Here is a 45104-nt window from a genome sequence, read left to right as displayed (position 1 = left end):
CTTGTCTCCCTTTCTCTAAAGAATGTCAGCTAAATTCTTATCCATAACTGACGTAAATGTAGTGTGTGTTAGCACAGCGTAACGCACATTTAATTAAGAGTATAAACAGAAAAAAGGCGCGTTACATTTCATCAACGCACCCTACAAAAATTTTCTGTTACTTGTGAATTAATGGAGGAAATGGCGGGAACCGGTGAACATCATAATGATGCCCAGTTCATTAGCCGCTTTAATCGAATCCTCATCGCGGATGGAACCACCGGGCTGCACGATCGCCTTAATTCCGACCTCCGCAGCACTACGGACAGAATCATCAAAGGGGAAGAAGGCATCACTGGCTAGATAAGCGCCTTTCGCTTTTTCCCCTGCCTGTTCAAAGGCAATTTTCGCCGCTCCCACACGATTCATTTGACCCGCGCCAACACCCACCGTTGTGCGATCCTTCGATACCAAAATCGCATTAGATTTCACATGCTTACACAGCTTCCAGGCAAAGAATAATTCTTCTAAATCTTCAGGGCTAGGCAATTTTGTTGTGACACATTTCCAGTCTTCGGGCCGCTCGATCTGAATGTCGGCATCCTGCGCTAAAAATCCGCCTGCAATGGCTTTAACCATTTGGGTAGGGCCCGTTAATAAATCAGCCAACGTTAACACCCGTAATTTCTTTTTCTTGGCGATAACTTCCCGCGCTTCAGGCGTACAGTCCGGAGCCACAATACATTCAAGGAAAACCTTACTCATCGCCTCCGCCGTTGCACCATCAAGGGGTTTATTGAGCGCCACAATGCCCCCAAATGCTGAGACTGAATCCGCCGCAAAAGCTTTTTCATAAGCTTCTACGAGCGTATCTGCAACCGCCACACCACAGGGATTTGTGTGCTTGAGGATTGCCACAGCCGGGTCACCATCGGGAAATTCGGCAATAATGCGACGCGCCGCTTCGAGGTCAACGAGATTGTTGTAGCTTAGTTCTTTTCCTTGAAGTTTTTCTGCCGCTGCCCAGCCACTATCCTGAGTGCCAGTTTTGTACCAAGTAGCGCTCTGGTGGGGATTTTCGCCATAACGGAGGGTTTGTACTGCCTGTCCACCCATGCCAAATCGTTTCGGTAAATCAGCTTCTGCATTCACCTGACTTGCAAAGTAACTAGAAATCGCTTGGTCATAGGCACAAGTTAAGGCAAAGGTTTCCCCTGCCATCCGCTGCCGAAACTCGATGGTTGCATTGCCATCATTTGCGCGCAATTCCTCAAGATATTCGTCGTAATAACTAGGATTAGAAATGACTGCCAAACTGCCAAAATTCTTTGCCGCCGCCCGGAGCATGGCAGGGCCACCAATATCAATTTGCTCTACCGCTTCTGGAACGGTGACACCATCTTTGGCAATGGTTTGCTCGAAAGGATAAAGGTTTACGGCAACGAGACTGAGGGGACGAATATCGTTAGCTTCTAAATCTTTGAGGTGTTCAGGGAAATCCTGTCGCGCGAGGATACCGCCATGGATTTTTGGGTGGAGGGTTTTCACACGGCCGCCAAGAATTTCTGGAGAACCTGTATAGTCACTCACTTTCGCCACAGGCACGCCGCCATCTTTGAGAGCCTTTGCTGTGCCGCCACTGCTGATCAGATCGAAGCCAAATTCTTCGACCAGTGCGCGGGCAAATTCAACGATGCCAGTTTTGTCGGAGACGCTCAATAAAGCCAGACGTGCCATTTCCAAATCTTTTCCTGATCACTTAATAAGGGATTAATCATAAGGGATTATGCCCTATGACTCAAACGGTGATATCAGCGCAATTTGACTTGGGTCACGTCGGCGATCGCCCTTTGCTTAGTATTAGGGAAAATGAGTCCTTGGCAGGAAAGCCCATACTCTCCAAAACATCTTCTAAAATAGTCGGTGAAGCAAATTCTAGGGCGGGCAATGGTTCAGCAACTGACTCCCAACCAAACAGGCATTTTTTATCCCGACAGTGACGGACAGCCGATGGCAGACAATACGTTGCAATTCGAGTGGATTGTCACCATTAAAGAAAATCTTGAAATTATCTTTGCCGATCAAGCCGATGTCTTTGTCGCGGGAGATCTCCTCTGGTATCCGATAGAAGGGGATAACAAAACGAGGCGTGCACCCGATGCTATGGTGGTTTTTGGTCGCCCAAAAGGCGATCGCGGTTCCTATAAACAATGGGAGGAAAATAATATTGCGCCACAGGTGGTGTTTGAGATTTTATCGCCGGGTAACACCATCCGGGAAATGGCAGGGAAGTTGGAGTTTTACCAAACCTACGGAGTAGAAGAGTATTACCTATACGATCCCTACACGAAGGATTTGGGGGGATGGCAGAGAATTGGTGATCATTTAACAGTAATCCCTGAGATGGATCAGTGGGTTAGCCCGCGACTCAAGATTAAATTTAAAAGTGCATTGGGGGAAAAGCTAAAAATTTTCCGACCTGATGGCAGTCCTTTTTTAACTTCTGTTGAACTTGATAATGCTAAAAAACAAGCTGAACTAGCTCAGCAGCAAGCTGAATCGGAACGGGATGTCGAGCGGGAACGTGCGGACAGATTGGCAGCAAAGTTGCGAGAGCTGGGTATTGATCCCAATGAGGTTTAGGTTATAGCTCAAACTTGATCGCCCAAATTAATTGCCCAAATTAAAGGTTCGACTCAAGAATTTCGGCGATCGCCGCAGGATTTTCAAAGTGGAGATTATGGCCACCAGCTACCGTTAAGCGTTGGGCATTGGGCATTGCTGCTTGGATAGCGTTTAAATCCTCAGGTCGATTAAATTCGCTTTGATCTCCGTAAATTAAAGTGGTTTTTGCTTGGATATTTTCGAGAAGGGCAAGGTAACGGCGGCGACTAATGCCATTAAATTCGATACCCGCACGGGTTCTCAAAAAAGCATCCCAACGCCACGTGAAACCATCGCTGATTTTTTCGGTGCTACGTTCTACCAATTGCAAAGATAATTCTTCAGACAAAGCGGGAGTCACCTGTCGTAAACGTCGGGCGGCGATCGCCACATCGGGGAAAGTGGGGTGTTCCGGCGGAGTCGCTAAATAGTCAAGGTGAGTGACAAGGTGATCCGCGGTTTCGGCATCGTCAATGTCATTGGGCACAATGGTTTCCACGAGACAGAGATTTTTCACTTGGTCACGACGAATCCCCGCATACATCGCCCCAATAATTGACCCCATGGAATGTCCCACAAGGTGAAAGGGTTGGTCAGTGAGTTCTTTCGCTAGGGCATCCACATCGGCTAGAAAGTCGAGCATACTGTAGGACTGGGCATGGTCAGATTTACCGTGACCCCGCAGATCTGGAGCCACAACCCAATAGCCTTGAGCGGCTAATTTTGGCGCAATGAGTTGCCACGATGCCCCCTGTTCGAGGATGCCGTGCAATAACAGAATGAGAGGTTGATGGCGATCGCCCCATTCACAGAGGCAGTACTCTAAACCCCGCACCGTTACCATTCTTTCGGTCATTGTGGGCAGTTCATTCACTGCTAACTCTTCATTCGGTAACTCGTAATTAAACGTTTGCGCCAGTCGAATTGTTGCTGGATTAAGAGTTTGCGGCAATGTCACTTCACGCCACTTATCAGCTAAGGCTGGATCAATACTTTTGTGTTTGAGGAAATTTGGGTCACCTACGCCCATGGATTGTTGGTGTAAACCGTCCGTGAGGCGATCGCCACTGTAGGGATTTAGCAGAGATTCATCGAAATCAACCCCAAGAAATTCGCAAATTCGAGTGAGAACAACGCGGGGATTTTTAACCAGATCTTCGTAGACGACTTGTAAATATTTATCGTCAGAAAGTTGTTTTCCAAATTGCAAAATATTTTGATTACTGTTTGTCCAAATAGACTCAGCTAAACCATGGGGATTCGCGCTAGTATCGCCCAAAAGTTTATCCATCCGTAAACGACTAAAGGATTCAATCATGGCGTAGGGATGACGCACTAAATGAATATATTTAGCATGCTCAAACAAGATTTCACTATGCTCTAAAGTCTGGCGATCGCTGCCATAACTGGGGGATTTATCAATCAGTAATTTTCCTGAGGCTTTACTTTGTAATGCCGCATAAATATCTTTAATAGAACGATTTTCAATCATCCATTGATCAATGATTTTTTGACTTTCTGCTGCTGTGACATTATCCAGATCCATCACCGCCCGCTGGAGACCTTCGCCGAGGTGAGATAAGCCCAATTCTGCTTGGCGATCGCCCATGGTTTCAAAGGGCAATAAGTGCAGTTCTGGTGGAGAATACAGGGCTGGATGTCCAGCTAACATTACCCGCAATAACGTAGAGCCAGAGCGAGGACTCGACAAAATAAAGGCAATGGGTTTTTCGTTTTTCTTCTCAGGAATATGCCAAGTTTTTGTTGTTTGGCTCGGTAACTCTGTGGGAATTGCTGTTATTTTTTGTTGATAGTTGGGATTGTGGGCTTTTTGAAATTCATCACCCAAATATTTCGCTAAAACCTCTAACTTTGGTCGCTCATAGATTTCGCGGGGATACAACATTAACCGCAAATCTTGCTTTAAATGGGCGATCGCCTCCATCACCATGAGCGAATCCATCCCTAAATCTAGGAGATTATCACTAGGCCGAATTTGACTCGGTTCGAGTTTTAAAATGCGGGCAATAGACTCACGTAAATATTCTGTTAATTGCTGCTGCTGCGCCGGGTGTGGCAAGGTTTGTAATTGCTCAAAAACATTATTTTGGGTGGTCGTTGTCTCGGTTTTATTTAATACTTTATCGAAATAAAAACTGTGGGCGATCGCCGGAAACTGTTGAGCAAGTTGTGACCAATCAGGCTTAAAAATGCCAACATTTATGTGCTGTGCCAAGACATTTTCGAGCGCTTGTAAACCCTGTTCTGGTGCGACAAAAGTCATACCTTGATGCCGCAAAGCCGTTGCCATGCCGTCCGTTGCCCAGGGTCCCCAATTAATATTGAGAGCCGGTAAACCCTGTGCCTGACGATAGCGGGCGATCCCATCTAGAAAGCCATTAGCTGCTGCATAATTTCCTTGGCCGGGAGACCCGATGACCGCAGCTACCGATGAAAAGGTCACAAAGAAATCTAGGGGATTCGCCAAACTGCCATGGTGCAAATTCCGCGTGCCTTGAATCTTTGCCGTAAAAACTTTCGTGAATTTCTCCCATGTTTGCGTTGCGAGCAAACCATCCTCAAGGACACCCGCTGCGTGAAAAATACCACTGATATTGGGATAGCGCTGGAAGAGATGTTGGACATCATGCTCCTTGGCAATGTCGCAGGTGTAGGCGATCGCACTTTTTGGTAAATCCGCCAATATTTCATCAGCAGGGGATAAACTGCGACGGGTCAACAAAATGATTTTTGTCGCGCCCTGTGCGTCGAGCCATTGTGCTAAATGACGACCAATACTACCTAAGCCCCCTGTTATCAGATAGACCGCTTGCGGCTTAATTGTGGGCATGTCAGTTTTCGTCACCGTTTGGGGGGTTAGTTGTGCCCCATACAGTGCACCGTCACGGCAAGCGATTTGTTGAATTTTCGCCTGGGTACAGATGGCCGCGAGATTAGGGATATTTTCGTTGAAATCTAGATCGATAATGCCGCCCCACAATTCTGGATGTTCAAGGGCGATCGCCTTACCCATACCCCATAGAGAATTTTGACTAAAACCTTCAACTTTGTCCCTCTCTAAAACGGCTTGACTATTGCGGGTGAGGAACCAACAGGGAATTTGTCGCTGGATTTTGTGCAAGCTTTGGATTAGTTTTAAAGTCGTATAACAGCTTAACCATTGACTATCTTCAATATTTTCTGCATCGGCGGCGATCGCCCAACCGTGAATAATACCCGCAATTTTTGTGTCAGCTAAGGCGGCAAAAAGTTGATCAAACTGATCGGGATGCACTTCCCAATGTTCCGATGTCTGCGTCAAAGCATCACCGAGATAAACAATTTGTGACTGGGGAAATTGCCCAGCGATGTCTAAGGTCTGGGGGTGGCGATCGCCGAGAACTAACCATGTACCATCACCCTGCTCCATCAGTTCCGGCAGAGCGACTGGCTGCCATTGCACACCATAAAACCAATCGGCAAAATCCGCCTCAACCGTTACCGCATCGAGCCAAGATTTTTTGCTAAACCAATATCGTTGTCGCTGAAAAGGATAGGTCGGTAGATCTGTCAGTTTCTGGGAACCATAGTCCCCTTCCACCGCGCACCAATTAATGTCTAAACCCTGTACATAAAGCTTCCCAAGGCTAGTAAACATTTCCTGCCAATCGTCATTTTTTGGCCGTAAACTCGGTAACCAAAGGGCTTTCACATCCGGCAAACAATGGCGACCCATACTCAGCAGCACAGGTTTCGCGCCGATCTCCAGAAAAACATTCACCCCAGCCGCCGCCAGAGCCTGAATACTCTGGACAAATTTGACCGGCTCCGACACATGACTGACCCAATAGTCCGCTGTGGCGATCGCCGCTCCGATTTTCTGCCCAGTGACATTAGAAATGAGAGGTAAACGGGGTTCATGGAATTGAATTTGCTCAGCCACCTGACGAAAAGCGCCCAACATCGGTGTCATTAATGGTGAATGGAACGCATGGGAAACCTTTAGGGGTTTGGTTTTAATACCTTGGCTTTGCAATTGTGTGAGACTTTTTTCAAGACTAGGGGTTTGCCCAGAGAGCACTAAATGGGAGCCATTTTCTGCCCCTACCGTCAAATTTTCGGATAAATAGGGCAGAATCACAGTCTTATCTGCGAAAACCGCTGCCATGCCACCATTACTAGGTAAATTTTGCATGAGCTTACCCCGCGCCGTAATCAGCTTCATGCCATCTTCTAGGGAAAAGACCCCTGCCAAACAAGCTGCCACATATTCCCCGACGCTGTGACCCATACAAAAATCTGGCGCAACTCCCCACGATAACCACAACTGGGCGATCCCGAATTCCACCGCAAACAATAGTGGCTGCGTGTACATGGTTTGGTTTACAATCTGCGGATCATGGCCGCCGTAGAGCAACTCGATGAGTGTCGGCGCGTCGGGCGAAAAAGACTGCCATAGGCGATCGCACTCATTGAGCACTGACTTAAAGAGTGGCTGAGTCTCGTAAAGCTGTTGACCCATGCCCACATATTGCGACCCTTGCCCGGTAAATAAAAAGGCAATTTTCTTGGGTCTGACTGGCGTTGACGGCCGAGGTGATGCCGTTAATTGTGCGAGTAAATCGGCATGATCTTTGAAAATAATTGACTGACGTTGGTTGAAATGGGAGCGCCCTGTATTTGCCGTCAAACAAAGGTTTTGTAGATCTGCAGCTGGCTGGGCTTGCAGATAGTTTATGTAATTTGCTTGTAATGCCCCTAAAGCTTGTTGATCTTTTGCCGAAAGGGTTAAGAGGTGCCAAGGACGTTTGTTCGATTTCGGTTCAGTAAGGGTAACAGCAGGGCGATCGCCGATAATAATGTGGGCATTCGTCCCACCAAAACCAAAGGAACTGATCCCCGCCAAGCGCGGTTGAGTCGATGGTTGCCAAGGTTGTGCCGCTGCCGGAATGGCGAGCATTTTTTCTAAATCAATGCGGGAATTTAGCTGTTGAAAATGGAGATGCTGGGGAATTTTGCCGTGGTTTAACGACAGAACAACTTTAATGAGTCCTGCAATGCCTGCGGCTGCTTCGAGGTGACCAATATTGGTTTTCACCGAACCCACGATACAAGGCTCTTCGCGAGAGTTCTCACTCTGTTTCAAGACAGATTTAAGGGAATTAATTTCGATCGGATCACCAAGGGGTGTCCCTGTGCCATGGGCTTCTACGTAGTCCAAGTCCGCCGCCGTAATCCCTGCCCGGGCGATCGCCTGTTTAATGACATCCTGTTGTGCGAGACCATTGGGAGCTGTTAAACCATTACTGCGGCCATCTTGATTAATGGCAGACCCATAAATTACCGCCAAAACCGGATCACCGTCCCGTTCTGCATCCGCTAGGGGTTTGAGGATGACAACACCACAACCTTCTCCCCGCACATAGCCATCGGCACTTTCATCAAAAGTTTTACAACGACCAGCACCACTCATCATGCCCGCTTGACTAAAAGTCTGGGTAACATCCGGCGTAAGAATGAGGTTTACTCCGGCGGCGATCGCCCTTTCACATTCCCCATTAATGAGACTTTGGCAAGCCAGATGAACCGCTACCAAAGACGATGAACAGGCCGTATCCACACTAAGAGAAGGCCCCCGCAGATCCAGAAAATAGGACAACCGATTTGCCGCCACACTATGGGCATTGCCCGTTCCCATATAGGCATTGATGGGATTTTTTTCCCGTACCTGAAGCTGGGCATAGTCACTATTACTAATTCCCACAAACACGCCCGTGGGAGAATTTGCGAGATTTTGAGCCGGAATGCCCGCCCGTTCCAATGCTTCCCAACTGACTTCTAGCAGAAGCCGTTGCTGCGGATCCATCTGTTCCGCTTCCCGTGGTGAAATGCCAAAAAAGCTCGGCTCAAACTGGTCGATATGGTTTAAAAAACCACCCCATTCCTCCGAACCCCAGCGATCGCCTAAAGGGCGGATCCCCTCTTGCCCCTGCTCAAGTAGCGACCAAAAGGCCTCTGGATTGTCTGCCTGAGGAAACCGACAACTGAGTCCAATGACCGCAATTTTTGAATGATTTAGTTCTTTTGCCGGTGCAATAGTCACCCGTTGCGTCGCCGTTTCACCCGTAATCAAAAAAGCTGCCAACGATCGAATCGACGGATAATCATAGGCCAATGTCGGCTCCAATTTGCGCTTAAGACGATCTTCTAAATCCGCCGTCACCTGCACCGCCTGCACCGAATCCAAACCATAGCTGGCAAAAGGTTCCAAGACATCAATTTTGTGCGTCTCAATGCCCAACCGCTGCGCAATATTCCCCACCAACCAAGCTTCTAACTCCTGCTGCTGGCGATCGCCTTTCCCTGCCACTGCCACCTCAATATCTGATGTCTGATATCTGATACCTGATACCTGTTCACTGCTCACTGATACCTGTTCACTGCTCACTGATACCTGTTCACTGCCCACCGACCATTGCCCCACTACCGCGAGGGAATGATCTACGAACCCGAGCTTGCAGGCATGGCGACGGATCTTGCCGCTAGAAGTCTTGGGAATACTGCCCGTTTTAATAAAACAAATGGCATAGGGTTGCAGTTGATGCTCCGTGGCGATCGCCCCCCGAATGGCCTGAGCCACTTCCTCCACATTTAAATGGCGCACAAACTTGCGCTCAACCTCCTGCACAATGACAAGCTGTTCAGCACCATCCACTTCAATAGACACCGCCGCCCCTGCCCCCTGCCGTAACGCCGGATGGGCTCGCTCAACCGTCAGTTCAATATCCTGAGGATAATGATTGCGTCCGCGAATAATCAATAGATCCTTTAAACGACCCGTAATATAAAGCTCACCATCCCGCTGAAAACCGAGATCCCCTGTCCGCAGAAAACCCGTTTCCCCATCTACTTGCGCCTGAAATGTTTTTTCAGTTAGTTCATCCTTTTGCCAATAGCCCTTTGCGACACTGCCGCCATGGACCCACACTTCCCCAATGATATTGTCTTCGCACCGTTCTAGGGTTTCAGGATTGACAATCCGTACCGATAAATCCCCAATAATTTGACCACTGCCCACTAGAGTAACCGTCGGTTCTGCGGCGATCGCCTCGCGCACTTGATTTTCTTCAATGGCCTGCTTACTAACCGTAATTTCCTTCGGCAAAGTTTGTGGCTCAGTACCAGAAACCATCAGCGTCGTTTCCGCCATGCCATAACAAGGGTAAAACGCTTTTTTGTTAAAACCCACCTCAGCAAAATGTTGACTAAAACTATCAAGAGTATCACTACGAATCGGTTCAGCCCCGGAAAAGGCCAACTGCCAAGACTCTAGTTTTAAGGTCGACTTTTGTTCATCAGTAATTTGAGCAACACAGAGATCATAGGCAAAATTCGGCGCACCACTCGTCGTTGCCTTATATTTTGTGATGGCCTTAAGCCAACGAAACGGTCTTTGTAAAAAACTGACAGGCGGCATTAATACCTGAAAAATCCCCACATAGATCGGCTGCAAAATTCCACCAATCAAACCCATATCGTGGTAGGGCGGCAACCATGACACAGCACGTACATCTTGGGAATTTTTAAAACCTGTTTGAATAATGTGGGAGTTGTGAAGTAAATTGCGGTGGGCAACCATTACACCCTTTGGATTCCCCGTAGAACCACTGGTGTATTGCAGAAAGGCCAAGTCATCGAGACTAACGTGGGGGTCTTGCCAGACTGCCGCCAACTCTAGGCTCAAATTATCAGTAGCTAAACATTGAAAAGCCGCATTTTCCAGCTCATCAAACTTCGTGGCAATTTTGTCCCGGAGCTCTGCAGTGGTTAAGGCAAATTGTGCTTGGGCATCTTGAATAATGCTGTAAAGCCGCCCGAAAGACCGGTTAGCCCGGGGGGGGTAGGCAGGAACCGCAATCACTCCCGCATAAAGACATCCTAAAAAAGCGCAGATAAACTCCAATCCTGGGGGATAAAGGAGTAAGGCTCGTTCTCCCCGGGCTTGGTATGTCTGGAGATAGGCGGCGATCGCCTGGGCACGGGTATGGAGATCACCATAGGTCAAAGAATCAGTTTCCGCCTCGCCATCAGCTAGGAAAGTGAAAATTGTTTTATCGGGTTGAGACTCAGCCCTGTACTGAAGCAGATCGACGAAACTTGTAAATTGACCAAACATGTACGCCTTAGCAACTCCTGCGAATTGAAATTCTGAACCCCGTATCCTAGCAGTTCGCGCGGATAACATCCGGTTTTACAGCCTAGTTAACCATATTAAACCTTGAGTCACCTGTTCATGGGCAATTCGCGGGAATCATTCCTCCGATTGAGCCTGTGGCGAATGTCCCATCACGTTTAGTGATTGCGTTGAATTTTTGCGTCTATGGGGTTACCAAGCAACAGCAGCAATTCGACAAAATTCACAACGAAATAACGATTCTCCAATCATTGTTGGTCTTACTGCTCGTGCTTTGGGGGGCGATCGCCAGAAATGTTTAGCCGCAGGGATGAATGATTATTGAGCGAAACCAGCTTCGCCAAAGACCGAAAGGCAATATTTTAAGTAAAAGGACATCGTTCATTGCCATGTAGAGAGTCGTTTTTCTTGGCTACCCGTGAAAAAAGTTACTCAAATCCCATTAGGCTTCTTGGGCTGCGAGCCAGCGCATGACCTGTGCATTAACCATGTCTGGTGCTTCATCTTGGGGACAGTGACCCGCTCCTTCGAGGCGCATAAACTCAATTTCAGGGTACTGCTCCACCATTTTTTGACCGAGGGCGATCGGCTCCCACGGATCTTCTGTGCCCCACATCACGACTGCCGGGCAGGGCAGTAACGGCAACAAATCATCTGGGAGCGCCCCTTGGGAATAACTGATAAAAGCAAGGAAAACATCGACTGCTCCTTTGTCTTTCGCTGGAGTTAGGAGGATATCGATCAGTTCGTCAGTGATGGCAGATTGATCATTGTAGGCCTGGGACAAAACGTTCCGAATGGCTTGCGGGCGGGCAATTTGTCGGAAAAAAAGTTTACCCAAGGGTGTGCCTGTAAGAATTTTTTGGAAGACAGGTACGCCCCAACGCTGATAAAAAGGAGATTTTGCTAAATTTCGTTCGTGGAAAAGGCGCAGGGAAAAATTCAGAGAGACAACACCTTTAACCCATTGCGGATAGGTGACGGCTGTTTGCATGGCGGCAACACAACCAATGGAATTGGCAATAAGAAAAGCTGGTTCGCCAATAACTTCTTCGCAGAATGCTTGGATTTGCGCTGCCCAAGTGTCGAAGGTGTAGTCTGCTTCTGTGTAGGGCGCTGGTTTGGCGGATTTGCCGAAACCCAATAAGTCAATGGCAAAGCAGCGGTAATGTTCGCCTAAAACGGGTAGGTTCTTGCGCCAATGTCCGACGGATGCACCGAAGCCGTGAATCATGACGACGGGCGTACCTTGGTTGCCACAAGAGCGATAGTTGATGTTAAAGCCTCGCCATTGCCATGTTTTGTCGGTTGTTACTTCTGTCGCAGTGATGGTCATAGCGGCGCTGGATAGTTAAAAATATCTAAGGAATTTTGTTCGTTGTTTGGTTATAGGGCGATCGCCCCCAAAAAAACAAGGCAACTTCGGTAAATTTTAGTCGGGTGACTGGTGATGCTCACAACAATTATGGGGCACTGGGTCATAGCCACCCTCGGCAAAGGGATGGCAGCGTAAAATGCGCTTCATCGCTAACCAGCCACCACGCCAAACACCGTACAACTCAACCGCATCCAAGGCATATTGGGAGCAGGTGGGCTGAAACCGGCAACTTGGCGGCAATAGCGGTGAAATTAGCACACGATAGCCGTGAATGAGACCCAGTGCAATTTTTTTCATGGGAGATTTTTCTGTGAATCAATTAGGAGGCGATCGCCTGTTTTTCCAGAACTACCTTTGAATTAGTTGCCTCAGCGACGATGCGACGGAATTCGTCACCCTCAATAGTTTCCTGCTCAATGAGCTGATCGACAATTTTGTCGAGGAGGTTGCGATTTTCTCGGATAATTTGCTTCGCATTTTCGTAGGCTTCAAAAACAATTTTGCGAATTTCCTCGTCGATCGCCCCAGCAATTTTTTCGGAATAATCAGGTCGTTGGGTTGTCCAGTCATTGCGTAGAAAAACCTCACCAGTATTACCCTCTAGGGCAAATTGACCCAGCTCAGACATCCCCAGTTTGGTTACCATACGCCGCGCTAACTTAGTCACCTGCTGGATATCTTGGCTAGCACCGTTCGTTACCTCATCCGCCCCGAAAATCACATCTTCCGCAGCACGGCCACCCAACGCTGACTCGATGACGGCCAAAATCTGCTTACGGCTCTCTAAACCCAATTCCTCATCGGGCAAATACCAAGCAGTTCCGAGAGTACGTCCCCGGGGAATCAGCGTCACCTTTGCCAGTGGATCATGGTTCGGATTAAGAGTTGCGATGAGAGCATGACCGACTTCGTGATAGGCAACTAAGCGTTTTTTCTTACTGTCGGCAACGGGATTCCCTTCCATCCCCACAATCACGCGGTCGATCGCCTCATTAATTTCTGGCATGGAAATGGTTTCTTTGCGACGACGGACTGCCAGAATTGCCGCTTCATTTAATAAATTTGCCAAATCTGCGCCAGAGAAACCCGGTGTACGGCGGGAAACAACCTTGAGATCGATATTGTCATCAACCTTTTTGTCGCGGGCATGAACCTCAAGAATTGCCAAACGACCATTGTGATCGGGGTAATCCACCGTTACTTGACGATCAAAGCGACCGGGGCGTAGAAGCGCTTTATCCAAGACATCAGGACGGTTTGTCGCGGCAATCACGATTACGCCAGAGTTGGTTTCAAAACCATCCATTTCTGTCAGGAGCTGGTTTAAGGTCTGTTCGCGCTCATCGTTGCCACCGCCAATGCCCGCACCCCGCTGGCGACCAACGGCATCAATTTCATCGATAAACACCAAACAAGGGGCGTTTTCTTGGGCTTTTCGGAATAAGTCTCGTACCCGTGATGCACCAACGCCGACAAACATTTCGACAAATTCGGAGCCAGAAATACTGAAAAATGGCACGCCTGCCTCTCCGGCGATCGCCTTAGCGAGGAGCGTTTTACCCGTACCGGGAGGGCCAATCAGGAGCATGCCGCGGGGAATCGTTGCACCGATCGCCGTAAATTTATTGGGTTCTTTGAGGAAAGTCACCACTTCGGTCAGCTCTTCCTTGGCCTCCTCAACCCCTGCCACATCGTCAAACATGACACCCGTATCCGCTTCCATCTGAAATCTTGCCCGAGATTTGCCGAAACTCATGGCATTATTTTGGGCATTCGCAGAACGACGGATAATCATCGCCAGACCACCCACCAGCACAAAGATTAAAAGTAAATTAGTAAAAAGGGCGATCGCCACCGAATTATCTTGGGAGGGTACTACCTCAAAATCAACGTTGTTGTCCTTGAGCGCGTCTAATAGTTCTTGATTATTATTGAGCAGTTGAATTGTTTCTGCCTCTTCTTCTGTTTGACCCTTCAGCGTCACCGTCGCTGTATTTGTCTCCGGATCAAGCACAAATTTTTCCACCCGCTCTCGCTCTACCTTGCCGAGCAACTCACCATAGGTTAAACCCTGTTCTTCTTCCGTATTTTGGGCGATCGCCGGTGCACCGAGCAGAAGAGCCTGACCTAAAAGTAGTCCGAGCATACTAGCCCGCCACTTAAACCGTCGAGAACGATTAGATTGGCCTTGCTTAAAGGTAAAGGACATGTATCTCTTCATAGGGCACAAACAGAGCAACGATATATTTCCCACCATTGTAGAGTTTTCATTTAGAAATAGGAATCCAAACCGACAGATACTATCCATTTATCTTTCCAGATAGACTCTTTTGTATCAGTAATTAACTTATTTCGAATTATTTTGAAAGCTTTTCAAACTTTTTTTCGAGCGTAATATCAAAAAGATAAATCGTTGGCTTTAGATTAAAGGTGCTGAGTATTTCGCTATTTTATTGATTTTCTGTAGCCCGTGCTCATGGTGAAACATCACCTGAGGTCATCTATCTTGTTCGGCTAGCTCTGTTTGAACATTAATATAGTTCCAATATAGTGCCGTTTCCAATGGCGATATGTTCTCAGATTCATGAGGAGCAGGTTGCTCCATTTCGGGGATATTAACCTCATTCCCTTCATTTAGTCGCAGGGAATATTAAGAACAAAGTTTTTGATGTTTTTGACATTGACACACCGAGCAAGCAATTTCTGCATAATGAAAAACATGCAGAAAAATTCTATATTCGCAAGCGCTTAGGTCTGTTCGGATAAATGCAATTTTGTAGAGAACTGTTACAATTTTGTAGCATCAAACCATAGATAAAAGCTTAATTTGGCTTTAGTTTAGTAAACTTTTTAATATCAAATATTTCCTATGGAGTTTAAGAGAAATTACAAGGCATATTCAATGGCAAAGAAGTGATTTTCTATAAATTAAAATTAAATGATTAGGACTGATTATTAAAATAAGAGAAATATGGCAGACTTTCTTGATTATCTTCAGCCTTTAGGCATTGATATTCTCACCCTTATCGTGCAAATAGTTGTATTTTTGGCAATTATTTTCATTATTCGCTGCGTTGTTTTAAACACCTTAGAACGATTATCCCAGTGGTTCCATCCCCGGTCTGAATTTAATCCTTTAGGGATTACAAAGGTGGTATTCCAAAAGGGTTTAAGTATTATTGTCTTTGTCGGTATTGGCTTTGTTTTTATTGTCAATGTTTATTTGTTATACACTGGTGAGTCTGTATTTTTATATATGAAGGAATTGGTTTCTGGTGTGCCTAGAGATCAGTGGCAATCCTTCGGTATTGGCATTATAAAAAGCATACTTTTGTTGTTGTTAACGGCTTTGATTGTTGCTTCGTTACGTCCTTGGTCAAGGCGGCTGGGCGATCGCCTCAAAAGTTGGCAAGAAAATGAGGCTAATGCCGATAGTATTAAAAAGTTTTTGTGGGCGACAGAGCTTAGTTTAGAGACGGGGTTATGGTTACTGGCGCTAGTACTTTGCCTTGAATTTTTGTTTTTGCCAGAGGCAGTCATTTCCTATTTTTACTTTGCCTTAGAGTGTTATTTGTTGGTTTGTTTTGGGGCAATTTGTGTCTATGGTATTTTTGCCCTAATCGATACCCTAGATGTTTCAGCTGATGATTTTATCTTAGATCACCCAAAATCACTATTTCGCTTTTATCCGCGTTTCCGTTATCTCATCGGTCTCACGAAACGTTGTTTTGAATATGCTGTCTATGTGGCGATCGCCGGACTGATTTGTGTACAACTGCCGTGGGTGAAACCCCTTGCTATTTACGCTGTCACAATTAATCAAATTATTGCCATCATTTTAGCAACAGGCATCAGCATAGAACTGGCAAACATCACCATTGAAGGCTTTTTATTACGTGCCCGTAATCTTGACCCCTTCCAGCGTCGCCGTCGTCTTACCTTCGTTCCCCTCATTCAAAATACAGTCCGTTATCTGATTTATTTCGGTTCGGGTGTTGCCGTCCTTCATATCTTTAATATTGACCCAACCCCTGTCCTTGCTGGTGCTGGTATTGTCGGTTTAGCCGTTGGTTTAGGCGCACAAAATCTTATTAATGACCTTGTTAATGGCTTCACAATTTTGCTGCAAAACTACTATTTAGTGGGGGATTTTGTGGAAACCGATACGGCAGCCGGGGTGGTGGAGGCGATGGATCTACGGGTCACACGTTTCCGATCGCCGGAGGGACGATTACACATTGTGCGCAATGGCGATATCAAAACCATTGTGAATTATTCCAAGGAGTATGTTTACGCCGTGGTTCATGTGGGCGTTGATTATGACTCGAATTTAGACCATGTTTATGGTGTGCTGGAGGATGTCGGCAAGCAAGTGAAGGAGCTACATCCGGATGTTTTAGAGCCGACTTGCATTGATGGCCTAGACAATTTCTCTGAGTCAGAACTCACGATTCGCACCTCAACAAAGGTCAAACCGGGAAAACATTTACCTGTGCAGCGCTTGGTTCGGAAGCTGATTAAAGAAGCCTTTGACCGGGAAAATGTGGAGATTCCCTTTGCGCGGCGAGTCCTGATCCTCAAAAATCAAACCACAGAGGATCAGGCCAATATCAAAAAGCTGACGGATGAATTGGAGGATTAGTTGCAAAATCAGACAATTGTAAAACTGTCATGCATAAATGGCTCAAAATCGCTTTAATCCAGTCTAATAAGAGCAGTGAATAACTCAGGAAGGATAAACAAAAGATGTTTAAAACTGCTCTACCTCTCAAATGTTTGGCGATCGCCGCAACCACAATTGCGACAACCTTTGCGCCACTCCAAAGTGTGCAGTCCCAAAGTATTTTTGGAGAAGACCCCATCGATCAAAACCAAATGGTTGCCGTCGCTGTCCCCCTGAGATCCGGCAACTTCAACCTACTCGTGATCGAGCAATTCAAAGACAAACGCGCCTGCTGGGCAGAATCCGGTAACGCTCCGACGACCATTGACCCTCTCCTGCTCAATTTCGCGTTTACCAGCGATTGTCGCCGTAGTACCGACAGTAATGGTTATTCCATGCGTATCGATGGCGAAGACTTCGGCACCAAATATTTACTCCAAATTAAGCGATTTGAAGATAAAGCCCGGCTCATTGCGACTCCTAGCGATCGTTCCAAACCAGAAATCCTCATTGGCCAAACTAATGGTATCGCCGATGACTACCTAAAAATTGACCTGCTCCCCGGCTGGGAATTTACCCGCCGCACCTACGAAAATAAGCCCCTTGGACATTTCTACTTCTCCTCTGATGGCTCTCAAGTTGTCACCTTAGAATCTGGCGTGACTGAAGAACCTGTCGTCGTTACTCCCCCCGTGGATAACACACCTGATGTTGCAGCTTCTCGCTTTACTGATATCGGCGGTGATATTTATCGCAGTGAAATCGAACAAGCGGTTAATGTTGGCTTTATTGCTGGTTTTAATGACAATACCTTCCGTCCCACTGAATCCCTCACCCGTGAGCAGCTTGTTTCGATGGCGATTGAAAGCTTAAAGGTTATTCCGGAAAGCAACATTCAAGTCCCCAATCAAGCTGGTTCTTTCCCTGATGTGGCTGCAAACCGTTGGAGCGCCGGCAAAATCGCTTGGGCACAACAGAACAATATTGTTAGCGGCTACAGAGATGGCACTTTCCGTCCGACTCAACAAGTCACCCGTGCAGAACTGATGGCGATTCTCCGTCGGACAGCGGAATATGCCCAAAGTATTCAGGGTAAAGGTACGACCCTTCCCACGCGTAATAGTGCCTTCTCTTTTGTTGATTTGAATGGCCACTGGGCTGGTGACTTGACAAAGCAAATGTCTGCGTACTGTAATGCGGCAACGCCTTTCCAAGAGAGCGGCAATCGCTTCTTACCAGATACGCCATCTCAACGTAATTATGCTGCTGCTGCTACTTTACGAACTATTCGTTGTGCGGTTCAGTAAATAAACTTGGTAGGGGTTTAACATGTTAAACCCTTGCTAAATCAAGGTCTTAAGAGTGAAAGAATACTTGGTTTTTATCTGAAGTAACTGTAAAAAAAATCGGGATGCTGTCTATTGCAACATCTCGATTTCTTAATTCTGACAAGTAAGTGTTTGTTTATCGGCTAAACGAGGGTCTAAGGTTTAGGCGATCGCACAATTACGCTTGTAGCACCAGCGCCAGAGGGTAATACCTAAGACAAATTTAGTGATTTCCATCGCCCAATAACAACCGTGGAGCCAAACCATGGCTGCTGGCATTGTTGGAGTTACGGTCAATGCTTCCATTTCTAGTCCCCAGCCGCTAAGTTGCGGTGTCAAAATGTAGGTATAGAGCAGGGCAATATTAAGTAAAACACTGGCCATCACCAATGCACTTAAACTGAGGCGATCGCCGAAACGATTTTGATTTTTAAAAATGACAAATCCTGCCAAGATAATAGCGGCACAGACGAGCTCAAGACGGTTAAATACACCGAATAAGACATAGCCCGCACTAATAAAACCTGTGTCTGCCATCATGCCTGTGGAAAAGAGAACGGGCACAATGACAGCATCGAGTAAGAAAGATGCACTAAGCCAAAAACCTAGGGCAGCCATCACCACAATATTCCAATCAATGGATAATACTGGGCGTTTAATTGAGGTATTCATTTCCAATTTCTACGACCATTTAAAACCTTTACATTTCTAGCTTAGGATTTTCGGCCGGGACAAAACTCGAAACCCGCCAGAATCATATTGTCTGGCAACATTCCTTGATGAAACGCAATATTCTTGGGATGGTTTTGAGAGACTATTTTTTGCCGAGATTTTCTGACTCGCCAGCATGATAGGAACTGCGTACTAACGGCCCCGAACGAACGTGATTAAAGCCCATCTCGCGGGCGATCGCCCCTAATTCCTCAAATTCAGCCGGAGTCCAATATTTTTGCACGGGTAAATGGGCAAGGGAAGGCCGGAGATATTGACCGAGGGTGAGGCGATCGCAATTAATTTCCCGCAAATCTTGCATTGCCTCGATAATTTCATCTTTTGTTTCGCCGTGACCGAGCATTAAACCTGATTTGGTGGGAATCGCTGCATTAAATTCTTTAACGAGCTCTAAAACCCGCAGCGATCGCCGATATTTTGCCCCACGTCGGACTTTATCCTGTAGACGTTTGACCGTTTCAATATTGTGATTAAAACAAGCCGGTTGGGCTGTAACGACCGTTTGAACCCGCTCCCGTTGACTGACCGCGCCCCCCTTGCCACTCCAAAAATCAGGCGTTAAAACCTCAATTTGGGTCTGGGGATTTTCCTCACGAATAGCCGTCATTACTCGCACAAACCAGTCTGCTCCGCCATCTGCTAAATCATCCCGTGCCACCGATGTGAGCACAACATAATTCAATCCCAGCAACCGCACCGATTCAGCAACCTTTGTCGGTTCCTCAGGGTCGAGGGGCATCGGCTCATGACCTTTATCCACTTGGCAGAAAGCACAGGCGCGGGTGCAGGTGGGTCCCATCAACAGAAACGTTGCCGTTTTATTGGCGTAGCATTCACCCCTGTTTGGGCATTTTCCCTCTTCGCAAATGGTATGGATACCTCGCTGTTTGATGATGCGCTGTACCGTTGAAATTTCGCTAGCCTTACCAAGGGGGGCTTTAACCCATTTTGGCAAAGGTTGAGTCGGTAAGGGAGAAGGGCGATCGCCGAAAGTAGTCATTAAACTTTTTTAAGGAAAAAATACACTGGAACGGTTTGAGATTTTTTCTGGATTTTTAAAATTAGCTTACACTGTGTATGTTGAGCGTCAGGCTTATGTTAAACATAAAACATGGTCTCGTCTTTACACTTTCCGCCGAAGGAATTAATAGAGTAAAGATATCTAATCTGCCATTCTTTTTGTGAAGGAGTGTATTGTGGCCCACAAAATCCTTGTGATCGACGATAGCAAAGTCATCCGCATGCGGGTGAAAGACATGTTGCCCGATGGTAATTTTGAAGTGATTGAGGCGAAAAATGGCCTTGAAGGCTTTAATCTCATTAATACCGAGCAGCCAAATTTAATTATGCTGGACTTTCTACTGCCGAAAATGAGCGGCTGGGAAGTCTACCAAGAGATTCAAAAGCGTCCAGAACTGAAGGTCATTCCCTTAGTTCTGATGTCTGGGCGTAAGGAAGAAGTCACAGAGAAGTTGACGGAACCCTTTGAACTATTTTCGTTCATCGAAAAACCCTTTGATCAGAAACAACTCATCGATGCCATTAAAGATGCCATGGCGAAGGCGCGTAAGCATCCTAAGGTTGTGGCACCGCCGGCTCAAGATGTTTCTGGTGATCTGAGTGGTGGTGGTGCTGCCAACGATGTTGCAGCGCTGCAGAAGCGTATTGATCGTCTCGAAAGTGAGGTTGAAACCCTTAAAAAACAGATGAGCCAGTTAGTCAGCTTTATTAAGCAAAAGCTAAAGTAATTAGGCTATGCATGGCGCGTTTTCGTTATTTTGATTCAGGGTGGGCGATCGCCCTACATCTACAATTTTTTTTGATGGTTGTATATTTTTCTAGGATTCTATCGAAGGTTCATGGCAGAACAACTTAATGTGCTTCTCAAGATTGTTGCCCTTTCGGCCATCGGTTCTGCAATCATCAAATATGGTGTTCCTTTTAGTTTTAAAATCCAAACAATTTCACCGTCTCAGTCAGGGGCATTAGTCGCTATTTTACTGCCGGCCATCGTTTTAGCCGGTTTGCTATGGTGGCGATCGCAACAGGATTCTTCCTCCGTAAACTAATCTTGCATCACCTCAAGTTTCCGAGATTAGCCGTTGCATAATCAGAACAAAGATCGCTTATCGCTGGGAGTCCAAACAACGTGAATTTTCGCAAATGGAGTGGCTTTATTGTCTTCCTCGGGTCCCTCTACATTTTGTGGCAACTCCGGGAATTTCTATTACTGCTGCTCACTGCGGTTATTTTGGCCAACGCCCTGAATGTACTGGTCGTCAAACTCCAAAATCTCAGCACCGCCCTCGCTAAAAAATTTAAGCAGCCCCGTCTTTGCCTTGGGCGACCCTATGCCGTTGTAGTGTCATTACTGCTAGTGGGCTTTACTATTTGGCTGGCATTTACCATCGTTGTGCCCCCATTTATTGAGCAAGTCCAGTTACTCTTCGAAAAATTAAATTCTGGTTTATACCAACTGGATGATTGGGTTGAAGTCCGACTCGTGCAAATTGAGCAAAATTTAAATGTGGAAATTAGCCAGCAAATTCCGGATTTAAGTGGCTTAATTGATCAAATTCCAACTTTATTTAATGAGCTATTGAGTCGGGGTTGGACATTTTTTTCCGATACCCTAAAAGTGCTGCTCAATCTATTGCTGCTGCTGGTGCTGACGCTGATGTTCCTTGCGGATCCACAACCCTACCGCCGTGGTTTTATTCGATTATTTCCCTCGTTTTATCGCCGCCGCATTGATGAAATCTTGACCCTGTGCGCTGTTGATTTGCGGGGTTGGGTCGCGGGCATTATGTTCAATATGCTTTGTATTGGCATTTGTAGTTTCCTTGGCCTCTCGCTATTGGGGTTATCCTTGGCCTTGCCCCAAGCGATTTTGGCTGGGCTGCTCACGTTTATTCCGAATATTGGCCCCGCTTTGAGTGTGATTCCGCCGATTATGATTGCCCTCCTTGAAGAGCCGTGGAAGGTTTGGGCTGTGATTATTTTGTATTTTGGTATTCAGCAGATCGAGGGTAATTTACTCACGCCTTTGGTCATGTCGAGGCAGGTTTCTCTATTGCCGGCGATTACTTTGCTTGCTCAGGTTTTGTTTGCTGTCTCGCTCCAGTTGGGATTTTTGGGTTTATTTTTGGCGCTACCTTTGACTGTGATTGCTCAGGTGCTGGTGAGGGAAATTTTGGTGAAAGATATTCTTGATCCTTGGCAGGAAATTCATGATTTGCCGCCGCAAAATACTTCTGTGGTAATGGAAACGGCGTATGTTGTCACGGAATCGGAGACTCCGGTGGAGACGGCAGAGTCTAATCGGCCGCAGCCGGGGGAAACTTTACCACCGAGCGATACCTGAATCTGAAAGTTTATGTCACTCTAGATAAGGTGAAAATGTTCTGTTGGGGAAGTCCTGTGGGTTATCGAGTTAGCCAGTGGCGATCGCCTTTTTTCTGGTCTACGGCAATTGGTGTGGGGCTGGTCGGCATTGTGAGTTGTGGTCAGCCGCCGCAGCAGCAGGGACAAGCACCTATGGGTGTGCCTGTCCAAATGGAATCGATTCAAGAGGATATTATCCAAACCACAACGGAATATGTGGGGGTGCTTGAGGCGGATGATCTAGTCACGCTAAAGCCGGAAGTGGATGGTGTTGTCCAAAGTATTTTGATCCAAGAAGGGGATTTTATTGAGGCGGGCACGCCCATTGTGCAGCTCAAGGCGGAACGGGATCAGGCCTCGTTACGACAGGCGATCGCCAGTGTCGAAGCCTCTAGGGCAGCCAAGCTTAGTGCCGAGGCCGAATTAAGTGCGATCAGGGCAGAAAAAATCGAGGCAGAAGCGGATCTGAAATTACGACAGCAGGATCTCGTGCGCATTAAAGAATTAGTAGATACCGGAGCCTTGGCGGAGCGGGAGCTGGATCAAAGTCAACGGGATGTCGCCGTTGCCCAAGCCCGTATCGATACAATTCAGCAACGGATTGCCGCCGCGGCGGCGAATATTAATCAAGCCCAAGCAACCTTGGTTCAAAATAATAACTCGGTGGCGATCGCCTCAGAAGAGCTACAGGATACCAGTATTATTGCCCCCGTATCCGGCAGAGTTGGAGACTTAAGCATCAAACAAGGAGATTATGTCGAACGGGCGGAAACATTAGGCACAATTACCCAAAACCAAAGTCTCAATCTCAACTTTTTCGTCCCCATCGAGCAAGCACCGCGGCTAAATCTCAATCTTCCCGTAGAGCTCATTGACTATCGCACCCTCGAAACCGTTGGTACTGGGCGGGTGAGTTTTATTTCACCAGAGGTTGATTTTACGTCCCAAACCATCCTGGCAAAGGCGAGTTTTGATAATCCCGAAGGCCGCTTATTTACAGGACAGCTGGTGAAGGCCAAGGTGATTTGGCGGCAAAATATCGGCGTTTCTGTGCCCGTCACCGCAATTTCGCGCATTGGCGGGGAGACGTTTGTTTTTGTTGCCCAATCAAATCCTGAGGCTCAAGATGAATCTGCCCCGGCCATGGTCGCGGTACAAAAACCTGTCAAACTCGGCAAAATCGAAGGCGATCGCTATGAAGTGATTGAAGGGATCAGTCTAGGAGATAAAGTAATTACGACGGGCATTTTAAACCTGAATGACGGTGTACCCATTACGCCGGTAGATGACAGTGACATGGCCTCTTAAATCTGTAATCTGTGCTTCGGCCATGGAGATTAAAGAGTCAGCAGTGTACCTAAGCTCTGGCTAATTCATGCCAATTACGTATTTTTTCCACTCATTATTGGCATCGCCGCGGGTATGTTTAAGAAGCTCAAAATAAAGACTACTAAAGGGTTTGCGCGGTTGAATATTCAGATCCATTGCCGCTTCCTTGGGCGTTCGATTGCCTTTGCGTACATTACAACGCATACATGCAGTCACGAGATTTTCCCAGCTATCGACACCTCCCCGTGATCTGGGAAGAATGTGGTCTAAAGTGAGCTGTTCGCCACGTTTTAAACAATACTGACAAGTATGGCGATCGCGCTCGAGGATATTTTTGCGTGTTAGGGGAATTTCGCGGTAGGGAATTTTGATGTAGTGGCGTAGGCGGATGACGGTCGGCAGGGGAAAATCTCGGTAGATTACGCGACCATTATGTTCTAAGCTTTCGGCCTTGTCTTTTAGTAATAGCACAACAGCCCTACGCCAACTCGTAATATTGAGCGGCTCATAGGAGGCATTGAGAACCAATACTTTGCCCATCTTTTCCTCTCTATTATCTAGGAAATCCAGCGGTTTCAAGCTTTTCTGCCTATGCTAGCATAGCCCCACTGAAAGGGTTGGATGTTGTATCCTGTCCGAAGGCTCTGTTGAAATCGCCTAATTTTTGTTGCCCCTTACACCTAAAAAATTGTTTCCTTTTTTGCTATGAAAGTTGCTATTACTGGAGCCACAGGTTTAGTCGGTCAACGTCTCGTTGATCGCCTTCATAAATCCCATCAGGTCGTTGTTTTTACCCGCAGTGAGTCAAAGGCTCAAAAGATCTTTCCGGCATCAAGCTATCCCAACCTAGACATTGTGGTGTACCAACCCACTGCGACGGGCGCATGGCAAGATAGTATTTCGGGCTGTGACGCTGTTGTAAATTTAGCTGGTGCACCGATCGCCGAACAACGCTGGACAGAAAGTTATAAGCAAGAAATCTTGACCAGCCGTCAAGGGGGAACAGAAAAAATCGTTGAGGCGATCGCCAAAGCAACAGACAAACCCAAAACATTAATTAACGCTTCCGCCGTGGGTTATTACGGCACCAGCGAAACCGCGACCTTGGACGAAACTAGCCCGATGGGCAACGACTTTCTCGCCGACATCTGTCAAAAATGGGAAGCCGCCGCTGAAAAAGCCCGCGAATGCAATACTCGCACCGTAATCTTGCGCTTTGGCATTGTCCTCGCCAAAGAAGGAGGAGCCCTCGCAAAAATGTTATTAGCATTTAATACCTTTGTGGGCGGCCCCCTCGGCACAGGCAAACAGTGGGTTTCGTGGATTCACCGCGACGATTTAGTGAATTTAATCGAACAGGCATTGCTAGCAGAGTCATGGCAAGGTACCTACAACGCCACAGCCCCCAACCCAGTCACTATGCAACAACTAGCCGATGCATTAGGTCGCGTAGTCAACCGCCCCTCATGGCTGCCAGTACCGGGTTTTGTCCTTGAACTACTACTGAGTGATGGTGCAAAAGTTGTTTTAGAAGGCCAAAAAGTCCTACCGACCCGTACCCAAGCCGCTGGGTTTAACTTTCGGTTTCCTGAAGTGCAAGCGGCGCTACAGGATTTGCTATAAACAAAAAAAGATCATTGACGTAATTTCAAAAGTCCAATTAGTTCTTTTAAACTAGCTTTAGTTCTAATTGATTTAAATTTTCAACAAAAGTCCTATGTCAGAAATTATCACGTCCGCCGTAAGCGATCGCATCTGTAACCACATGAATAAAGATCATGCCGATGCTGTTTTGACCTACGCCAAGCACTTTGGTCAACGTACCGACGCTGAAGCCGCGCAAATGCTGGGTCTTGACGAAGTGGGTATGGATCTAGAGATCACCGTAAACAAACAACCAGAAACATTGCGTATTCCTTTTCCCACAACCCTCACCAACCCTAAGGATGCCCATACAGTACTCGTGGACATGATGAAGGAAGCGAACGGCGAAACAGTGCCAGCAGAATAATTGTGGCAGTTTATTGATCACGCTTTTTGATCAAAACTAAGGCGGCAGAAGAACAGGCGATCGCCTGAACTTTTGTCGTTTTTTTATACCACGTTGAAATCACGCACCTGTCCTTAGGCAAACAATACAGAATGTAATGCCAAACTTTAAAAAATAAAACGAAGCCCCTTATTTTTTCCCAAAAACAATCATCTTCCTGCAAAATTGACCCGTGAAACCAAAACCAGCAGCCAAAGAAATTTTATAAAGATTTAAGATTTGTTTGCAAAGCCGTTTATGACCAGCTTCCTTCGTTACTCTTAAGGCAATCAGACCCAAGACTATACGAATCTAGGTCACTATCGTTCTCCGTTTGAGAATTTTACCCAATGAAAAGCACACTTAAGCTACTACCATCACTGTTTGTGACAATTGTCATGAGCTCCCTAGCGCCCGTGATGATTTGCGGCTTGATCTTGGCTCTGTGCTCAGTATTATGGTCTTGTCCCGGTGTTACTGCTGCGATTCCCCAGGATGGACTCAAAGAATTTTTACAAGTTTTTGGCAACGGTAGTGCGGTAGAAGGTATTTTGACGATCGCCATTACCTTTGGCTTTGTCGGCGGCATGTTTGAAGCCTTTAACTTCTACTACTACCAAAATACAAATTAACACTTCGTCTTACCCATTGAGTGATCACTCTAACCGCCTTTTTTCGCAATTAGGAGTAGTAAAATCATTGGTGTCAATAAAGATCCAGAGACAGTTGTGGCAAGCACCTCTGTTTTCATCTTGTTCATTTTGGGAACATCGATGCTGTGACTTACCGTCTAAAAACCTAATAACAGAGATGAATATTTTGCTTTAAAACAGGATTAGCATCTCTAAATGTAAGATCTACGGTATCAGAGCGAGAGGATGGCAAAACTCATGCGGCATCGGACAAGAAATCGTTGGCTATATGGTTGTATGGCATGCATTATGGCCGTCAGTATTAACCTTGCAACACCTGCTGTCAGCCAAGCAGGTTGGCTAGATAATCTCCTGCGGGGGGTGTTGATTTGGGGTGTGCAAAGTTATCAGCTCTCAAATCTATCGGATAAAGATGAGATGGATTTTGGTAAACAGATCCATCAGGAGTTAGTTAATTCAGGGCAAATTCGCCTCTATAACAACTCTCAAGTGACGAACTATATTAGCGAAATTGGTCAAAGATTAGCGAAAAACAGTGAACGACCGGGGATTAAATATAATTTTTTTGTTGTTGAAGATGATAGTATCAATGCCTTTGCCACAATGGGTGGCTACAACTATGTTAATACAGGTTTAATTAAGGCCGCGGCTAATGAGGCAGAGCTAGCTAGTGTGATTGGTCACGAAATTGCCCATATCGAAGGCAAGCATTCTATTGAGCAAATGAAGGCTCAGGCTCGTAATCAAGGGATTTTAGCAGCGACTGGTTTGGATAGTAGTCAGATTGTCCAGCTTGGTGTGGCGATCGCCTTTGACTTCCCCCATAGTCGTAATGACGAGCGAGAGGCTGATGCCATTGGCTTTGATCTCTTGACCCAAGCGGGCTATGCACCAGAAGCAATGGCTTCCTTTATGACGACCCTCAAGAATGAAACGGGTGGCGGTGGAGCCTCCTTTTTGAGTACACATCCTGGTACAGACGAGCGCATTATTAGTTTGCAAGCGGAAGCGAATACCTATACTGCAGCGAACGCCAAGGGAGCCCGCCATGACATTGGCCTCAACGAACAGCATTATCGAAATAAGATTTCACCGCTGCGGTAAATCAATTAATTAAATCAATCAATAATGCCCTTGGCGAAGTTGAGCTAGCTGTTTGTTTCGCAAAAAGAAAATTGTGGTATGCAATGTTTAAACAACTTTTATTAGCGCCTTTGTCCGTTGGTTTGCTTGTCTTGCCACAGCTCCAGCGGCACACTGTTTTGGCGGAAGATTTTATTTCATCTTGTCAAGGATCTCTTTGTGCGTCAGTTGCTGCAAATATCCAAATTAAAGAAAATAGTGTTGCTGAAGGTGATGCTCAAATTCTATTGGAACAGGGGCTAGATTACAGTGAGCAAGGCCGTTATGAAGCGGCGATCGCCAGCTATGATCAGGCGATCGCCATTCAGCCAGTTTTCTATGATGCTTGGTTCCATCGCGGTATTGCTTTGGGTGCTTTAGGCCGTTATGAAGAAGAAGTCGCCAGCTATGACGAGGCGATCGCCCTAGAGCCAGACAATGGTGATATCTGGTTTAATCGCGCCTTTGCCCTCGAAAGTCTGGGTGACCTTGAGGCGGCAATTTTGAGCTATGAACAGGCGGGTCGCCTAAATCCGAATGATGCAGAAGCTTGGTATAACCGCGGTATTTTACTAGGAACTCTCGGACGCTACGAAGAAGAAATCGCGAGTTATGATACCTCCCTCTCCATAGACCCGACGAATGATAACGCTTGGTACAACCGTGGTGTGGCTTTCGGGGATCTTGGTCGCCCAGAAGAGGAAATTGCGAGCTACGATGAAGCCCTTGTCCAGAATCCAGCACATGAAGATGCTTGGTATAACCGGGGGATTGCCTTTGGTCTGTTAGGGGACTTTGAGCAGGAAATTGCCAGCTATGACAGTCTTTTAGCAATTAATCCATTGGATGAAGATGCTTGGTATAACCGGGGGATTTCCCTCAGTGACATGGGTCGTGAACTAGAGGCGATCGCCAGCTATGACAAAGCCATCGAGATTAATCCCAATAAAGATGTGGCACTTTACAATATTGCGATTTCCCATGCGCGTCTGGGGCAAGTCAATGAAGCCCTTGATAACCTTCAGATTGCCATTGAACTTGATCCCGTTAATCGTAACTTCGCTGAAACAGATATTGACTTTAACGATCTGCGCGACAATTTTCGTTTTCAAGAATTAATGACCACACCCTGAGCCGTCAATGGCCAGCATCGGTATAATTTGTGAATCTAGGCGTTTAAAAAATCAGAATAAAAAAAGATCTACAGAGAGATAACACGAATATCTTTAGTAGATCTTTTTGCTTGCCATAATGTTGAATATTTCTAGTCAACCATGCTGCCGATCGCCTGACGAACATAGGCACGATCTGCTTGGTAGAGCTTACTCATCTCTGGGTTTTGAGGCGGCAAACCGAGGATCGCAAGATCAGCCTCAACCATGATAGAAACAAGGGTAGGAAAATCAATCGTCGGTTCCCAATTGAGTTGCTTTTTCGCCTTTGTTGGATCACCAATCAATAAATCAACCTCTGCCGGACGCAGATAACGGGGGTCAAACTCCACATAGTCTTCCCACTTTAGATTGACGTAATCGAAAGCTAACTCTAAAAACTGCTTAACAGAGTATGTCTCCCCCGTCGCCACAACATAATCGTCGGGCTTCTCCTGCTGGAGCATTAGCCACATCGCACGGACATAATCCTTCGCATAGCCCCAGTCTCTCTTTGAGTCGAGATTGCCTAGGAAAAGCTTGTCTTGCTTGCCTGCGATAATTTTGGCGATCGCCCGGGTGATTTTGCGAGTGACGAAAGTCTCACCACGGCGGGGGCCTTCGTGATTAAACAAAATACCGTTACAAGCAAAGAGGTCATAAGACTCACGATAGTTCACCGTTTGCCAATAGCCATAAACCTTGGCACAGGCATAGGGACTACGGGGATAAAAAGGCGTTGTCTCTTTCTGGGGAACATCCTGAACCTTGCCGTACATCTCCGAAGAACCCGCTTGATAAAAACGGACTTCATTACCAGTACGCTGCTGATAATCACGAATGGCTTCAAGGATTCTGAGGGTTCCCATGCCAACAGAATCGACCGTATATTCCGGCGAGTCGAAACTAACACGAACGTGGGATTGGGCACCGAGATTATAAACTTCGTTAGGTTCAATTTGTTCGATGAGACGACCTAAACCAGTGCCGTCAGTTAAATCACCATAGTGCAAAAATAATTTCGCATCGGGGTTATGGGAGTCAACGTAGAGATGGTCGATGCGATCTGTATTAAATGTGGAAGTGCGGCGGATAATGCCATGGACTTCGTAGCCATTTTCTAATAGAAGTTCACTGAGATAGGAGCCATCCTGCCCCGTAATGCCTGTGATAAGCGCTTTTTTAATAGCCATGCAAGTTTAACGATAAGTAATCGGATAAAGTCTGTTCCATCAAAGATAAATTTTGGGCTGTGGTAATGCAGTGTTGTGCATCACATCACATTGTGCCCTTAAATAATCCTTGGGGACGAATAAATAGCAATGCAACCATAATGAGTAGTGCTACACCCAGCTTATAGTCTGGCCCAAGAAACGCAACACTGACTTCTTGGGCAATACCAATGACAAACGCCCCGGCGATCGCCCCGTAGGGATTACCGATGCCGCCAAGGATTACTGAGGCAAACATGGGCAGGATCAAAAACCAACCCATATTGGGACGAACGGTGGTGATCAAGCCATACATACTACCGGCGATCGCCGTTAATGTGCCAGTAATGATCCAAGTCCAGAGGACAACCCGTTCGACATCAACCCCCGACACTCGCGCAAGGTCGATATTGTCTGCTACGGCGCGCATTGCTTTACCAATCTTGCTATTTTGCAACACAAAATGTAGTCCGAGAATAACAAGTAGCGTCATCACCATAACGACAACGCGATAATACGCAATACGAATATCTGGCACTGTTTCCGGCAGACCAAACATTTCCGTCAGGTTAATGGCTCTCACCACGGGTAAATCGTACTGTTGGTTGCTACTTCCCCAGATAAACAGCACGCCACTGCGAATAAATAGTGCGAGACCGATAGAAATAATAATCAATGTTGTTGAGGTTGCCCGGCGATCGCGCATCGGTTGCCACAGGATCTTTTCGGCCATAAGCATGCCACCGATGGTACCAAAGGCTCCCACAACCATCGATAGCCAAATATTCACACCAAACGAATTAGTGAGCCACGTCACGTAGGCACCGAGGGTCATATAGTCACCGTGGGCAAAATTTGACAGCCGCAAAATACCGTAGGTTAAAGTCAGGCCAACTGCTGCTAAAGCTAAAATGCTGCCGATGGAGAGACCATTTAAAACAAGTTGGATAATATCCATAAAGACTGGGAAAGTGGGTCAGATGGTATTGCAAGTTCACACAACAGACTAACCCGCAAGGGGGCAACTGCGAAAGCAATTGGTAATGCTACAATTTGAAGCCATATTTCCAGCTTCAAAATATCTATTTTTAATTTCTCTTTTTTGTCTTAATTAATTTCAACCATGCAAGAATTTTTTGAAAATGTCGCCCGTTACCCCCGCTACATGATCGCCTTGATCCTTGGGGTATTTATTAGTGTTTTTGATTGGCTTAAGCCTGTATTCTTTAAAAATAAGCTAACAACGACGGTTTCGGTGGGCTTGTTGGCTGGTGTCTTGGCTTTTTTCTATTTTACGTTGCGAGCAATGCTTGGCTTCAGTTTTGTCTAACGGCATTGTCGGCTTGCAGGATTAAACTGAAAAATCAAAATTTTAGAATAGAAATACGGGCGATCGCCCCATGTTGTAACGAATGGGGGTTGGGCGATCGCCCCGAATTAGCGCGTTAAAGAGAGAGGCTATGGCACAACAACAGTCCGACAACTTTCAAACCTTTGATGTTTTACAAAACCAGCTCAAAAATTCTTGGCAGGACTCAGAGGAATTTGAAACGAGTGATCAAGATATCTTGGTTGTGCCTTCCTTTAGCATTGACCAGCAAGTTGGTCAGAATGTCCCGGGATTTCTTCACTATGAAGAGCGTTTGTTGTTTTCCCTCATCCGCCTGCGTAATCCCCATACTCGTTTAATTTACGTGACCGCCCAACCCCTCGCGCCGTTAATTATTGATTATTACCTCCAGCTGTTGTCGGGTATTCCGTTTTCCCATGCTCGCGATCGCCTGCTGTTAATTACCACCTACGATAATTCCTATAAAGCCCTTACCCAGAAAATCCTTGATCGTCCGCGACTTGTCTCGAAACTGCGGCGCGCATTACGGCCAAACAAGTCTCACATGATTTGCTACAACTCAACAGAATTAGAGAAGGAGCTTTCCGAAAAATTACAAATCCCATTATTTGCGGCCAGTCCAGATCTCAGCTATTGGGGTTCAAAAAGTGGTAGCCGCAAGGTATTTGAGCTGGCAAATATCCCGTTTCCCGATGGCAGTCAGCTGGTTAAAACTGTGGAAGAATTGGTGACGGTGACCGCAGCACTGTGGCATCGCAATCCTACTCTCCAACGCATTGTGATTAAGTTAAATGAAGGGTTTTCGGGGGAAGGTAATGCGGTTTTAGATCTGCGCGAATTACCAGAGGTTTCAACCCTAGGTGAACGTCAAGGGGCGATCGCCAATGCTTTTTCCCATCTCAGTTTCCAAGCCGCAGCAGAAACTTGGGAAAATTTTTCGTCGCGCATTCCAGAGTTAGGGGCGATCGCCGAAGCTTTTATTGAAGGAGAAATTAAGCGATCGCCCAGCGTGCAAGGGTTGATTTTGCCGAGCGGAAAAGTGGAAATTCTCTCCACCCACGATCAAATATTAGGCGGTGCAGACGGACAAATCTATTTAGGCTGTACCTTTCCTGCCGCTGCCGACTACCGCTTAGAGTTACAGACTTTGGGCTTAAAAGTCGGAAAAGTTTTGGCAAAGCAGGGAGCAATGGAGCGATTTGGCGTTGATTTTGTGGTGACGCAACGGCCCGATCAAACATGGGATATGCAGGCGATCGAAATTAACCTACGCAAGGGTGGCACAACCCATCCCCTGATGACGCTGAAGCTCTTGACCAACGGGCAATACGACTACAATACAGGTTTATTTTTTACACCGCAGGGACAGGAAAAATACTACATTGCCTCCGACAATCTCCAAAAACCGCAATACAAAGGTCTGTTGCCCAGTGATTTGATGGATATTATTGCGGCTCATGGTTTGCACTTTGATAGCAGCACGAAAACCGGCACAATTTTTCACCTCATGGGAACTCTATCAGAACATGGCAAATTGGGATTAACGAGTATTGGTAATTCGCTGTCGGAAGCTAAAGCCATTTATCAGCAAGTGGAAGAAGTGCTTGATCTTGAAACTTCGGGGCATTATGCGACTTCTAGTAATTTGCCGATGACTTGGTGATTTTTTGAAAAACTGGAGGGCGATCGCTTAGCCCTACTACTTAACTTAAGTGCGGTTTAAACAAAGTTCGGAATAATGACGCGGCGAAAGGGAGAGTGTGAGAGGGGGAGATTTTTCATACCAACAACCATAGGCATCAAAAAGCGTGAGTTCTGACGGATTCTCCGTGTCTCCTTCTCTCCATGTGTCTCTTGTCTCTAAGGTATTTCAGGCCAAATACTTCACGCGAACTGACGTTACTCAAATAAAAACTTCATTGAACAATAAAAAAGAGGCTCAACATTAAGCTGAAACCCCTTCTTTATTCTTGATTTGGTGGCGGGAGGCGGATTTGAACCACCGACCTTCGGGTTATGAGCCCGACGAGCTACCAGACTGCTCTATCCCGCGTCGCCTCTACGAGTATAGCAACTTAATTAAAGAACTGCAACCGCTGGAGAAATATTTTCTAGAGCCTGTCTGTAAAAGATTCTGTGTGGGACGTTTTAGCAGATTTGAAATTTGCCGCGAACAATCGAGCGGAGTAGGCGATTGATGACTAATCGTTCTTCTTCTTCGAGGCAGTCATCGCAGCAAGCTACCATGAGGCCGTAGCGATCGCCTTCATGTACTTTGCCAGAATAGGTGATGTCGGCCAGCATTTGATTAACTGCGCCGGGGAGAAGTTTGGCTGGGGGAATATGAGAAAAGGTCATGGCTGGAGTGCTGATGTCGCTAGGATTGAAATTGTTGAATACCTATGACATTTATTATTCAAAAAACTAGCAATTTATACCGTGACCATGTCTTTATGTGCTGGTGAAGGCGATCGCCTAAAATAGTGACGACACCGCCGTTTTATCGTGATCTATATCACTTGCCATGAGCCAAGCTGACCCCCAAAATGCCCTCGCGCGTCTACAGGAAACCATTGCCCAACTACAGGCGATCGCCACATCCCTTGAAAAGGACAATATTCGTCTTTCAGAAACTGCCTTGGCAGATTTAGCGACTGATACTGCTAAATTAGCTGCGGCATTAACCGCGCCGCCTAGTGCCTCGACCGATGCATCCATGGCCGTCGCATCTCCATCTGATGAGTCAGCCTCCACTGGGGATGAATGGGACAGCGATATCTTTGAAGAGGTTGAACCCACGCCAGAGCGCCAGCCTAAAGCGCCAGAACGTCAACGGGTCTCCCAAACAGTGCGGCGACGGCCTACCCGTCCTTGGTGGCAAGATCAAAAAGTTCTGATTGGGGCAGTCTCGGTGGCGATCGCCATTATTTTTGTGTGGAAGATCTCTACAAAACCAGCAGCAGTGACCTTACAAGTGACACAGCCAAGCAGTAACACATCACCACCCACTGAAGTAGTCTTGCCCGAAGCAGATCCATCACAGCCAGAACCTTCAGCGCCAGCACCAAAAGTCAAACCAGCTCCTGTAGAGCCAACCCCTACGCCAAAGCCAGAGCCAGCGCGACCTCTAACACCTGAACAGCGATTGGTTGCGGCGATTCAGCGTCAAATTGATGATGTGACCCAGCCCTACGGCGACAATATCGTGCGGGCGGTAGAGGCTGATTTTGACAATAGTTTGCTGCAAATTACCGTCGGCGATGCTTGGTATTTATTGCGGGAGGGTTTGCAGGATCGTTTGGGTTCTGATGTGTTGGAGCTCTCGCAAATACTTGATTTTAAAAAGTTGCGAGTAGAAGATCTCAAAGGCAATTTTGTGGCGCGGAATCCCGTTGTTGGTGATGCCCTAGTCATTGTGCGTCGCTATGAGGAGTTTCAGGATAAAGCGCAATAATTGCTCTGACTGTTTTGTAATCATTTGCTATGTGAATAAAATTAGTCGCAAAATTTAATCCCATAATTTAGTTACACAATTGTGGAGTTTTAATGGGCGATCGCCGTGAAAAAAATGCAGCAAAGTCATGCTTTTTGTAGCGGATCAACTTCGTCTCATGCGGAAAATCGTTAAGATAGGAGCGAAATAGACTTTATCGACCAGCAAACTTCCATTTTCGAGCGTGGGCATGACAAAGCAAGCGAAGGTATCCATCCGCCAAGTCCAATATCGTGATCTTTCGGCGATCGCCAGATTAGTGCAGCAAGAGGCCGTGGAAGTGGCATCGCCTTTAGAAACGAGTTTAGAAGAGCATATTGAGAATACAAAAAACTACTATGGCCTAGTAAAGCTGTTTGATGTTTTTCCCAATCCAAACCAATACAGCTTCCATGGTTATGTATTGGAAGTGAACGGCGAGCTGGTTGCTTTTGTTAAAATTTCGCCCTTTAATTCGTCCCAAAGTACATGGCGTGTCGATCAAATAGTCGTTGATTCGTCCTTCCCGAAATTGGAATACCATGGCAGTGCCCGCCATCCGGGTTCGACTTTGCTGCGGTATTGTTTTGACCACGTTGTGGAAGCGCGCAACTGGCTTTTAGAAGTTAATGTAAATGCCAAGCAAACCCTCAGTCTGTATCGACAAAATGGCTTTCAACCCCTCGCAAAGCTAACCTATTGGGCGATCGCCCCTGAGATTTTGAGTGAGCTGGCCTTACAAGAACCTGCCATTCCAAATTTGATGCCCGTCGGTAATGCCGATGCGCGACTGTTGTATCAGCTAGATACCGCGTCAATGCCGCCGATGTTGCGTCAAGTCTTTGATCGCCATGTCCAAGATTTCAAAACAAATCCAGTCGATAATTTGGTGTGCCGCGTCAAAAATTGGTCTCAGCAAGTAGATGTTGTTGAAGGCTATGTCTTTGAACCCCAGCGCAAGGCGGCGATCGGTTATTTTGCCGTGCAGCTAGCCCGCCAAGATGAACATCCCCACCAAGGTCGTTTGACCGTTCACCCCGCCTATACATGGCTCTACCCAGAACTGATGATCAAAATGTCCCAAGTGGCGCAAATCCGACCAGAACAGCCACTATATATGACTTCTACTGATTATCAGCCGGAGCGTGAAGAATTCTTTGAAACCGTTGGCGCGTCGCAAATCGAGCACACTTTGCTGATGTCCCGCTCGGTCTGGCATAAAGTCCGCGAAACAAAACCCCAGGAGGCATGGCAGTTGTCTGGTGTTCTACAGGGGTTACAGCCGATTAATACGCCGATTCCTAGTCGGATAAATTGGTTTAAAAATCACCCGACTTTAAAGTTGCCCAAGACCCCAAGGAAACAAGACTTTTTGCCTGAAAACTAAATGGCGATCGCCGCCCTTGGTTTAGATGTTGGCCGTAAACGCATCGGGGTCGCCGGATGTGACGGCCTAGGCTTACTCGCGACAGAATTAACCACCATTCACCGCACAACCTTAGAGCAAGATTTTGCGGCGATCGCCAAACTCGTTGAAGAGCGACAGATTGAGATTTTTGTCGTCGGATTGCCCTACCAAATGGATGGCACTCTGGGTAAACAAGCTAAAGCCACCCAAAAGTTTGCCCGTAGACTGCGTCAACACTTTGATTTACCCGTTGAATATGTCGATGAACGACTGACCTCCGTTGAAGCAGAGAACCAACTTAAAGCACAAAAAAGATATTCTCGCCAAGATAAAGGGTTAGTTGACCAAGTGGCCGCAAAAATTATTCTGAAACAATGGCTAGATTCCTAATCATTAACCGATTTTTGTTTGAGAAAATAACCAATTTAAAAACCTTGAAGAACTGATTTTTATCAACTGTAAAAAACAAATTTATAGTCAATATTTGATAATACTTGTTGACCTCATGATTCTTTTTAACTGAGGATCTGTCCTGAAAACCCCTGCTGCCATACTTATTTTTCCCTTCCAAAATACTTCCATATCCTGCGAGAAAAAATAGAAGATTAATATTGTTTATTATGCTTTGGCTCTAGATTTGACTCAGGTGATTTTATCTTATTAGAAGTCCCTAGCCGTAAAAATGTATGTTTCGCTACTTAACGGAGCTAGAAAAAACGCCGTAAAAATATAGTCTTCATAGCGGTAAAGGGAATATATTAAACCAAAATAGCAGTGTGAAAAGTTGATAAAGATTGAGCTGAGATCTGTACTTTTACGAGCATATTCAAAAAAATACTGCAGTTTTTGCCTTGAATTCTCGATAAAAACTTCTAGGGAAATAGAGTTTGACTTTGACCTAAAAAAAGTGATTTTGTAATGAGATTTCTTATGGTTTGAAGATTTTATAAAAAAAACAGAGCTTTCCACGGTTGATAGTAGATATTAAAAAACAACTATTAAAATTAAACTACTTCTAAAATTATGTTTTAGAGTGGTGATGAGACTGGCATTTATATTGAAAGAAAAAATCTAAAAATATCTTGTACAAGTTATGTATAAATTATGTCACTAACTAATTTGTCTAATGAGGAGAAGGATGATTTTTATGTGGTCGGTGTCGGGGCTTCTGCTGGTGGACTGCATGCCCTAGAGGCGTTTTTTGAGTGTATGCCGGGTGATAGTGGTGCTGCTTTTGTTGTGGTTCAGCACTTATCTCCAGACTCTAAAAGTTTGATGAAAGAGCTTTTAGAGCGTCACACTTCGATGGTGGTGCATCGGGTTGAACAGGGTATGGCGTTAGGGGCAAATCATATTTATTTGATTCCCCCTGGTTATAATCTGACGGTGCGCGATCGCCACTTATCTTTACGGGAACAAGAATCAAATCCTCGGTCTCACTCAAATTTTCCGATAAATTTATTTTTTCATTCGTTAGCCGAAGATTGCGGCGATAAAGCCATTGGTGTGGTGCTTTCGGGCACGGGTAGTGACGGCACTGAGGGTCTAGAAAGTATTAGTGCTCAAGGGGGTTTGAGTCTGGTGCAGTCGCCATCGACAGCTGAGTTTGAGGGTATGCCCCAAAGTGTGATTGCCAGAGGATTGGTGGATAGTGTTTTTTCTCCCCAGCAATTAGCCCAAGTTATTTATGATCGCGTCACTTTAAATAAACCAGATATGACACGGATATCTTTAATGGAAAAGGAGCTTAGTACCGAGCAAGTTCAACATGTGATTGCCCTTTTGTGTGAGGCTGAGAATTTAGATTTTTCCTATTACAAAATTACAACTCTTTCCCGCCGTATTTGTCGTCGTGCTTCCCTGACGGGTCATGAAAATTTGCAAGATTATATTGATTTTTTAGCGGTTTCCCCTGAGGAGCAGGCTCTTCTTAAGGATGATCTCCTGATCGGGGTGACGCAATTTTTTCGGGATAAGGAGGCTTGGACAATCCTTGAGCAGCATACTTTGCCGCAGCTCATCCAAAATCACAAGGAAGGTGCGCAGTTTAGGGTTTGGGTGGCTGCCTGTGCCACAGGAGAAGAGGTCTATTCTTTGGCGATTTTGATTGACCATCTCATGGATCGTTTGCATCGGGTGTTTCCGATTAAGATTTTTGCGACGGATATTGATAGTGAAGCGATCGCCAAAGCTTCGGAAGGCGTTTTTCCCGGTAGTATCGTCAATGATGTGCCGGCGGAGTTTTTAGCTCGGTATTTTGATTTTCGCAATGGCTTTTTTCATATTGCCCGTAAGATTCGCGAAATGATCATCTTTGCGCCCCATAATCTCATCAAAAATGTGGGCTTTACCCAGATGAATTTGATTACCTGTCGTAATGTGTTGATTTATATGCGATCGCCGCTGCAACAACAGGTACTACGAATGTTTCATTTTTCTTTGGTTGCTAAGGGGATTTTATTCCTTGGGGAAGCGGAAACGCCGGGGGCGATCGCCGACGAATTTATTGCAGTCGATAAAAAGTGGAAAATTTACCAAAAACGCCGTGACGTTCGTTTACCCATCATCTCCACCAATAATCTCCCAGCCTTTAACTATTTACCACTGCCCCCATCAAATCTCCCCACGAGAGAACTACCAGACCATCGCGTGCAGCGTCTGAATAATGTGCTTGGCTTTGCCTTACAGACTTTATATAAACATCGTCAGGCCACTTGTTTGATTGTCGATAGATCAGTAAATCTTGTCCATACAGTGACCGATAAACTTGATCTGATGCGCGTCCCTAAGGGAGAGCTGACCCAAGACGTTACAGAAATGTTGCCCCCTGCTCTCAAGATTCCCATCAATATCGCCATTAACCGTGCCAAACGTAGCGAAGAATTTTTGACCTATTCCGACATTACATTGAATCTTAGTCACGAAATAATTACTGTGGTGCTCACTGTTTTGCACAACAAAGGAGAAACATCAGAGGACAGTACCTTTACTGTGGTGATCGAAAAAATGGCCGAGTCCCTGCAGAGGCCAGCCAACAGTTCTTTGTCTCCAGAAAGCGCAACGAATTCGCAGCTCAATGAAGATATAACCCAGCGGGTGCTGGAACTAGAGCGCGAGCTACAGCAAACGCGTGAAAATCTACAAACGGCCATCGAAGAATTAGAGACAACCAATGAAGAACAGCAGGTCACCAATGAAGAACGGCTTGCTTTTAATGAGGAACTCCAAAGTACCAATGAAGAGTTATATACATTTAATATTGAGTACCAAAACAAAATTGCTGAGTTGACGGAGTTGACCGGCGATATTGATAATCTATTGCGCAGTACTGAGATTGGGGTGGTTTTCCTTGATCAGGAATTGCGCATTCGCAAATTTACCCAGGCGGCGGCGATCGCCATTAATTTATTAGACTCAGATATTGATCGTCCCCTGCATCACATTACCCACAATCTCACCTATGGTGATTTGACCGAGCCTTTGCAGCAAGTCCTCTCTACCAAAGAACCACTAGAAGAAGAAGTTACCCTCCGCGATCGCCCCGATACCCACTTGCTGATGCGCGTCCATCCCTACAGGACAAGTTTAGAGACTTACGACGGCATTGTTCTGAGTTTCGTTAATATCAGTGAGCTAAAAAATACCAAGCTTGACCTTGCCGAAAGCAATAATTTTCTAGAGTCTCTATACCGCCACGCCCCTGTTGGCCTCGCACTATTTGATCAAAATCTCAAATATTTAAAGATTAATGAGCAGCTTGCTGAAATGAATGGCTGTTCTGTCAGTGAACATTTAGGAAAAACGCCGAGGGATGTTTTACCAGAAATCGGCGACCAAATTGAAGCGCTACTCACCAAGGTCATTCAAACAGGGGAAAATATTTTTAGTGTGTTGATTCATGGCACAACACCGGCTGACCCTAATATAGAAGGGCATTGGCTGGTAAATTATTATCCTGTTCGCTTTCACAAGGGCGATCGCGGTGTGGGTGTGGTCGTTAACGAAATCACAGAATTAGCCCAAGCGAAAAAGACAATCCAAGAGAGTCAACGGCGTTTGCAATATTTACAAAATGCCTCGCCGGGAAGCGTTTTCACCTGCCATCCCACAGCACCCTATCGCTTGAATTTTATTAGCAAAAATATTCATGATCTCGTTGGCTTTGAAGACCAATATTTTTTAGAAACAGGCAATACTTGGTTAGAACATATTGCGCCGCAGGATCAGGCCAATGTGATCCGCTCATTTTCAAACCGTGAGCCAAGGGAAAATATCCAACAGGAATATCGGTTCCGGTGTGCCTCTGGGGAATATAAATGGCTATCGGCGAATCTCAAACTCATTCGTGATAGTGATGGAACTCCCATTGAATATGTTGGTTTTTTATTAGATATTGGCGATCGCAAAATTGCTGAAGGGAAACTCCGAAAACAAGAATCTCTATTTCGCTTAACCTTAGATCAATCCAGTATTACGGTATTTACCCAAGACTTAGATTTACGTTACACCTGGGTTTATAATCCAATAATTTTTTCAACACAAGATATTATCGGTCAATCGGATTACGAGCTATTTCCTGAGGCGATCGCCGAGCAACTTGTAACCTGTAAACAAGAAATTTTAAACAAAAAACAAGGCGATTGTTTACAGCTAGTTTTACCAAACCGTGGCGCGAACCAAGAACCACAATATTTCAATATTCGTATGGAACCACTCACCGATTCCGAAGACAAGCTAATTGGTTTAGCAGGCGTTAGCTACGATATCACCGCCGAAAAAGAACAACAAGAAAAATTAGCCCAGCAAAATTTAGCACTAACAGAAATCTCCGAAAAAGCCCAAGCCGCAAATGTAGCCAAAGATGAATTTTTGGCAAATATGAGCCACGAAATCCGCACACCAATGACAGCGATTTTGGGTTTTACAGAACTCCTACAGGAAGATTTAAAAGACAATCCTGAGGCCTATGATTATCTAAAAATCATCTACTCTAGCGCCGACTCATTACTCGTAATTTTAAATGATATTCTTGACCTTTCTAAAATGGAAGCGGGCAAACTGAAATTATGCTATGACGAACTGAATTTATTAAAACTTGGCGAAAATATTGAGAAAATGTTCATGCCAAAAACTGCAGAAAAAGGGCTAGAATTTTCCATTACCGTAGCCGAATCTGTGCCTGAACTAATTATTTTCGATGAAGTTCGACTACGACAAATCTTGTTTAATACTATTAGTAATGCCGTTAAATTTACGAATAAAGGCTCCGTTAAAGTCGTTATTTCAGCAGCAAATATTGGCGAAGATAGCTGTGAGCTGAAAATTGACATTATTGATACGGGTATTGGTATTCCAGTGGCAGATCAAGAGTTTATTTTTGAGGCCTTTACCCAACGGGAAAAACAAGATAACCGCCAATATGGCGGAACCGGTTTAGGGCTAAATATTACCAGTCGCCTGACCGAAATGTTACAGGGCACAATTTCTGTAGAAAGTGAAGTAGATCAAGGCTCTACCTTTTCGCTAGTTTTTTCGAATGTTGTTTTTCCAGAGGTTGCCCATCCTCTACTCAGTAAAGAGAAAAATTTATCTCAAAATCTTGACTGTTCTCAACAATTTAATGCGCTGCCAAAACTGACGATTTTATGTGTCGATGATAATGTCACTAATCGTCTTTTACTTAGATCAATATTTAGTAGAACGAAGCATCAATTTTTTGAGGCAGAAAATGGTGAACTAGGGATTCAGATGGCCTTAAAGTATCAGCCAGATGTGATTTTATTGGATTTATTAATGCCTGTTTTAAATGGTTCTGAAGCATTAAAGCGCCTGAAAGCATTTCCTGAAACAAGTAATATTCCAGTAATGGTTTTGACGGCTCGCACAGGTGATATCCCTAAGGAAGTTGAAGCACATATTGCTAGTTTTGTGCGTAAACCTTTTAAGAGTAAATCCATTCTGCGGGTGTTTAAAACAATTTTTTCTGTTATTTAAAAAGGGTATTTAAAGGGTGAAGTGATCTAGGAAAAAAGTTCAAAGGCTCGCTCTGAAAAACGCTGGAGGCGATCGCGGACATCTTTGGCGGGTTCATAGTTGCCAACGAGTTGCCACTGGGCAATAGTCGAGAGCCGCCATGCCTCTCCTTCGTGGTTAAAACCAGCCGTCTCAATGCCGATAAACCGCTGCACTTCTTCTAGGGGATCGGTGAAAAAACGGATCTGGACGAGCATACTACGGCTCTGGAAACGGGGGCTCCAACCGGGAAGATGAAAACCGATATCAATGGAGTCTGGATCCATCCATTCGCGAGTATCGGGGTCATTGCGCCAGGGTTTGAGATCTGCCTTTGCGTCAGGAAATTCGGTGCGAAAAAGGTTGACGACAGAGGCGATCTTCGTGGCGACATCAACTCCTAAAGCTCGTTCGGCAGCGTTCATCTAGACCTCCTTGGGATTTGTGTGGGTATATTTCTAAGCTAATCGATGATTTCGATGGGGTTTGCTAGTTTCTTTACAGTTCTACATCAACTTCAAATTTTACAGATGTTTTAACATTTGCACTAACCGTTGACGTAATGTTTCAAAGCCGAGGCGATCGCCGGCGGAGATAAAGACTGCATTAGGGTAAAGGGTTTTGGCCGTTTCGAGGGCCTCACTAGACACTTGATCAAGCTTATTAAAAACAATCAATGCTTGGGCAGGCATGATGGGCATTTCGCCGAGAATTTTTTCCACAGAAAAGAGTTGATGTTGCCAAGCCGGGTGGGATAAATCAATGACATGAATTAACGCATCAGCTTCGGTAACTTCCTCAAGGGTGGCGCGAAAGGCATCCACTAGAGCCGGCGGCAGTTCGTGAATAAAACCCACTGTGTCCGTTAGGAGAATGGTGCGGGTTTCATGGTCATCATCGGTGAGAGTCAGACGACGAGTGGTGGGGTCTAGGGTCGCAAACAGTTGGTCTGCGGCATAGACTTCGGCATTGGTGAGGGCATTAATCAGGGTCGATTTGCCTGCATTGGTATAGCCCACAATGGAAAAAGTCGGCACATCCTGACGTTGGCGTTGATTTCGCATCCGTGAGCGGTGGGCTTGCAGCTGATCCACTTCTTTTTGGAGACGACTAAGGCGGCTTTGAATGGTACGGCGTTCAGTTTCTAGCTTGGTTTCACCGGGACCTCTGGTGCCGATACCACCCCCAAGACGAGACATGGCTTGGCCGCGACCCGTGAGGCGGGGCAACATATATTCAAGTTGGGCTAGTTCGACCTGCAATTTTCCGGCACGGGACTGGGCGCGCTGGGCAAAAATATCAAGAATCACTTCCGTGCGATCGCAGACTTTGATGCCAAATTTTCGTTCGAGATTACGGCTCTGGGCTGGAGATAAATCCTGATCGAAGACGACTAAGCTCGCCCCTAAAGTTTGGATTTGTAGGGCAATTTCATCGACCTTACCGGCACCGACTAGGGTTTGGGGATGGGGCTGCGATCGCCGCTGTTCTATGGTCAAAAGCACTTCGCCGCCAGCGGTATCAACGAGGCGCGCTAATTCCGTTAAGCCGTCAGTAAAACGTTGATCTTTGACACCATCGGTTTGCAGACCCACCAAAATGACCCGGTCATGGGTTTGATCAACCTTTTGAGCTGTAAATTCCCGTCGAAATTCTTCCTCTAAACCCTCAACGAGATCAAGGAAATCTTGCTCAGCAATATCTTCAAGAGTTTGCGCCGTCGAAACTTCCCAATATTCGTGGGACGGGTGGGTCTGGGGTAAAAGATGAGCCACATAACCCTGTTTGACATAGCCCGCAGCGCCGCGACCCCGTTTCGTGGTTCCGGTTTGGGTCAAGGTAAAAGTGACCAAAGCATCCAGCCGCTGTAAAACCATTGCTGTGAGGCTAGATTCCTTCGGAGGAATATCTTTGGGAGTTGCCGCCAGACAGCGGATACCGGATAAACGTTCGGCACCATAACGGGGTAACTCGATGGCAGGAATTTGGGTTTGTCGTGGTGAACCCACACCCACTCGAATCACTTTGCCGCGTCGGTTGAGATAGACACATACGGCTTGGTTTAGCTCGGTACTCAAAGCCGCAATCCGCTGAGCTAGCTCCGGGGTCGTGAGGCGATCGCTCGGTACAGACTGTTGATAGAGCCGTTGAAGTTGTTTCAGTTGGCTGCTCTTAAGACCTTTAAGGCTGCCGTGGATAGGGGTACTAATAGGCGTTTTTCTGAGGAATTCGACTGTATTTAATATGGTGGCGAAATTGTCAGCCTTGCGTCAAGCTTCTGCAATAAATCCCTAACTTTCTCCCACTGGGCGATCGCCCATCCCTCAAATACCAAAAGACTTCCCAGATTTGAGAAGCCTTGCAATGCTAAAAAAACTTAGTTGTTGTTAGAGGAAATTTGAGTACGTTGCGCCGTGATATTTTCGTCTTTAGAACAAACAGTTAAAACAAGTCGAAAAATACACAGAATAACTCTCTTAGTGAGTGGAGAGCACCCAGCTCATAATTGGCGTGTAGATTACACAAAAAAGAACAATCAAGGCGTTAAATTCAAGCAGAGTGATTAAATCATGGGTCATTGTTCGTCGCTCCAAAAGGAATAATTTTGAGGACAGAAACCTTGAACTTATGTCCCTGCTCTCTATACTTTCATTATGTCTGAAACATAAAAGAAATTCTATGATGTTATGCCAGTTTTTATACTGTCTTTTATCAGCTAAAAGATGAAATATCGGTACATTTATTCAGCGAAAGCCACCATTGACATTCATGATAGCCGCTGCAAAAAAATCCCCAAAGCCTTTGATATAGGGCAGATAAGGCCTTAAAATATTTTTTTTCAAGTTAATATTGTTTCAGGTTTATTGTAGTGAAGATACCGAATTCTTTACGTATTTTTAAGGAGATGAAATTTTACATTATTTAACAACAACTATCTAGATAGTGGTTCTCTAAAAAAAGTTTTTTGTGGCTCAATAATTAATTTACTTAACGTGAGTTTTGCTTAAGCATGCTCGGAAGTACGACGCGGTGAATGGGAGAGC

32 protein-coding genes and 1 tRNA gene are annotated in these 45104 nt (G+C 45.9%); 19 read left to right on the top strand and 14 right to left on the bottom strand.

Features of this window, described 5'->3' with window-relative positions; translation table 11 throughout:
• Positions 1–168 precede the first annotated feature (168 nt).
• Positions 169–1716, bottom strand: coding sequence for a bifunctional phosphoribosylaminoimidazolecarboxamide formyltransferase/IMP cyclohydrolase (purH, locus tag NIES208_RS12840; protein ID WP_075893373.1), 1548 nt, complete (start codon positions 1714–1716; stop codon positions 169–171).
• A 210-nt stretch (positions 1717–1926) separates the two neighbouring features.
• Between purH and NIES208_RS12835 the strand changes: the two genes are divergently transcribed.
• Positions 1927–2622, top strand: a complete 696-nt coding sequence (locus NIES208_RS12835) for a Uma2 family endonuclease (RefSeq protein ID WP_075893371.1) — start codon at positions 1927–1929, stop codon at positions 2620–2622.
• 40 nt (positions 2623–2662) lie between these two features.
• Here NIES208_RS12835 and NIES208_RS12830 read toward each other — a convergent pair whose 3' ends face one another.
• Entirely contained in the window at positions 2663–10819 is an 8157-nt protein-coding gene (locus NIES208_RS12830) for a hybrid fatty acyl-AMP ligase/type I polyketide synthase (RefSeq protein ID WP_075893369.1), read from the bottom strand.
• 196 nt (positions 10820–11015) lie between these two features.
• Between NIES208_RS12830 and NIES208_RS19010 the strand changes: the two genes are divergently transcribed.
• Positions 11016–11162 (top strand): response regulator, encoded by a 147-nt coding sequence (locus NIES208_RS19010; RefSeq protein WP_171971766.1) that lies wholly within the window; start codon positions 11016–11018, stop codon positions 11160–11162.
• Between the two features lie 117 nt (positions 11163–11279).
• On the opposite strand, the gene NIES208_RS12825 is transcribed toward NIES208_RS19010, so the two are convergent.
• The 3 genes from NIES208_RS12825 to ftsH all read right to left on the bottom strand — a co-directional run bounded on the left by NIES208_RS12825 (position 11280) and on the right by ftsH (position 14424).
• On the bottom strand, positions 11280–12173 hold the full coding sequence (locus tag NIES208_RS12825) for an alpha/beta fold hydrolase (protein WP_075893368.1): 894 nt from the start codon (positions 12171–12173) through the stop codon (positions 11280–11282).
• A 96-nt stretch (positions 12174–12269) separates the two neighbouring features.
• Positions 12270–12512 carry a membrane protein insertion efficiency factor YidD gene (gene yidD / locus NIES208_RS12820; RefSeq protein WP_075893366.1) on the bottom strand — a complete coding sequence of 81 codons (243 nt, stop codon included), beginning with the start codon at positions 12510–12512 and terminating at the stop codon, positions 12270–12272.
• 22 nt (positions 12513–12534) lie between these two features.
• Positions 12535–14424, bottom strand: coding sequence for an ATP-dependent zinc metalloprotease FtsH (gene ftsH, locus NIES208_RS12815; protein ID WP_216349404.1), 1890 nt, complete (start codon positions 14422–14424; stop codon positions 12535–12537).
• A 762-nt stretch (positions 14425–15186) separates the two neighbouring features.
• Between ftsH and NIES208_RS12810 the strand changes: the two genes are divergently transcribed.
• Together NIES208_RS12810 and NIES208_RS12805 are read left to right on the top strand one after the other, a co-directional pair.
• Positions 15187–16857 carry a mechanosensitive ion channel family protein gene (locus NIES208_RS12810; RefSeq protein WP_075893362.1) on the top strand — a complete coding sequence of 557 codons (1671 nt, stop codon included), beginning with the start codon at positions 15187–15189 and terminating at the stop codon, positions 16855–16857.
• Between the two features lie 104 nt (positions 16858–16961).
• Entirely contained in the window at positions 16962–18185 is a 1224-nt protein-coding gene (locus NIES208_RS12805; protein ID WP_075893360.1) for a DUF3747 domain-containing protein, read from the top strand.
• A gap of 183 nt (positions 18186–18368) precedes the next feature.
• Here NIES208_RS12805 and NIES208_RS12800 read toward each other — a convergent pair whose 3' ends face one another.
• On the bottom strand, positions 18369–18878 hold the full coding sequence (locus tag NIES208_RS12800; protein ID WP_075893358.1) for a hypothetical protein: 510 nt from the start codon (positions 18876–18878) through the stop codon (positions 18369–18371).
• A gap of 142 nt (positions 18879–19020) precedes the next feature.
• A complete protein-coding gene (gene lipA / locus NIES208_RS12795; protein ID WP_075893356.1) occupies positions 19021–19938 on the bottom strand; it encodes a lipoyl synthase in 918 nt (305 codons plus the stop codon).
• A 193-nt stretch (positions 19939–20131) separates the two neighbouring features.
• Between lipA and NIES208_RS12790 the strand changes: the two genes are divergently transcribed.
• The 4 genes from NIES208_RS12790 to NIES208_RS12775 all read left to right on the top strand — a co-directional run bounded on the left by NIES208_RS12790 (position 20132) and on the right by NIES208_RS12775 (position 23630).
• On the top strand, positions 20132–20686 hold the full coding sequence (locus tag NIES208_RS12790) for a response regulator (RefSeq protein WP_075893381.1): 555 nt from the start codon (positions 20132–20134) through the stop codon (positions 20684–20686).
• A gap of 111 nt (positions 20687–20797) precedes the next feature.
• Positions 20798–21007, top strand: a complete 210-nt coding sequence (locus NIES208_RS12785) for a hypothetical protein (RefSeq protein ID WP_075893354.1) — start codon at positions 20798–20800, stop codon at positions 21005–21007.
• Between the two features lie 80 nt (positions 21008–21087).
• Positions 21088–22302, top strand: coding sequence for an AI-2E family transporter (locus NIES208_RS12780; protein WP_075893352.1), 1215 nt, complete (start codon positions 21088–21090; stop codon positions 22300–22302).
• Positions 22303–22358: 56 nt separating this feature from the next.
• Positions 22359–23630, top strand: a complete 1272-nt coding sequence (locus NIES208_RS12775; RefSeq protein WP_075893350.1) for an efflux RND transporter periplasmic adaptor subunit — start codon at positions 22359–22361, stop codon at positions 23628–23630.
• Between the two features lie 60 nt (positions 23631–23690).
• On the opposite strand, the gene NIES208_RS12770 is transcribed toward NIES208_RS12775, so the two are convergent.
• The gene (locus tag NIES208_RS12770; protein ID WP_075893348.1) at positions 23691–24191 is read right to left on the bottom strand and encodes an HNH endonuclease; all 501 of its coding nucleotides are present in this window, start codon (positions 24189–24191) and stop codon (positions 23691–23693) included.
• Between the two features lie 165 nt (positions 24192–24356).
• On the opposite strand from NIES208_RS12770, the gene thyD reads away from it, so the two are divergent.
• From thyD to NIES208_RS12745, 5 genes are all read left to right on the top strand, one after another.
• Positions 24357–25274, top strand: coding sequence for a thylakoid membrane protein ThyD (gene thyD, locus NIES208_RS12765; protein WP_075893346.1), 918 nt, complete (start codon positions 24357–24359; stop codon positions 25272–25274).
• Positions 25275–25368: 94 nt separating this feature from the next.
• Positions 25369–25662 carry a DUF2470 domain-containing protein gene (locus NIES208_RS12760; RefSeq protein WP_075893344.1) on the top strand — a complete coding sequence of 98 codons (294 nt, stop codon included), beginning with the start codon at positions 25369–25371 and terminating at the stop codon, positions 25660–25662.
• Between the two features lie 368 nt (positions 25663–26030).
• Entirely contained in the window at positions 26031–26312 is a 282-nt protein-coding gene (locus NIES208_RS12755) for a hypothetical protein (RefSeq protein WP_075893342.1), read from the top strand.
• 258 nt (positions 26313–26570) lie between these two features.
• Positions 26571–27437, top strand: coding sequence for a M48 family metallopeptidase (locus tag NIES208_RS12750; protein ID WP_075893379.1), 867 nt, complete (start codon positions 26571–26573; stop codon positions 27435–27437).
• 83 nt (positions 27438–27520) lie between these two features.
• Positions 27521–28588: a tetratricopeptide repeat protein gene (locus NIES208_RS12745; RefSeq protein ID WP_084176624.1), complete on the top strand. Its 1068-nt coding sequence runs from the start codon at positions 27521–27523 to the stop codon at positions 28586–28588.
• A gap of 131 nt (positions 28589–28719) precedes the next feature.
• Here the strand turns inward: NIES208_RS12745 and gmd are convergent, their stop codons facing one another.
• Entirely contained in the window at positions 28720–29799 is a 1080-nt protein-coding gene (gmd, locus tag NIES208_RS12740) for a GDP-mannose 4,6-dehydratase (RefSeq protein ID WP_075893340.1), read from the bottom strand.
• Positions 29800–29884: 85 nt separating this feature from the next.
• Positions 29885–30775, bottom strand: coding sequence for a branched-chain amino acid ABC transporter permease (locus tag NIES208_RS12735; RefSeq protein ID WP_075893338.1), 891 nt, complete (start codon positions 30773–30775; stop codon positions 29885–29887).
• 165 nt (positions 30776–30940) lie between these two features.
• On the opposite strand from NIES208_RS12735, the gene NIES208_RS12730 reads away from it, so the two are divergent.
• A complete protein-coding gene (locus NIES208_RS12730; RefSeq protein ID WP_075893336.1) occupies positions 30941–31147 on the top strand; it encodes a DUF751 family protein in 207 nt (68 codons plus the stop codon).
• 130 nt (positions 31148–31277) lie between these two features.
• The gene (locus NIES208_RS12725) at positions 31278–32831 is read left to right on the top strand and encodes a peptide ligase PGM1-related protein (protein ID WP_075893334.1); all 1554 of its coding nucleotides are present in this window, start codon (positions 31278–31280) and stop codon (positions 32829–32831) included.
• Between the two features lie 313 nt (positions 32832–33144).
• On the opposite strand, the gene NIES208_RS12720 is transcribed toward NIES208_RS12725, so the two are convergent.
• Positions 33145–33221: transfer RNA gene (locus NIES208_RS12720), tRNA-Met, on the bottom strand.
• Positions 33222–33316: 95 nt separating this feature from the next.
• Positions 33317–33526, bottom strand: coding sequence for a hypothetical protein (locus tag NIES208_RS12715; RefSeq protein ID WP_084176623.1), 210 nt, complete (start codon positions 33524–33526; stop codon positions 33317–33319).
• 166 nt (positions 33527–33692) lie between these two features.
• Between NIES208_RS12715 and NIES208_RS12710 the strand changes: the two genes are divergently transcribed.
• The 4 genes from NIES208_RS12710 to NIES208_RS12695 all read left to right on the top strand — a co-directional run bounded on the left by NIES208_RS12710 (position 33693) and on the right by NIES208_RS12695 (position 42042).
• Positions 33693–34622, top strand: a complete 930-nt coding sequence (locus NIES208_RS12710) for a hypothetical protein (RefSeq protein WP_075893332.1) — start codon at positions 33693–33695, stop codon at positions 34620–34622.
• A 229-nt stretch (positions 34623–34851) separates the two neighbouring features.
• The gene (locus NIES208_RS12705) at positions 34852–36027 is read left to right on the top strand and encodes a GNAT family N-acetyltransferase (RefSeq protein WP_075893330.1); all 1176 of its coding nucleotides are present in this window, start codon (positions 34852–34854) and stop codon (positions 36025–36027) included.
• Complete coding sequence (gene ruvX / locus NIES208_RS12700; protein WP_075893328.1) at positions 36028–36438, top strand: Holliday junction resolvase RuvX; 411 nt, start codon at positions 36028–36030, stop codon at positions 36436–36438. It abuts the gene before it with no gap.
• 714 nt (positions 36439–37152) lie between these two features.
• Positions 37153–42042 (top strand): chemotaxis protein CheB, encoded by a 4890-nt coding sequence (locus NIES208_RS12695; RefSeq protein ID WP_075893326.1) that lies wholly within the window; start codon positions 37153–37155, stop codon positions 42040–42042.
• 26 nt (positions 42043–42068) lie between these two features.
• Here the strand turns inward: NIES208_RS12695 and NIES208_RS12690 are convergent, their stop codons facing one another.
• Both NIES208_RS12690 and hflX read right to left on the bottom strand, forming a co-directional pair.
• Positions 42069–42485: a hypothetical protein gene (locus tag NIES208_RS12690; protein WP_075893324.1), complete on the bottom strand. Its 417-nt coding sequence runs from the start codon at positions 42483–42485 to the stop codon at positions 42069–42071.
• Positions 42486–42584: 99 nt separating this feature from the next.
• On the bottom strand, positions 42585–44306 hold the full coding sequence (gene hflX, locus NIES208_RS12685) for a GTPase HflX (protein WP_075893322.1): 1722 nt from the start codon (positions 44304–44306) through the stop codon (positions 42585–42587).
• Positions 44307–45104: the final 798 nt, after the last annotated feature.

It is taken from the genome of [Limnothrix rosea] IAM M-220 (genome assembly GCF_001904615.1).
Classification (GTDB): domain Bacteria; phylum Cyanobacteriota; class Cyanobacteriia; order Cyanobacteriales; family MRBY01; genus MRBY01.
This window is presented reverse-complemented; position numbering and strand designations above follow the sequence as displayed.

Coding starts and splice junctions, on each gene's coding strand:
- NIES208_RS12735 (WP_075893338.1), bottom strand. CDS start 30,775: ATGGATATTATCCAACTTGTTTTAAATGGTCTCTCCATCGGCAGCATT.
- NIES208_RS12805 (WP_075893360.1), top strand. CDS start 16,962: ATGTTTAAAACTGCTCTACCTCTCAAATGTTTGGCGATCGCCGCAACC.
- NIES208_RS12725 (WP_075893334.1), top strand. CDS start 31,278: ATGGCACAACAACAGTCCGACAACTTTCAAACCTTTGATGTTTTACAA.
- NIES208_RS12745 (WP_084176624.1), top strand. CDS start 27,521: ATGTTTAAACAACTTTTATTAGCGCCTTTGTCCGTTGGTTTGCTTGTC.
- thyD (WP_075893346.1), top strand. CDS start 24,357: ATGAAAGTTGCTATTACTGGAGCCACAGGTTTAGTCGGTCAACGTCTC.
- NIES208_RS12755 (WP_075893342.1), top strand. CDS start 26,031: ATGAAAAGCACACTTAAGCTACTACCATCACTGTTTGTGACAATTGTC.
- NIES208_RS12830 (WP_075893369.1), bottom strand. CDS start 10,819: ATGTTTGGTCAATTTACAAGTTTCGTCGATCTGCTTCAGTACAGGGCT.
- lipA (WP_075893356.1), bottom strand. CDS start 19,938: ATGACTACTTTCGGCGATCGCCCTTCTCCCTTACCGACTCAACCTTTG.
- NIES208_RS12770 (WP_075893348.1), bottom strand. CDS start 24,191: ATGGGCAAAGTATTGGTTCTCAATGCCTCCTATGAGCCGCTCAATATT.
- NIES208_RS12760 (WP_075893344.1), top strand. CDS start 25,369: ATGTCAGAAATTATCACGTCCGCCGTAAGCGATCGCATCTGTAACCAC.
- NIES208_RS12800 (WP_075893358.1), bottom strand. CDS start 18,878: ATGAATACCTCAATTAAACGCCCAGTATTATCCATTGATTGGAATATT.
- NIES208_RS12810 (WP_075893362.1), top strand. CDS start 15,187: ATGGCAGACTTTCTTGATTATCTTCAGCCTTTAGGCATTGATATTCTC.
- ftsH (WP_216349404.1), bottom strand. CDS start 14,424: ATGTCCTTTACCTTTAAGCAAGGCCAATCTAATCGTTCTCGACGGTTT.
- NIES208_RS12690 (WP_075893324.1), bottom strand. CDS start 42,485: ATGAACGCTGCCGAACGAGCTTTAGGAGTTGATGTCGCCACGAAGATC.
- NIES208_RS12715 (WP_084176623.1), bottom strand. CDS start 33,526: ATGACCTTTTCTCATATTCCCCCAGCCAAACTTCTCCCCGGCGCAGTT.
- NIES208_RS12695 (WP_075893326.1), top strand. CDS start 37,153: ATGTCACTAACTAATTTGTCTAATGAGGAGAAGGATGATTTTTATGTG.
- NIES208_RS12750 (WP_075893379.1), top strand. CDS start 26,571: ATGCGGCATCGGACAAGAAATCGTTGGCTATATGGTTGTATGGCATGC.
- NIES208_RS12705 (WP_075893330.1), top strand. CDS start 34,852: ATGACAAAGCAAGCGAAGGTATCCATCCGCCAAGTCCAATATCGTGAT.
- gmd (WP_075893340.1), bottom strand. CDS start 29,799: ATGGCTATTAAAAAAGCGCTTATCACAGGCATTACGGGGCAGGATGGC.
- NIES208_RS12835 (WP_075893371.1), top strand. CDS start 1,927: ATGGTTCAGCAACTGACTCCCAACCAAACAGGCATTTTTTATCCCGAC.
- NIES208_RS12785 (WP_075893354.1), top strand. CDS start 20,798: ATGGCAGAACAACTTAATGTGCTTCTCAAGATTGTTGCCCTTTCGGCC.
- ruvX (WP_075893328.1), top strand. CDS start 36,028: ATGGCGATCGCCGCCCTTGGTTTAGATGTTGGCCGTAAACGCATCGGG.
- NIES208_RS12710 (WP_075893332.1), top strand. CDS start 33,693: ATGAGCCAAGCTGACCCCCAAAATGCCCTCGCGCGTCTACAGGAAACC.
- NIES208_RS12825 (WP_075893368.1), bottom strand. CDS start 12,173: ATGACCATCACTGCGACAGAAGTAACAACCGACAAAACATGGCAATGG.
- purH (WP_075893373.1), bottom strand. CDS start 1,716: ATGGCACGTCTGGCTTTATTGAGCGTCTCCGACAAAACTGGCATCGTT.
- NIES208_RS12730 (WP_075893336.1), top strand. CDS start 30,941: ATGCAAGAATTTTTTGAAAATGTCGCCCGTTACCCCCGCTACATGATC.
- yidD (WP_075893366.1), bottom strand. CDS start 12,512: ATGAAAAAAATTGCACTGGGTCTCATTCACGGCTATCGTGTGCTAATT.